This is a genomic window from Devosia sp. A369 (genome assembly GCF_054489345.1).
On the sequence record NZ_JBTMWV010000017.1, the window covers coordinates 1 to 54,779 of the forward strand.

The window sequence follows — 54,779 nt, forward strand, 5'->3', positions numbered from 1 at the left end:
CCCCCGCTCGGTGATCTGACGAACCGCGTCCCGCTTGAAATCGTCGCTGAAATTGGCTTTGCCCATGTAGGCCTCCTTGCCTCAAAATTAGGAAGGAAGGCGTCTACAAATCTAGGGGCTATTCAATGTGAGCAGCAAGCGTGCCGCGCAATCTCCACCAAGCGGGGCTTTTTGTTGCCATTACCGCAGTGTCTAATGCCGCTTAGCCTCTAAAGTCTCGGGAGGGTGACCTCGAGCCCCAGGTTCAAACGCTACTCTCACATTAATGCTATTTGGACACCGGGACTAAGGGCGAATACCGCGATGAGCGGAAATCGCGCCTCATGCGCTTGAGGCCTCCCTGCGTTGTTTCCTGAACTTGATCCTGCTTGGGCGGGCTTCTTGTTCTCCGCAACCTGCAGCATGACGAGCGCGTTGCCTCAAGACAAGGAGGCCCGTATGGCGACATTCAAACTAATCGACAATGACCTAGCCCAAGAGATTGTGGACAGCGTCGTCGTCTCAATCGGGCCAGCCGCCGCCCGCGTTTCCAACGCGATGGATGGCGACGTCCACACCGAAGAGGGTTATCCCATTCTCAATGGGCTTGTGGCTGCGCAGCGTGACGCACAGTCAAGACAGCAGCCCGTGATCTACATTGTTCTCGAGCCTGGCGCTCGTTGGGACGAAACATGGGGCGCGCTCCACCCTCAGGATTGAGCCGCTTGGGCGGGTGCGCTACGCTCCCAACATGCCGCCTTACCTTTGGACCACCGATGACGATGAAGTGGCGCTCGACGCTGTCACCGTTGGCATTGGATTTGATAGCACGGCGCTGCTGGCTGCCGACCTGCAAGCTGAGCTACATACGGCAAAGGTCTATTGGCCGGAGCGCAATTACCAAGGCGAGAAGATCCACGCGCGATCCGAAGGACCGTTCGATCCGCCGGTAGCGCTATCCTATGCCGAGATCATCGCAGAACGCTATGGCTTCACCCGCGTTGTGGTATCGATCCAGAATCGAGACCTGTGGCACGATAGCTGGGGAGAGCTTCGCGAACAGGAAGGCTTTGATTGATGCGTGGACGCCTCGTCCGCTCGACACGCCGAAATCACCGTGGTCTGGTCGGCATCATTGTGGCAACGGCGCACTTATCGGCTCGATCGTTCTGCCCCAGGACAGCGGCGACGCCGTCGCGATTTGCCTCGGGTGGCGCGATGCCCGGCTGGGCGGTGATGTCGAGCCCAAACGGACCACTTTCCTCTTGATGGCCAACGGTACGGTTGCGCCCGGCCCGCTTTGCCGCATAGAGCCTGGCATCAACCCGATCATAGAGACTTAGCCAATTGTCCTGAGCTTTGAGTGTTCCGGCGCCAAAACTCGCGGTGAGTTGGCGTGCGCCTGCCAGCCCAGCAAATCTGTGCCACTCGATCGCAATGCGCACTCGCTCAGCGCATTCATAGGCTTGTTGGGGGGTGGTGTCCGGGAGGAGCAGCGCAAATTCCTCACCGCCAAGCCGGCCAACGATATCGCCCTTGCGCGCCGATTGACACAGCAGGTGTCCGACCTCGCGCAGGACTGCGTCGCCGATGACGTGACCATGGGTGTCATTGATGATTTTAAAGTTGTCCAGGTCGCACAGGAGCAACGATGCGCCGCCTTCTCCACCTGTCTGCAGATGGGCCGATGCGCGTTGCTCGAACCCCCGTCGGTTCAGAACGCCGGTCAAATTGTCGGTATCGCGCTCCTGACGGAGGTCGTCGAGCAGGTCAACAATGGCGGCGGCGAGGATGGCCAGGGCCAGAGCGGCGCCGAGCACAGCCAGCGAAAGTTGCAGGGACTGCCAGAACAGCGAGTTGCCGAAGGCAGCTTTGCCAACAGGCGCCGAGAACCCGATGGTCAGCGCGGTCCGGGGAAAAAAGTGCAGGGCGAAGGTCAGGAGCACCCAAAACAGCACCCGGTCGATAGCGCGGCCGCGTGCGAGCGGGCGCAGTCGGATAGCGGCCATGAGCAGAACAGTGCCATAGCCAAAATTCTGGATATAGACGCGAGCCAGAACGCTGGGGGCAAGGTAAACAAAATATGTCAGCAGCAGCGTGAACCCGATCAGTATCGCCGCGTTGACTTTCCCGCCAAACCCTTTGCCTGAACGGCGGAGCACACCCTCGACGGCGACCAACACCGCCGAAGTATAGAAAACACTAGAAAATATTGCATTCTGCCCGCTATCCGACGGCCAGTCTAAAATCTGGGATATAGCGCCGAGCGCGAACAGAGCGCAGGCGCCGGCCAGGAAAAGTAGGTAGCTATGTTTACGCTCGATCAACCATGCGCCGCCGAAGGCCGTTCCGAAGACCAACAGGATTCCGGGGCTTATCAATGAGAGCGTGGTCCTTACTATGGCCCCTTCCATTAAGTGCAAGCTTCCCATTTTCGCTAAAGGGCAGCCGTTATGCGGTGCCGCCCGTCGACGGCGGATTTATACCCAAGACCTTAGCCAATTTGATGAATAATGTCTCGTATTCTATCAGCCGCTTTACGGACACCATGCCGTGGTTGCGCGACCGGGGAGATGGGTCCAGGTCTGCGCTGTCCCAACCGGCTCCGCACAGGCCGCCGATACTTCATTTCCTGGGGCGACTCAAATTGGCCGCGCCGGATGCAAGCATCTTACCCCCCGGACGGACCCTGGGAATGGTGCATTCCGACGTGGCGCTGGCGCAGTGGATATAGGTGCCGTCGGCGGTGATGATGTCGATATTGCTGCCGTCCTTGTTTGCGGCCCAGGAGCAGCCCTCCTGGTCGATGCACTGACCAACGGCGTTGCAACCGTCGGTCGCCCAAGCTGGAGCCGTGAAGCCAAAAATGGTGCAGACGGCCGCCGTAGTAGCCAATAATCTGAATGACGATTGCATTTTGAGGCTCCTATGAGTTGGTCGGCGAGACAGGGTTGCCTATCGCCGTGACTGCGGACTGCGCTGCGGCAGCAAGCTATTGCCCGTGGTCATGCGCCGCATCGCAACTTACATCGGGGTTCATGTCAGCGAAGGTGCCGCTCGGATTGGGACGCCAGGCCCAAACATGCAGTTCGTAGAAGGGCTCAAGGCCATATCTGTTGGGCGCGCCGGTGAAACTGAACAGGTGTCCCTGCAAGCTGGCCGGTCCCGCGTGCGTGATATATTCGACCGCGATCAATTCCTGCGTGCCGTCTACCTTGGGTTCGTACATCACCGCCTCGGGGCGGCCGATATCGATAGCGTCGTCTTCGAGATAGGCACTATTGACGTAATGGACGCCCATGGCGCCGCCCGCCGCCCCGCTGACACAGGGGATGGGCGCATATCCTTCTGCGATCGCGGTGGCGACATCCTGAAACCGGTCATTGGCATCGCGCACGCCGGTCGCCAGAGGGTTGTCGGGGCTGTCTTGTGCTACGGCGCCACCCGCAGTTAGCGTCACCAATGCCGCGAACGGCAGTATCCACTGTTTGGCTGTCATTATCTTCTCCATGCGCTGTGGGGCGAGCACGATGGACGCTCCCCATGAGCGCCCCGGCACCTTGGGCGCGACGGCAGGACCGCGCATCGGCGAAGTTCCCCAGTTTTACCGAAACGACCTCCCATATTTGCAATGCGCCAATTCTGGTCCACCCTGTTGTCCGACGCGTGGCTTGCCACCGGAGGATTGATGACACTACTGGAGCGTGCGACCCAATTTGAGCAATTAAACACCCTGCTGACGGCCGCCATATCTGGGCGTGGCGGGATCGCAGCTGTTTGCGGGGAGGCCGGCGCGGGCAAAACCAGTCTCGTCGCGGGTTTTGCCGGTGCGGCCGCAGGCATAGCCAGGGTGCTTCGCAGCGCCTGCGAGGATCTGTCGGTCCCCGATCCACTCGGTCCGCTCTATGACCTCGCCCGGGAGGCGAACTGGACGCTGGTACGTTCGGGAGCGGACAGACAGGGACTGTCGCTGTTCTCCGATGCGCTGGAGGCGTTCCAAAGTGACGAGCGGCCGACGCTGCTGCTGATTGAAGACCTGCACTGGGCCGACGAGGCGACGCTCGACTTCGTCCGCTTTGTCGGCCGGCGCATCGTTCAGTCCAACATCGTGCTGGTCTTGACCGCGCGCACCGATAGCGGAGACGGCCAAAGGCGGCTGCGTCGGGCGCTGGCCGGCATCCCCGCCGACCATGTCCTGCGGATCGACATCCCCCTGCTGACCCAGAGCGCCGTTGCCGAATTGGTGCATGCTTCCGGCGGAGACGCGCAGACGATTTATCGCGCCACCGCCGGCAATCCCTTTTTCGTGACCGAATTGCTGCGTGCGGGCAGCGACACGCAGCTGCCGCCAAATGTGCGCGACATGGTGCTGGCCCGTGCCGAGCATCTCAGCCCTGGTGCGCGCCGAGCGCTTGACGCGGTCTCCGTCTTTCCACGGCAGGCCGAAGCGACAGTGCTGCGGATGGTCTACGGAGCAGGCAGTGCTGCTCCGCTGGCGGAATGTGTTGCAAGCGGGATGCTGGAAGATTTGGGGCAGGCGTTTGCCTTCCGCCACGAGATCGCCCGTGATGCCGTTGCCTTAGCTCTGGCGCCATCGCTGCGGCGAGACCTGAATGGACGGGTCCTGGCAGCGCTGAGGGCCGGCGATGGCGTGCCGGTAGCTCGGTTGGTTCACCATGCTCTGGAGGCGAATGATGCCGCCGCTGTGGCTAAATTCGCGCCGCTGGCAGCCGCGGAGGCCTCGCGCGTAGGCGCCCATCGTCAGGCCGCCGCACATTACGAGACGGCACTCAAACAGGCGGACAGCTTCAATGTGGACGCGCGAGCCGACCTGCTTGAGCGTTACGCCTTCGAGTGCCACCTGCTCGGGAAACTGCAAGACGCGGTGGACGCGGCAAGCAGGGCCTGCCAACTACGGCAGGGCCAAGGCGACAGGCTCAAGGAAGGCGACGGTCTCAGGTGGCTGTCGCGATATAGCTACGTGCTTGGAGATCGCGCCGCCGCCGATCAATATGGACTACGGGCGATCGAACTACTCGAAACGGTTCCGCCTGGTCCCGAACGCGCCATGGCCTATTCAAACCAGTCCCAGCTGGCAATGCTGGGGGGCGACGTCGAGGAGACATTACGGCATGGCGCAGCGGCCATTAGGCTGGCGGAAACATTCGGCCGCGCTGATATCGTTTGCCACGCACTCAACAATATTGGCACCTCCGAAGCGTGGACAGATGTCGAGCAAAGCCGGCAGCATCTCGACCGCAGCCTGCAGCTCGCTCTCGATGGCGATCTGCAGGAGCATGCCGCTCGCGCCTTCACGAACAGCGCCTGGATGGAAATCGGCGTGCTGGCCTTTCCACGAGCGGCGGCCTTTCTCAAGACCGGCATCGAATATTGTGTCGAGCACGATATCGACACCTGGCGCGACTATATGCGCGGGTGGCGCGCGGAATTGTTTTTGCGGCAGGGCAACTGGAGCGAGGCGGACGCAGCGGCCAGCGAGGTGCTGGGCAACGAGGATGCGACGCCACTCATGCGCTATCCAGCGGCCACGGTGCTGGCGCGCCTGCGGATACGGCGTGGCGACCAGCCGACCGGGGAACTGATGGCGGAGCTATCGCGATACCTCGAAAAAGGCATGGAGCTGCAGCGGCTCGCTGCCTATGCCGTCGTGCTGGCCGAGCAGGCATGGGTCGGGCAAGGTGATAGCAACGAAGCCCTCCGGCAACTTAAGCGCGCCCAAGACTTGGCTACCTCCAGGGCCCTGTTCGGCGAACTTACCTTCTGGCGCCACCTGCTGGCTCCGGATACGCCGCCCGGCGATACCACCGGTATGGCCGCCCCTTATCGGCTGTATTTTGCGGGAGATTGGCGGGCGGGCGCTGCCAAATGGTCAGCGCTGGGCGCACCCTATGATCAAGCGTTGGCGCTGCTGGGAGGTGATGAAGCTGCCCAGCACGAGGCGCTGGCGATTTTTCAGTCTCTCGGCGCCAACACAGTGGTTCAGCACGTTCGCAGACTGATGCGGCGGCGGGGCCTGAAACGGATCGGCCGGGGTCCCAGTCGAACCACCCGCGCCAATCAGGCCGGTCTTACCGAGCGGGAAATGGAGGTCCTGCACCTGCTGGGACGCGGCTGCTCAAACAAGGCAATAGCAGCGCAGCTCGATATTTCGCCCAAAACCGTCGATCATCACGTCACCGCCTTGCTGGGAAAACTCGACGTCGCCTCGCGCGGCGAGGCAACCGCACGCGCACGCGACGTCGGGCTGATCTGACGCTGCTTCGGACCTCGGCCCTGCTTTCTGGCAAAAATCGGTAGTCCGGAGCTTTAGCCGCGTTAGGTGGTTGTAAGACCATCAGGCTTGCAGTTTCGCTCGGCGATCAAAAGTATAAGCCGGAGCCTCGCCCATAGGCTCAGCAGGTTCGAGTTCGGTGAACTAATCGGTCATTCGGTCAAATTGTCCCGCAGGCTTTCGGCACTCAGAAACCATTGAGGCTCACAACGAGGTCGGGGCTCCGGAGTGTAAAAAATGAAGCCGACCACCCTGCCCCATCCGCTTTACGTGCAGGCCAGAGACCATCTCGAGCAGGCCATGGCAGTTCTGTTGCGCGAACCCGACGCTGCGCCACTGCTCGCCTTGATCGATGAAGCGGTCCACATCGCAATCGAGATGGCGCATCTCCCGCCGACAGACGAAACAATCTTGCACCTAAGGCCATACGATATGGTTCACGTTGAACCTGACGAGGGCTGAGGCACATCATGACGAACAACTGCTGTTGTTGACAGGTCCCCTAATGCGCGGACTAGTGGCCCTAACGGAGGGAGAGTTGGGTCGCACCCACAGGGGCAACGTCTTTGCAATTGTGAACGGGCTGGGGCAATCTTCGGATTATGCACTTCAAGGTGGATTACACTCGATACTCCCCCCAACGACGCAGGCTGGAGTTCACAGCCAGCGGCGAGCGAAATGGCGTTAAGTTCACCGTGACGACCGACGTTCAATGCAAAGATCCTCAAACGGTAGAGAATGCGCATCTGGTCGTGGTATCGCGGATTAGCGAAATGTTTCAAAAGCCGAGTGCGTCAGGCCGGTAAGTCGGGCCCATTATCGATCCCAAGCTGTAAGGAATAACGGCCGGCTTTTGGCCCAATTTATGCCCAACAAGATGCAGTGCGCAGTCCTGCGAACTGTCTAGGAATCGTTCCGATGGCAGAGAGGGCCGCGGGACTGCGCAATCAGCTAATCCAACCGGCGCGGGGGCGGCACAAGCCATGCCGGGCCATTATTCACCTTTGCCACCTATTTCGGCGTTGTCAGCTGACCTGACGGGACTTGCGGCTGGCGGAAGACAGACCGAGCCCCGGCCGCGCCGGTCTGCGGGGCGCTGCCGGGTGTTTGCCGGATAACGGCCTAGGTGGTTTCGATCGGGTGACCGGCCGCGCGCCATTCGGGTAGTCCATCCCGCAAGCGCCGGACCTTGAACCCCTGTGCTCGCAATGCCCGCACGGCCTGTAACGACAGGACACAGTAGGGCCCGCGGCAATAGGCAACGATCTCACGATCCCGTGGCAATTCGGCGAGACGTTCGGCCAGTATGGCGATATCGATGTTCATCGCTCCGGGCAGGTGACCGGCGCGGAACTCGTCTGCCGGGCGCACATCCAGCAACGTGATGCTTTCGGCGCTCATGCGCACCAAAAGCTCGTCGGGCTCAATCGGCTCCAGCGCGTCGACGTCGGTAAAATAGGTGTCGACCAGCCCTTGGACCGCAGCGACATTGTGCGCGGCCAGTGCACGTAACGCCGAGACCGCCTCGATGATCGGCCCATCCTGCAACCGGTAAACGATATTTTTTCCGGCACGATGGCCGACGATCAGGCCACTCCTGCGCAACTGCTGCAGGTGCTGCGAGACATTGGCAAAACCGAGCCCGGTCTTGCCGGTGAGCGTCTCCACCGATTGCTCGCCCTGAGCGAGCAGTTCCAGCAGTTCCAGCCGATGTTCGTTTCCAAGGGTCCGCGCCAGGGCCGCGAAATGGAGGCGCAACGACTGCCCAGGGCCATGACTTGACATTCAATCCTCGCGCATTCATTCAATCAAGTTATTGAATGTAACATTGCTCTGCGAGCCCTGCAATGCAGCCCATGCACCGACAAGTCTTCCTGCTCGCGACGGCACAGGCGCTGTTCCAGATCGTCTCTGTTCTAGTGATGACGATTGGCGCCCTGGCCGGCAGCATCCTTGCGCCGGCGCCCGAATGGGCCACGGCCCCGATTGCCGCCATGTTTCTCGGAACCGCAGTATCAACCGTGCCGGCCTCAATGTGGATGGCGCGGGTGGGCCGCAAGATCGGCTTCGCCACCGGCGCCGCTCTGGGCGCGCTGGGTGGACTGCTCGCCGCTGGCGGGATAGCAACGTCGTCGTTGACCTTGCTCTGCCTGGGGACCTTCCTGGCCGGCACCTATCAGGGTTTTGCCCAGTTCTACCGTTTTGCCGCCGCCGAAGTGGCCGATGACGCCTACCGCCCGCGCGCCATTTCGCTCGTCTTAGCCGGCGGCGTAGTGGCAGCATTGCTTGGGCCGCTGCTGGCGCGCTGGGGTGGCGACCTCATACAGCCGACCTATACCGCCTCGTTCCTGTTCCTCTCCGCCGCATCGTTCATCGCCATCGGCGTACTGCTGTTTGTTAACGTGCCACGTTCCGTCGATACCGCTGCCGAAAAGGCCGCGGCGCGCCCCTTGGGCATGATTATCCGGCAGCCGACCTATCTGGTCGCCCTGTTCGGCGCAGTGACGGGCTATGGCATCATGATCCTGGCCATGACCGCAACACCGCTGGCCATGGCACATCACCAGCACGGGCTGGCGGCGACAGCCACAGTGATACAGTTACATGTGCTGGGCATGTTTCTGCCGTCCTTCTTCACCGGCTCACTGATTGCCCGCTTTGGCGTGTTACGCGTCATGTTTACCGGCATCGTGCTGTTGGCCGGACACGTGCTGCTGAGCCTGTCCGGCACCGGGTTGTACTCCTTCAGTGCCGCCCTGATCCTGCTCGGCGTCGGCTGGAACTTCCTTTACATCGGCGGAACCAATTTGTTGACCCGCACCTACACAACCGCAGAAAAAGGCAAGGCACAGGCCACCAATGATCTGACGATCTTTATCATTGGCCTGGCCGCATCGCTTGGCGCCGGTATCTTGCAAAACACCATCGGCTGGCAGACGCTTAACCTGGTGCTGCTGCCATGGTTGGCGCTGGCCGCCGCCGCAATCCTCTGGCTGGCCAAATCGGACGCGCTGGTGCCGCTGGGTGCCAAGCCGTAGACCTCCGGCACGGCGGCAGGCTTTTGTCTTTAGCGGACTTTGGTGGATGTTGCTGCGGCCCGGCGCCGATGATGGTGGTGAAACTGTCGGTGCGATAGGGCGCGGTGTCGGTCAGGGGTTACCTGTATTAGGGCAGGAAATGATCGGACACGCAGAGGAAATCATAGCCCTTGGCCTGATAGCGGCGGCAGACTTCCTCCGGCGGCAAGGCGCCGTACGAGCGGTTGGGGTGACCTGCCCGACCGCCGGAAGACAGGCACCGACCGTCAGTCGGTGCCTGTTCGACCTGATCTCGCCAAGTAAAATATGATGCGCACCGCAGCTCACGGTCCCCCGTGAGCAGACGGTCACACCAGGTTCCACAACCTATATTATGCGTATCCACCGGGGTCCGCCGCGCGTCGGCGCTTCATCCCCCGCAGCAGTCGGCTGCTTCCGAAACCGGCCGATAGCAAACTGACAGCTAAGTGTAGGCCGGCAGGTCGTCATTCTGCAGATAGGTCAACAGCGGCTGGTTCGACAACACGGAAGCGTAGAAAATATGCTCCCACGAATTGGGGCTTGGGTCTGCTTGGGCAATCCCGAACGAGGTCAGAGTGGCTTGGATATCCTGCCCGCTCGCGCGCATCGCTGTCACGAGGCGGATGAGCCGCCGGTACTGATTGCGGAAAAGTGCACATATCGTGAGCCTAGTGCTAACTCACGGACATGGGCCTCGACCAATGTTATCTGAGCTGGCGGAAGTGCCTGCGACGCGCCCAGCTCAAACGTGGGTGTATCGAAGGGCGCATGGATCATCAGCTCAATTACCTGCTTGGCGATGAAGGCGTCGAAATACGGGGGCAGGAAGAAACGAGGCGTATCGGCATTGCCGGTTTTCTCAAGCTTTTCGCCCTGGCTCACGTCGCACATAGGAAAAAGATTGAGCGGCGTGACGCAGAAATGCGGATAGATCCCTTTGGGCAGGTAATGGTCAAGTGTGTTCGGGGCAGCCTTCTCGTCAGTCAGCCCCTGTCGGGAGCGTTGCCGCGCAGTTGAGCACCTGGGCGTGGCACCTGTGCGTATCGCCCCATGAACCATGGGTCCTGGCGGCAGACATGCGTCAAAAGGACCACAAACCACAACAACCTTCACCCAAGGTACAACAAAGTTTCAAGGTAGCGTCACATACCGCCTGTAGGACTGCACGCACTGATGTCCCCTGCCGAGGTCGTGACGGTGAAAGTTCCTGCTGCCAGCCGCCAAACAACCATCATCCAGCTCGTGAACGACGGGCATGGCATGTCGATTGCCGCGATTGCGTCGCTCTGTGGCGTATCGACCGAAACCATTCGCCGGGACCTAGCGCAGCTGGAACGCAATGGCGACATTCAGCGCGTTTACGGCGGCGCCATCCCCACCGATCGCAGCGCACCGGTCAGCGAGCGGCGCCATATGATCCGGGCCGGAAAGCGCATCATCGGCCGGCTGGTCGCCGACATGATCCAGAAAGACCAATGGATATTCATCACCGGCGGCAGCACGGGCCTGGCCATCGCCGAGGCCATGCTCAACGGGCCTGCGGTCAACGTGATGACGCCCATGCCCTCCATCGCCGACACCCTCAACTCGGGCAGCCGCCATCGCGTCGTCCTGACCGGCGGCCAGTATGACGCCAGCAGCGGCGTGACAACCGGCGATGAAGTGCTCGATGCCATTGCGGCCTGCACGTTCGATCTCGCCATTGTCGGCATTTACGGCCTCGATGCCGGCTATGGCCTGGTCGAGGCCAATCGCTTCAACATGCTGCTCAAGCAAACGCTCATGGCTCACAGCCGCCGCACGATTTTCGTCGGAGACCACACCAAGATGGGCGAAGTCGGGCGCTATCGCAGCGTGCCCTTCAGCGACGTCGAAACCATCGTTACCGATTTGCCCCCGTTCGGGCCGTTGGCCGAACGTCTGCGCCAGGCCGGCAGTACCGTCATTTACCCCCATCCCCTGGACGCCGACGAGCAGACCGGGTCTGCCGATGTCGTCGCCTTAGAAAGGCATTCCGATGCATACTGATCACGTCATAATCGTTGGGATCGATGGCCTGCGCCCCGATCAGGTCAACGAGCAGACCATGCCGAACCTGGCCGCCATGAAGGCGCGTGGCGTTTCGAGCGCCAATCACCGCACGGTGTTCCCTTCCGAGACCCGTGGCGCCCTGACTGCGCTGGCGAATGGCGCCCGTCCCGCCCAGACCGGCATATTGGGCAACGTCTTCTATGCCCGCGGCGATGATCCGACGCTGGCCCGCACCGACACCATCCACGACTGGCATGCCAATGACGATGCCCTTCCGGGCGGCTATGTGTCCGCGACCAGCCTTGGGGAAACGCTTTCCAAGGCGGGCATGACCCTTGCGGTGGTGACCTCCTCGGGACAGGGCTCGTTCACCGCCCTGAGCTGGAAGGGAGAGCAATGGGGCAATGTCGGCTTCAATGTCCGCCACCCCCAAATCGCCTATCCCCACGATATCGCAGCCGACATCGAGGGCACACACAAGGTTCCCCCGGGGGGCTTTGATCGTGGAGCCGAAGCCAAGGCCATCGACATCTTCACCCAAAGCGTGTGGCCTGCGGCTCTCCCCGAGGCGTCGATCATCTGGCTGACCGAGGTCGACAGCGCGTCGCATAAATTCGGTCTGGGCAGCGCGGGCCAGCTGGAAACGATGAAATCATGCGATGCCGCGATCGGCGCATTGCTGAACTGGCGCGACAGCCAGCCCAATGCCGAGGACATCCTCATCATGGTGACCTCCGACCATGGCCATGTGACCAGCGGAGAAAGCGTTGATGTCGCCAAAACCTTGCGAGAGGCCGGGATCAGGATCGACTCCAATTTTGCCGGCGACGCCGATATCCTGATGCGGGGCGGACGCACGCCAGGGCTCTGGCTGCGCAAGGCCGATCCCGGCCTGTTGACATCGGCAGCCCAAATCCTGGCCGCCCAGCCCTGGTATGGCGCCGGCTTCACACGCCCTCTGCCCACAGACAGCATGCAGCCTTCGGTGGAAGGAACGCTGTCCATGGCCCTGACCGGCGCCGATCACCAGCGTGCGCCCGACCTCTATCTGGAAATGGCCGGCCATAACGGCGCCAACGAACATGGCGTTGGCGGCACCGCCTACCTGGATGCCGGCGCGTACAGCACGCTGATGGGCGGCGGTACGCATGGCGGCATGCACTGGAGCGAACTATCGGCGGTGCTGATTGCCGATGGCGCCATGGCCAAGAAGGGCAGCGTGGTGAACACCCGCACCGGAATTTATGATCTTGCGCCCACCATTCTGCATCTGCTGGGGGTAACGGTGCCGGCCACGATGAGCGGGCGCGCCTTGCTCGACCTGTTCGAAGGCGAACCGGTCGCCGCCGTTGAAAGCCAGACTTTCGAGGCCAGCCTCAACGGCAAGACATCGAAACTGACGGTCAGCACCGTGGCAGACCGCCAATATCTGGATCATGCCGGCGACGGTCCGTCCGCGTCAGCCTGATCCCGACACCCTGACAACAACACCTCTTGCCGTGCGGCGCCCGCCGCGCGGCCGAAAAAACACGCCCTGATTGCGCGTCAACCTGGAGATGGACATGAGTATCCTCACTAAGACCACAGCCATGCTTTGCCTGATGGTATCCACCGCTATCGTGGGTGTTGCCCACGCCGAAGACCGGCCCGTCCTTAACGTCGCTCTTCAGTCGATGGGCACCGCCGGTTCGCTCGACAACGTCGAGAGCGCCAGTACCGCCCAGCGCAAATATCAGAACTCGATCTTCGAGCAGTTGATCGCACTCGATTTTGCCGATCCCAACCTGGCCGCCAAGCCGGGCCTGGCTGAAAGCTGGAGCTGGATTTCTTCCACCCAGCTGGAGCTGAAGCTGCGTCAGGGCGTGACCTTCCATAATGGTGATCCAATGACCGCCGACGATGTGGTCTTTTCGTTCTCGGACGAGCGTTTTGGTCTGCTGCCTGAGCAAGTTGCCGCCCGCGAGGCCGGCGAAGCCAACGCCATTCTCGCCGATGGCACCGCGACCATCGTACCACCCGCCACTGTTGCCGCCACCAAGACGCAGGCATGGCCCCTGCTCGATCGTGTCGAGGTCGTCGATGAGAACACCGTGCGCTTCGTCATGAGGCAGGCAACCCTCGATACCGAAGCGCGCCTGGCGCGCCTCAACCATGCCTCGATCATCTCCAAGCGCGCCTTCCGCGAAGCCGATGGCTGGAAGGGCTGGGCAATCGCGCCGGTTGCCACCGGTCCCTACAAGGTCGCCTCGCTCGATGAAGGCGCTGCCATCCGCATGGTTCCTCATGAACAGTATTGGGAAGGCCAGCCTCCGCTTGCCGCGCTCAACTATCTGGTCATTCCCGAAGGCGCCAGCCGCATCAACGGCCTGCTCTCCGGCGAATATGACATCATCACCGACGTGGGTCCCGACCAGGTTGATCTGATCAACAATGCCGATGGTTTCGATGTCGCAGGCGGACCGCTGGCCAATATTCGCTTCATCAACCTCGATACCCGCAACGGTCCCCTGCAGAACGTCAAGGTGCGTCAGGCGCTGGCCCACACCATCGACCATGAAACCATTGTCGAAGGTCTGTGGAGCGGCCTCACCGCCAGGGCCCACGGCCTGCAGCACCCGATGTTCGGCGATCTCTATGTCGATGAGCACAAGCCGGTCGAGTTCAATATCGAACTGGCCCAGCAACTGTTGGCCGAAGCCGGCTACAACGGCGAAGCAATCACCTTCCGCGTCCAGCCCGACTATTACCCGAACCAACTCACGGTCGCGCAGTACAACATCGAGAACATGCGGGCCGCCGGTTTCAACATCGAGTTTGCAGTGACGGACGTTCCTGGCGAAGTCAATGACACGCGGATGATGTACGACCTGTCCAATACGGTGCATTTTGGCTATCCGCTGGCCATCCTGCAGAACAATTGCCCGCATGGCAGCTACAACCTGTCGACCAATCCCGAGACCGGCACGTATACGAACGACGAGTTCAACGCGCTCTGCCAGACCCTGATCGAAGCCGCCTCGCCTGAAGAAGCCCGTGCGGCCTTCGCCCGCGCGCTGGAAATCCTCGAGATTGAAGACCCCGCTTACGTCCTGCTGCACCAGAACGCGATCCTTTATGGCAAGCGTGCCGATATCGAGTGGGCCCCCTCCGCCATCTTCGCGATGGATTTCGGCCCGGGCGCTATCAGCGTGGCCGACTAATCAAACCTGGGAGCGCATGGCCGCCATGCGCTCCCTCCCGTTTTGACAGCAATTTTCTGACTGGCAATCTTCCATGCGACATCCCCTTGCGATCGAGGGCAATATGGCCATGCTTGGCCCAAACGAGGGCTATTCGTCCCAGCGTCTTTACGCGGTGGGCGACATCCACGGCCAGATCCAGATTCTGGACGATCTGCTCGCGCAGATCGAAGATGACCTGCGCCGCCATCCGATAGACCGGGGCAAACTTATCTTCACCGGCGACTATATCGATCGTGGCGCCGATGCCCGCGCCGTTATCGACCGCGTCAGCCGGCTGCAGGAGAACCGGTTTCACGGTGCCGAAGTCATCTGCCTTCGCGGCAATCACGAACAATGGATGATTGATTTTATCTCCGGCGAGGACAATCTGGCGAACTGGGGCGTCAAGGGCGGAAGCGAGACCCTGCAATCCTATGACGTGCCGCTGGACGACGCCGAACTGGACCTCACCGACAGCGCCACCAATGCACGCCTGCGCGCCATCCTGGCGGAAAAAATGCCGGTCCGCCACCAGCACTTTCTTGCTAGCCTGCCCCTCACCCATAGTCACGAGGGCTATTTTTTCGTGCATGCGGGTGTTGATCCCGACCGACCGCTCAACGACCAGCGCGATCACGATCTGATCTGGATTCGGGACAAATTTCTTACCCACCCCCTGCCCTTCGGCAAGGTCGTGGTCCACGGCCATTCCTGCTGCGCGCAGGTGGAAAGCCATGCCAACCGCATCAATATCGACACTGGAATTTACATTCAGGGGCGCCTCAGCTGCGTCATCCTGGAGGGCGCTTCGCGCGACCTGCTGCAGGCCGTTGGCGAACCCTGCGCCGGCTATGCCCACCATCAGGGCTCGCTGGTAACCCGAAAACCATTGCTTGAACCCGCTGGAGTGTGACCATGCCCGACCGGACACCGCTGATTGCCATCCAAGACCTAACCGTTGATTTCGAGGACCGTGCCGGTTTCATCCGCGCCCTGCATGGCGTTTCGTTCACCGTCGAGCGCGGCGAAGCCCTTGGCGTTGTCGGTGAATCGGGGTGCGGCAAGTCGATTACCTGGCTTGCCGCGCTCGGCCTGCTCGGCAGTCGGGCCCGTACTGGCGGTTCGGTTCGGCTGGCCGGGCAGGAACTGATCGGGGCGGACGACGACGTCCTGTCCGGTGTGCGCGGCAGCAGGATCGCCATGATCTTTCAGGACCCTTCCAGTTCCCTCAATCCACTGCTGCGCGTTGGCGCCCAACTGCGCGAAGCGCTGGCACTGCATCAGAATATGCGCGGCGCAGCGGCTCGGGCCGAGGCAGCCCGCCTGCTGGATCGGGTAGGCATCTCGAACGCCCAGTCGCGTCTGAATGCCTATCCCCATGAGCTTTCTGGCGGTATGAACCAGCGCGTGATGATCGCCATGGCCCTGGCTGGCAAACCCGAAATGCTGGTGGCTGACGAACCAACCACGGCGCTCGACGCCACCATCCAGGCCCAAATTCTTGGACTGCTCGACGATTTGCGCCGGGAAGAGAATATGGGACTGGTCCTGATCTCGCACGACCTGGAGATGGTGTCGGAAATGACCGAGCGCGTACTGGTCATGTATGCCGGGCGCATCGTTGAGGACAGCCCCACCGCCACCCTGTTCGACCGCCCCGCTCACCCCTACACCCGAGGCCTGATCGCGGCCCTGCCCGATCTTAACGGTCCCATCGAGCGGCTCAGGCCGGTCCCCGGCACCGTGCCGTCCCCCAAATCCATGCCGGTGGGCTGTGCTTTCGGGCCAAGATGTCCACAAGCCCAGGCCCGCTGCCAGCAGGTCGTTCCCCCGCTCGAGCGCGTGGCCGCGCAGACGCGCCATAGCTCGGCCTGCTTCTTCAATCCGGCGCCGCCTCGCCAGGCGGCTCGGCCCGCGCGCCAGTTGGAGGCGGCGATATGAGCCGCACGCTACAGGCGCGCAATCTCAAGCGGCATTATCTCACCCGCGAACCGGGTGCGCTATTCGGGGCCAAGCGTGTCCTCAAAGCCGTCGACGGGGTGTCCTTCTCTGTGGCTCCGGGGGAAACGCTCGGCATCGTGGGCGAGTCGGGTTGCGGCAAGTCGACGACCGCCAAGCTCCTGCTCGGCCTACTGCCGGCCAGTTCGGGCGAGGTCTGGTTTGGCGATGAACGGATTTCCGCGCGCAAGGATGTGCAATGGCGCCAGCAGCGCCGGTTGATGCAAATGATCTACCAGGATCCGATGAGCGCGCTGGACCGGCGCCTGACCATCGGTTACCAGATCGGGGAGCCGTTCATCGTCCACCATCCCGAGATGAGCAGGGCGGAGCGCGAGAGTCGCGTCGCCACCATCATGGGCGATGTCGGGTTGACGTCCCACCACCACGATCTTTATCCGCACCAGCTTTCCGGCGGTCAGCGGCAGCGCGCCGTCATCGCCCGCACGCTGGCGATCCAGCCTGAACTGATCGTCTGCGACGAACCTGTTTCCGCGCTCGACGTGTCGGTACAGGCGCAGGTGCTCAATCTGTTTCAGGATATTCGCGAGCGCACCGGCTTTACCTCGGTGTTCATCAGCCACGACCTCAAGGTCGTCCGCCAGGTGTCCGACCGTGTTGCCGTCATGTATCTGGGCAAGATCGTGGAAATGGGCCTGCCCGACGAGGTGTTTCACCGTCCTCGGCACCCCTATACCAAAGCGCTGGTGTCAGCCGTTCCCAACCGCCATCGCGACCGCGCCAGTCGGATCGTGCTGACGGGGGAACTACCCAGCCCGCTGGATGTGCCGCGTGGCTGCCCGTTCCATACGCGGTGCCGGGAGGCGACCGCGATTTGCCGGACGCTGGCACCGGACCTCGTCGACCTCAACGGGCACACCGCTGCCTGCCATCTCGTCAACCCGATCCAGCACGCTGCGGTGGCCTGACATGCTCTTGTTTATCTTATCCCGGCTGCTCCGGGCCCTGGCGACCTTGTTCATCATCGTCACCTTTGCCTTCGTCATTCTCCGCGTTGCCGGCGATCCGGTCGCACGCTTCTACGACGTCGCGACGACGCCGCCCGAGGTGATCGCCGCGTTTCGCATCGAATGGGGGCTGGACAAGCCATTGTGGCAACAGTTCATCAACTATATCGGCTCGGTCCTGACCGGCGATCTGGGCAATTCAATGCGCGAGAGCCGTCCGGCACTGGTGACGGTGCTGGCGCGCCTGCCCCTGACGCTGCAACTGGCAGTCCCGGTGCTGTTTCTCAAAGTGCTGATCGGGGTGACCATTGGCATTTTCGCGGCGCTGCACCGCAACTCCTTCATCGATCGCGGCCTGATGATGATATCGGTACTAGGCATTACCGTGCCGACCTTTGTCATCGGGCTGGTGCTGGCAATGATCTTTGCGGTGCAATTGCGGTGGCTGCCATCGGGCGGTTATACCGAATTGCGCCACATGATCCTCCCCGTCGCCACCATGACCATTGCAGGCTCGGCGGTTATTGCCCGCTACACCCGCTCGGCGATGCTTGAGGTTCTTGGCCAGCCCTTTGTTCGGGCGGCCAGCGCCAAGGGGCTGAAGTCCCACCTGGTCATCCTGCGCCATGTCCTGCCCAATGCCGCGATATCGATCATTACCATCTTCGGCCTCATGCTGGGCGGGCTGATCGGCGGCGCGGTCGTTGTCGAGAGCGTTTTCTCCTGGCCGGGCGTCGGGCGTCTGCTCATCGACTCGGTGTCATCGCGCGATCTGGCGGTGGTTCAGACCATTCTGCTGATGATCGGCTTGACCATGGTGATCTCAAATCTGTTCGTCGACCTGCTTTACGGACTTATCGACCCGCGCATGCGCGATCCGCGCCACACCGGCCAGTAAGGGAAGTTCACGATGTCTGAAATCAGCCAGATCTCACCGACCGCTATCGGTGCCGCGCATACCAGGGGTAGCGGTATCCGCCAGTTCTTCAGGGATTGCCCTCCCGTTGTTCTGCTGGCGCTGGGGTGGATGGCGGCAATGCTGCTCATCGCCGTCTTTGCCAACTATCTGGCCCCATTCGATTTCAAGAGTGTCAATGTCAAAGCGCGCCTGCTGCCACCTGCCTTCATTAGCGGCGACTGGACCCACCCGATGGGTACTGACCAACTGGGGCGCGATGTGCTCTCACGCGTCATGTACTCAATCCGCATCTCGATGACGATAGCCATCTGCGCTACCGTTCTGTCCACGACGATTGGCGTCGCCCTGGGGTTTTTGGCCGCCTATTTCCGCGGCTGGGTCGACCAACTCATCCAGATCATGGTCGATACCCAGCTGGCTTTGCCCTTCCTTATTATCGCCATTGCGGTACTGGCTTTTGTGGGCGACTCCTTGCTCGTTTTCGTGCTGCTGCTGGGATTCAGCGGCTGGGAGGGGGTGGCCCGCATCTCGCGCGGCCTAGCGATATCGGCCAATGCCCAGGGCTATGCAGCGGCGGCGCGCGACATCGGCTGTGCGCCGGGACGGGTCTATCTGGTCCATATCTTGCCCAATATTGCCGCGACTATTGTGGTGGCGATGACGCTCAACATTCCTGGCGTTATCCTGCTCGAATCGAGCCTGTCCTTCCTTGGAATCGGGGTGCAGCCGCCCGAAACCAGCCTGGGCAACATGGTCGGTTATGGCCGCGAATACATCCAGTCAGCACCATGGATATTGCTGTCCCCATCGCTGATCATCATCATGACAACCGTCTCTGTATCAACGATTGGCGACTGGTTGCGAGATCGGATGGATCCGACATTGCGCTAGCCGGTGATCGCCACCCTATAGCGTCTGCTCGACGACTGAAAAGTCATTGCCTGCGGGATCGACCGGCCCGCGTCGCTGCTTACCGCGCCCAAGCCTCCCACACTTATCGCCGCAACCTGCGTGCTCGCAGGCCAAGGAGCCGAACCTGCATAATTCCAATTGAAGAGAACTTTGCATGCCTGTTGATCCCGCCTTCTTCACGCCCGGCCAATTCTACTGTTTCCTGAACTTCGGCCGAATCCGGGAACGGAGACGCCATGGGGGGCTCGCATTAGTCGGAAATTTACGGAGGCTCTTGTGATGACCTTGGGCGAGCACCGTGTGGAGAAGGATAAGAACAAGACCTTCCACAGCTTCAGGCACTACATCTGCACCAAGCTTGCCACCTTCCAAGACATAAAAGACAAGGTGATTCAGGATATCGTCGGCCACGAAAACATTGGCACGACCGATCGGGTCTATAAGGATCCTACGCCGCTCGACGTGATGCTCGAGGCGATGCGCAGGCTTCCAGATCTGACAGACGCGGCTTATCAGGCCTCGACCGTTCGGAAGATCGTCCCGCCCCGGCGGCAAATGAAGCAAGATTAGCCAATGGTGAGCAATACCTGATCAAACCCGCTGAACTCGGCGTCAGTGGCACTTGCCGAGACCCATTCTGAGAACGCGTGCAATTTGGCGGCGTCAACTGAATAGCGCTTGGTCTTCCCACTGCGCTTTGCCTTAAGGACGCCAGCTTTCTCCAGCTTTGCGAGGTGATGGGAGATTGTCGAAGCAGCCTTTCCGAGGGAAAGATCCGTCGCGCTCATCCCACCTTCGGCACGAACCTTTCGAAATATTTCGAAACGTCTTTTGTCACCAAGGGCCAGAAAGATGGCCATTGCCTCATCATCGGTCATTTCGAAATATTTCGAAACAAAGCTGAAATCCTGAGTTAACTATTTGCGACAAACGCGCGTGACATTCTCGGCAAGGATGTCACGCTAAGTGTCGAGTCCACCCGGACTCATGGCCACCAGTAGGCGGTCGCCGGAGTTGCGGCAAACAACTCCGACGCCCTGACCAGGTGATCATCAACCTGCGTTCACAGGAGAAGCCTCACATGGCTGACCGTATTTACGGCTGCGACAAGATTCGCAGCAACCCTTCTCTTCCCGATCATTGCGACCATTGGACGACTGGATGGCCTGGCGCCTGTGCAATGCACAGCGCCTGGCTGGTATCGGCGCGCGCTTAGCCGCTCCATTTCCTCGCGCATCATTGCTGATTGATCTCGGGCGGATCGCCTGAGGCAGCGCTGCTGCGTATCCAGTTTCCTTTCGAGCCCTGCTCCCCGCGTCTTTGGACGCCACGGCTTGGCTCGTCCTGATGATGGTCAACATGACGAAAATTGCAAAAAATCAAAAAATGCTATGCGGCGGCTCCGAAAAGGCGGCCGGTGACGCTTCCAGTGATGACACGGACGCCGCACCGAAGCCCGCCTCCCTGTTCCGGCCGCGTCCTCACGGCGACGATGACTTCGACCCGCTCGATCTTGCCAACGCGCTCACCGATTACGAGCAGGAGGACTTGCATCCCTCTGCTCTGGCCGACCAGGGCGACGAGGAGTCCATAAATCCATGGCGGTGGTTTCACCCCGATGGCCTCCCCCCTGACGACGTCGACCGGCAGGATCGTGCCATCAGCACCGTCCAGATGGGCAAGCCCAGGACGGTGCTCCTGCCGACGGGCCCAGTGACCTATCACTGACCCGCTGACCAAGGACGGCGTCGGCGAAGCTGTTGGTCGCGATGCTGAGCACCAGCAGAGGGCTCGGCTCAGGCTTGACGCAGACGCCCCGCTCAAGCTGATCGGCCCGGCAACCGAGCACGCCATCGACGAGGTCATCAGTGCGCTTTTTGCCCGTGCACCAGCCTTCGCATCGTTCCTGCAGGCGCTGCGCGACAGCTCTCATCTGGCGCTGATGCGCGGCGCTAACTACTTCCACTTTCGGCCGTTGCTGGTCATCTCGCCTCCGGGCATGGGCAAGACCACCATCGTTCGGCTGTTGGCTGAAGCCACTGGGCTGCCGATCATCCACCTGGACGGGTCAACGATGATGACCACCGTCGATTTGACGGGTGGTGACTCGGTCTTCAGGTCATCCCGGCCCAGCGCGATCTTTCAAGGAATGATCCAGCACGGGGTCGGCAATCCCATTGCGGCCTTCGACGAGATCGACAAGCTCGCCGACATGAGCCGCGGTGCCCGGGAGAACCCGGCAGAGTCCCTGCTGCCATTCCTTGAGCCTTCAACCGCTGGACGGGTGCGTGAGCACTTCCTGCAGATCGATCTCGACCTGCGGTTTTTGAACTGGATCTTGCTCGCGAACGACATCGACAAGGTGCCCAAAACCGTTCGGGACCGCTGCAAGGTCATCCAGATCCCGCCGCTGACGCCCAGGGATCTGGCCGTGGTTGCCGAGGCCGAGGTTCTTCGCCGTCACCTTGAGCCCGAACTCATAGCTCATCTGACCCGCGCTTGTGCAAGGGGCCAGATCAAGAGCCTGCGCAAGCTCAACAAGGCGCTCGATGCCGCAGAGGCCACCCTGCGCCGTCCGCGTCTCCACTGAACCCCATTTCTTGAAAAAATCAAAAAATCGAAAGGCTTTCATTATGACCACCCTCCAGAACACTCCCAACCTTCCCGCTGTTGCCCAGAATGGCAGTGCCGTTGCGACGCGCGGCGGCTCCCTTCCCCCTGCCGTTGGTAACCGCAAAACCCGCCGTGCCATCAAGAAGGTTATCGACGCCCGTGGCGCCGAGCCGGTGATCATGCCGGTCGATGCTCTGCTGGATGGGATGACCGCAGTCGATCTCACTGCGGTGCGGCGGGCCATTGCTCAAGGGCGTGGCAAGGGCAACATTCTGTTCCGTTGTGCCCACTGCAACAGCCCGGTCTACCTGGCTGTTAGCCACACGACCTCGAGCGGAGATGGTCGCGGTGCTCACTTCAAGCACCATGGTGGCACGCCCGCTGACTGCGACTGGCGGACGCCTGACGTCATGCGCGATACCGGCGCAGGCCAGTTCGGCGGCTTGCAGGAAGGTGAGCCCCATTGGCGGCTCAAGCACTGCCTTGCCGACAGCATTCGCTGCGATCCGGATTTTTCCGAGCCGCTCGTCGACAAGCACTTTATCAAGATTGGTGACGGGCACCGCAAGCCGGATGTCTTCACCACCTACAAGGGCAAGCCCATCGCCATTGAGCTGCAGCTCGCGCGCATGTCGCTCACCACCTTCACAGAGCGCACCGCTGCATACCGGGCGGCCGGGATCACCCTGGTGTGGGTGACCAGCGCCCATGAGCTGAGCTTGCTGAACAACCAGAGCTTTCGCGACCTGTACCTTGCGGCTGGTGGGCGCATACTCGCGGTCGATGCGGCGAGCTATGAACGCTCGGAAGAGACCAGCGTCTTGCACCTGCGCGAGCTCTCGCTTGAGCCCTGCATCCAGCACCCGTTTGCGGTGTACAATCGCTGGCGCAGCCGCATGGTTGGACCGGATGTCATCTTCATGCCAGACGGGCAGCGGCACGCCGAGGGCCAGCGGGCCTATGCTGCGGCACTGGCGGAAAAGCTGCAGGCCAAGGCGCCCGGGCTCACGGAGACGATCGCCAGCACCGTCGCGTCCGGGGCAGACCTCACCCTCGTGGCAGCGGAATGGAGTGCGCTGGCCAAGCTTGTCGGTGCGCGCGAACTGCGGCAGTCGATCCAGGACGAGCTGCCGCGCGTGCTGCGCTGGCTGCAGGCGGTCGAGCGGCTGAACAACGCGACCGGCCACGATAAGGAAGTGGCCGGCAAGGTGGTGGCGGCCTGTGCTGCGGCGATCGTTGCAGGTCGCATCGGCAAGCACTGGGTCCCGCTCATCGAACATGTTGCCGATGCCGTGTCGGCAGTTGCTGCCGTGCTCACTCCCGAGCTGCGCACCAAGATGACGAGGCTCAAGGCGTCAGGTGGCAAGCTGCACCCGATGCACGCCTATCACCGCCACATGATCTCGGCCCTGCATCCGTGGCTTGCTTTTTGGCTGCTGGCCAAAGCCCCCAACGGCATGGCGCCGCATCAGCGCCTGCCGTAATTTCTCCTCTAACCCTAACACCGCAATTGTTCTGCTTCTGGCTCCTCCGAGAGCCCGAAGCAGAACGGCTCGGTTACTCCGTTCGACCAATGGGTCTCAGGGTAACCGACCCGGTGCGGCCGGCAAGCCGGCCTTATCAACGACGGAAGGGATCGGAGATCCCTTCAAAGATGCCGTTCCGGCAGCCACCAGTCAAAAACAAGAAGATCGAGCCAGAGGTTGACGCCGGAGAGGTCCGCCCACACTCCCCAACCCCAGCTTCCATCGAAGCTGGGGCAAGCGCCGAAGGCGCCTGTGGACAAATCCGGAGTCAAGTCGGCCTCCGGGCCCCATTCTCAAAATGTGCGCGACAGCGCAAACGGCGCCGCATCATCTCTCTGGTCTAGCACTAGCGGACCAGATCCCTTCAAGCGGCATTATGAGGAAGGGAGAGGCAGACGACCTTGGCGGCCGAAAACACAAGAAGTCCCAAGTCTGAATTGGGGCCGAGAGCGGTCCGTGGGCTTTTAGCACGTGGGTGCCGATAGCTGACGCGGCGCCAGCACATGTGAGAAATCGAAAGCCGTACGCCATCTTTTGAAGCGGTGAGTGCGAAAGCGAGTCCCTATCGCAACGACGATGGCCACGTCCGACGGTCGTCGAATTCAGGCCCGGCATGTGCGGCAAGAGTGGCATCTGAGCATTCGAATCCATGACGCGCAAGAAGGTCGAACTCCTCGATCGACAACCGGTTTAGCGCGGTCGGATGTGCAACCGCCGCCTTGGTCAACTCGTCGCTGAGGTACGCTGAATGCTCCCACTCCGGTCGGGTAACAGCTGCCTGCATGTCGATGTCACGAATTGACTTGCCCATACGGACGATGACACCCCTGATGACTCCGTGCTCGAACTCGCGCATCAGCATCCTCGACCGAACGTGCCATCCGGCCATTGGCCAGAAGCTTGGCGACATTGCTGCGCGCCACCGCCAGATGCAGATTGTCGGCTCCATAGGTTTCTTAGGCAGATTTGACCTGCGTCTGCAGCGCGGCCAGTTCGCGCTCCATCCGCGCGATCTGCTGCCCTGATGGGGTCGGTGTGCCGGCCCCCCTGCCCTTCTTAGCTGTCGCCGGCTGATTGTCCGGTGTCGCTGCGCGAATGGCGCGGGCGAACATGATCGAAAAATTGTTCTGTCCGATCATCAGGTCCGCCTCTTCGATTGAATGTCGGCGTTCCCCAATTCGGCACCGAATGGCCGACTGAAATTGGACAGTCTGCAACCCGAAGCTGCCCGCTGTGATGCAAGCCTGCGAGTCCATTTATGCGAGCATCCCAGAGTACTTGCGCACTATAAGCGAGCGACGAGACGTCTAGCGGGCAGCCCAATTGGTACACAATCTCAAGCCGACGCGACATTGCTGTCCGTCAGCCGACAGTTGATGTTCCGGCCCGCGGGACGTCTGAGCGATATGGCGGATACCGCGACTCCAACATCGTTGGATCCCCTGCTGCGTTCAAGAGGGAGGGCATCGTCCAGGACAAGGCCGACCATGTTGAGCGCTTTGACGCCCGATCTTGCCAAGTTTCGGTGGTTCCGATTAGGTCTTCTCGCTTCAACAAAGGTGCCCTAACCATCCTTAAGTAGGGTGTTCCGAATCCGTATTCTCGGTACCGCCCCGGAGGGGGGCCGAGAATACGGCTGGATATGGTGTTTTGATGAGCAAAGCGAACTTGCCGCCCTGATCGAGAATCGATCGAAGGGCGGTCAAAATACCATGTCCAGCAAGCAGCGATCCACCTTCCGGATTGCTGCTGTGAATGCATGGACTGGTGAACGAAGAGAGCCTGCCACCCTGACCAACGGTCGAGGGGTGGCCAGTCCAAGCATTCACCGCCTGTTCTGCCGATTGGTCGAAGACCTTGCCGCCCTGCCCGCGAGGGCGAGGGGCGGCAATCGGCGGAACAGGCGCATAAAGAACACCTACATTAAAAGTCAGGGGCACCCGTTTCCGAATTTCATGCAGATGCCCTAGCCTCATCGCGAGCGAACCACGGTGAAGAAATGAGCAGTTCCCACGCGTCCCCGGACCAAGTTGTTCTCGTTATGAAAGCCGCCAAGTCCTTCAAGCGCGACTATGCGGTTAGCAGCGTCAATACGTACCGACGCATCATTAATGCGACGTGGCAGTTGTATGATGAGGCGCTTTACGAGTGTCCCGCTCACCAGTTTTACCAGCACAGGGCCGCTTACCAGTGGGCTCTGCGAAACCAGATCGACGCGGCTCTTGCGCTTGCAGCCGAACAGCGTTTGACAGACGAAGAAGCTGCTAAGTCCACTTATGATCGAGCTGTCAGATTGTATGAGCACCTTCAGAGCATCGGGAGCTTCACAGCCCCTAAAGGCGCTCGAACATCTTTGGGCAAGAGCAAGCGCAAGGGACTGAATACGCTTCCAAAGGGTTGGCTGGAGACATTAGTAAACAGTCTTGGGTTGAATGATGCTGCTGCGATCCTGGTAACGGCAGTCGCCGGACTGCGTCCCGCCGAAATTGAAAAGGGCGTCGAAATCATCGCTGACTCTGAACAGCTCATGAGATTTGATGTTATGGGCGCGAAGGTCACCGCGACCTCGGGTCATGCCGCAAGGTCCTTGTGGTTCGAACCAAACGAAGAACCCGTTGCAAAGCGGCTTTGGTCCATGGTGGTTCAGGCTGGAGGGCGGCTGCGCGTGCAGATGAAAGTTCGCACCCTGCACAAGGCCATTGTCAGAGCGACTAAACGTCTGGGGCTCAAGGGCATAAGCAGCTATACGTTCAGGCACCTTCTGGCGTCTAATTTGAAAGCGTCGGAAGCGTTCGATGATGTAGCAATCGCCAATGCTCTGGGGCACCGCAGCACCAGGACGCAGCGCCACTATGGCACCTCTAGGCAGGGCAAGGCGGGCGGAACTGCCCTTGTCAGGGCGAAGGGAAGCGAGATTGTCCGCCAACCCATCCGCTCCCTGCATCCGGAGCACGCCCGAGCCATAGGTGATCAAAAGACGCCGGCTTCTGAGCCGGAGCTCTAGCATCTTGAGGTGTCACACCGTCCCTAATATCTGATCAAGCGTCGTGGCCGTCAAAAATGGCACTTCGAGAGCTTTGAAGTGCGCGGTCCCGCATTTAATTTGCGCCTTTTCGGCGTCCCGCAGTGTGTTCAGGTCGCCTTTGCTCTCGCTTACCAGATACACGTCCTCACCGGCGTCATGCCGGCGGATGATAGCCCAATCTGGATTGTAAGTGCCAAGGGGCGTTGTAATCTTGAACCCTTTCGGCAGCTTGGCGGACCTTGGCTATGCGGTCTCCGGCCTCACTGCTCCAGGCCCGGCACCGGAGGACTGCCGCTCAATTAGGTGGCCGCAGAACATCATGCGGATCGGAACGCTCGGGTTGATGCGCTCGTGGATGCGATCATCGAGCACGCGGGCCAGGCCAGCACCAATCTCGTGCCCCTGGGTTTTTACCGTGGTGAGGTTGGGGGTGATCTGGGTGGCGGCCGAAAAGTCGCCGAAGCCGATCACCGTGGCATCCTGGGGGATCTTGTAGCCCATACCCATCAGTTCCGACATGGCGGTGAGCGCGAGCCCGTCATGGGCACAAAAGAAGGCGGTGGGCTCGAAGCCTTCGTGCAGCAGTTCCCGGAAGCGGCCCATGAACATCTTCTCGGAGTCGAAGGTGAGTTGGCGCAGTTCCACGTCTGGGTGCTGTTCGATCACCTCGCGCAGGCCATAAAGGCGCTCGATACGCCCCCGGTAGTTGGCCGAGCCCTGAACATAGGCGATGCGGCGGTGGCCGAGGCCGATGAGATAATTGGCGACCGCAGCGCCCGATTCATGGTCGGTACCGTGCACCATGTCGAAGCGCTCAAGCGGATCGATCCAGCCATTGAGTGAGAGCGGAATGCCGAGTTCCTTGATCCGGTACTTGCTTTCATTCAGATGCGGTCCGACCATGGAGATACCGGCGCAAGTGCGGGCAAAGGCCTCCACCTCTTCTGGCAAATGCGTCCAGATCATGCGGGTCTGGTAGCCCCGGCGCGCCGCCTCGGCCTGAAAACCGGACTGCACCAGCACCTGCAGTTCGGAATTCACGAGGTCGGTGTCGTGGAAGACAATGCCGAGCACGTTCGGCGTATTGTCCTGCACGGGCCGCAGATAGCCGAGTTCGGCGGCGACGGACTGAACCAGTCGGCGTGTGTTCTCACTGACCCCGCTCTTGCCCGACAGGGCGCGCGAAACGGCAAATTTCGACAGCCCGGTTTTCTCGGCGATGGTGGCCAGAGTGATGCGCGCCAATTTCAGTTCCTCGTTTTAGCGGCTGCTGTTAGTCCTTCCGTCAGAATAACACAACCTAACGTTGCGGCCGTGGATGTTATGTATCGCTCACCTCGACGACCAGAACATCGCGTGGTGCTATGGTGAAGCTGTCGCTGTCAGGTTTTTGGCCGACCGGCCAGTAAACGCTGGTAACGACGATCGGCTTGCCATCGACCGCAACGGAGACATTGGCGGTTTCACGCGTCGGATTGAGCAGCCACAGCACCTGCCGATCGCCTCCCTCATGCAGTCGCGCCTGAATACGGTTGTCGGAAAGCGCAACGCGCGGCTTGCGGCCGGCCCAATCGAGAACAGCCGCGAAATAGCCAAGGTTATTGGCCTCGCTGCGGGTGAAATAGCCGACTCCCGGATGCGAGCCGACCAGCAGAGTACGTCCATTGCCGAAGTCATGCTCGACGACCGCGATCCGCCCGTCGCTGAAGGTGCCCAGAGCGCGGCCGCCCTGCGGCGTGTAGGACTGCAGAAAGCCACCGCCGCGGACCGGCTTGCCCCGGAGGTCGAAGGCAATGCGATCGCCGATATCGGGCATGAACTCCACCTCGTCCTCGCGCACACCGAAGACGACGTCGAGGCCGTGGTTGGGCTGGACGGTACCGACCTTGCCACGATCGCCGAAATAGCCGGGCGTAGCCTCCGAGATCAGGGCCCCCCCCTGCTCTACCCAGCGCCGCAGCGCTTCGGCAGTGCGGCCGGTCATGGCGATGGGATATGGCGCGTAGAGCGTATCATAGCCGGCAATGTCATCGATATGCACCCAGTCGGCCTGAATACCGTTGTCGAAAAAGCCGCGATAGGCGCCCCACATTGCCTGCCGGTAGGTTTCCGGGCAGTGCTTGTGATTGAGCAGATAGTCCCAGGCCTGCGCCTCGGGGATCACCAGCAGGCCGATATCGCCCTTGACCGGTCGGGCTTCAAAGAGGCCCTTCTGGTCGACTGCATTGGCCCATTTGGCGAGGGTGCTCGCCATATCCGAACGCGGCGTGCGGCTGCCATCCATGCCATAGGAGCCGAAGGCGCCAAATAGCGGACCGTCGAGCAGCGGGCGATAGCGCAGGTTGAGCACGCCGGTGGCGCCGGCGGCGAAGGAGGTCATGGTAAGGAGCCGAATGTCCTCGGGCTCCATGACGCGGGCATCCTCCTTGTCGCGACCGAGCACCTGCGGCTGCATCCACAGCGGACCACCGGGGCGCTCGGCGTGCCACCACTTCTTGCCGCGGGCGGCGGCACGGGTGAGGTCCGGGCCGAAAAAATTCTGCCAGGGTTTGAAGCCGCGGCGTCCGGGCACCCAAGTCAGGCCATAAAGCTCAACCTTGGATGCAGCGAGCCAGTCGTCCGAGCCATGGGAGGCCATGTTGGGGATGGCGCCGCCGACGCCATGGGCGGCAATCATGCAGTCCTGGTCGATGGCACGGATAGTATCGATGCGCCACTGCATCTGGCCGTAGTAGTTGTCGCGCTTGAACTCGAGCCAATCCAGGTTCTGTGGATAGGCCGCAACCTCACGCGGAGCCCGGATGTCGTCCCACTCGGCATACGAGTAGCGGTACCAGGCGCTGGCGAGGCTATCGAGGTCCCCGTATTTTTGCTGAAGCCAGCGGCGGAAATCAGCCTGCATCCAGTCGGAATAGTCGACATCGGCGGAATAGTTCACCTCGTTCCAGACGTCGTAGCCGAGCAGTGCCGGATGGCCCTTGTAGCGGGTTGCAAGAGCGGTGAGGAAGGCGCCGGCGGCCTCTTTCACCTCGGGGCAGTTCAGGGTCAGCGAGCCGGCACCGCCGCCATTGTGAGCGAAGCCACCCACGGCGGCGCTGACACCCATGATCGGCTCAAGTTCACGGCCATCGGCGCGGATCTGGCGGGCATGGGCGAATTTGCGCCAGGCCCAGTCCGGCACCGTGTGGGTGAGTTCTGCGATAATGGTCTTGATGTCGTGCTTGGCAGCAAGGTCCATCTGCCGGTCATAATCCTCCCAGTCGTAGACGCCGGGGCGGCGTTCGATGGCCGACCACATGAACCAGTGCCGGAAGACGTTCAGCCCGTCGTCGGCAGCGACGCCATAGTCGCGCTCCCAATCCTCGCGCGGCGGGTTGGACTTGCGAAAATAGACGGCGCCAAACGGGGTCTGCGGCAGCTTGTCGAGCGGCATGTCGGTATTCTCCGGCAATGGGAAGCCGTGCGGCGCCATACAGACGCCGCCAAGGCTGCCTCAATATAAAAGTCGGGCTAGTCGGCGCTTGCGCCGGCCAGGGTTTCAAGCGTGCGGATCAGGGCGGAATGGTCCTTGTCGCCATCCCCAAGCGCCAAAGCTGCATTCATCAGTTGTGCCGTCGCCGCAGTGTTGGGGAGGGCGACCTCCAGCGCCTTGGCAGCATCGAGCGCGAGCGCTAGGTCCTTGCGGTGAAGGCGGATGCGGAAGCCTGGATCGAAAGTGCGTTTGATCATCCGTTCGCCGTGCACTTCGAGTATGCGGGAGGAGGCGAAACCACCCATCAGCGCCTCCCGCACCTTGGCAGGATCGGCCCCCGCCTGCCGGGCGAACAGCATGGCTTCGGCGACGGCCTCAATGGTGAGGCCGACGATGATCTGGTTGGCGACCTTGGCGGTCTGCCCGTCACCGACGCCACCGACATGGGTAATGGTCTTGCCCATCAGTTGGAAAAGCGGCAGGGCACGCTCGAAGGCTGCCTCGCTGCCGCCGACCATGATGGTCAGGGCAGCATTCATGGCCCCGACCTCGCCGCCGGAAACCGGCGCATCGAGGTAGTCCACGCCCTTTTCCGCGAGCCGCGCCGCGAACTCCTTGGTGGCCACAGGAGAAATCGAGCTCATGTCGATCACCAGCGTGCCCGGGAGCATCCCATCGGCAACGCCCCCCGCGCCGAACAGCACCGCCTCGACGTCGGGTGTGTCGGGGACCATGAGGATAACCACATCGGCCGCCGCGGCGGCTTCGCCGGCGCTGGCGACCGCCTTGGCCCCAGCATCGACAAGGTGTTGCGAGACTGGCTTCACCCGATGCACGAATAGCTCGTGGTCGCCAGCCAGCAGGTGTCCAGCCATCGGGCGGCCCATCACGCCCAGTCCGATAAATCCGATCTTCATGGCTCAGGCCCTCCGCAGGTAGGGGGCCATCCACTCGAGCCCCGCAGTCGTTGTGGTTTTCGGCTTGTATTCGCAGCCGACCCAACCGGCGTAACCGAGCCGGTCGAGTTCGGCGAAAATGAAGCCATAGTTGATCTCCCCCGTGCCGGGTTCGTTGCGTCCCGGATTGTCGGCAATTTGGACATGGCCGATGCGGTCGAACAGGCGCTCGAAGGTGGGCACCAGGTCCCCCTGGGAAATCTGCATGTGATAGAAATCGTACTGGATCTTGAGGTTGTCGACGCTCGCCACGGCCATGATGGTTTCGGCATGCTCGGTGGTCGACACGTGGTAGGTCGGCATGTCGCGCCGGTTGATTGGCTCGAAGACCAGCGCGATACCAGCATCCGCCAGGCGCGGCGCAGCATAGGCGAGATTGTTGGCGAGGGTGCGGTCCAGTTCTGCCGCATCGGCGCCGGTCGGAGCAAGCCCTGCAAGGCAGTTCACCGTGGGGCAGCGGAGCGCCTTGGCGTAAGCGATGGCAGTATCCACCCCACGGCGGAACTCCTCGAGGCGATCCGGCAGGCAGCCGATGCCGCGCTCGCCGGCCGCCCAGTCGCCGGCGGGCAGATTGAACAGGACCTGCACCACGCCTGCCTCGGCCAGAGCATCGGCGATCACACCCTTGTCCAGCTCATACGGCGACACGTATTCGACGGCACCGAAGCCGTCGGCCGCTGCCTTGCCGATGCGCTCGATCAGCGGCAGCTCCTGGTAGAGAAACGATAGATTGGCGGCAAATTTCGGCACGAGGCGTTTTCCTCCGGTCAGGCAGTGAATCGGGTGCGGTGGAGCATGCGCTTGTTGCGCGGGTCAGGGTTTGGAACAGCCGAAATCAGGCTCTGGGTGTAAGCCTGCTGCGGCGCAGTGCAGATCTGCTCGGCGGGCCCCAGTTCCACCAGCTTGCCACGGTGCATGACGGCGACCCGGTCGCAGAAATAGCGAACCACCGAGATGTCATGCGAAATGAAGACGAAGCTCAGATCGAGCCGCTTCTGGATCTCGAGCAGCAGGTCGAGGATCTGCGCCCGGATCGAGACGTCGAGGGCTGCGGTGGCTTCGTCGGCAATGATGATCTTGGGATCGAGCGCCAGGGCCCGGGCGATGCCGATGCGCTGGCGCTGCCCGCCCGAGAAAGCGTGCGGGTAGCGTTCGCGCATGGCAGGGTCGAGCCCGACCAGTTCAAGCAACTCGCAGACGCGGTCATCCATGGCCATTCGGCTGAGCTTGCCCCCAACCACCAGTGGATCGGCAACGATGTCGCGCACGGTCATGCGCGGGTTCAGCGACGCGAACGGATCCTGGAAGATGAGCCGGACCTCGCGATGGAAACTGCGCATCCGCCGCTTGGACATTGCGGTGATGTCCATTTCCTGATCGCCTCCGGGCCGGAATAGGACCTGGCCGGAGGTCGGCTCGACGATGCGCAGCAGCATGCGGCCCAGCGTGGTCTTGCCGGAGCCGCTTTCGCCCACGATACCGAGGTTCTCTCCGGAATGGAGATCGAAGCTGACATCGTCTACCGCCTTGAGGGCGTGCTTGCTGCCGCCGAACCAGGAGGTCATGGCGCCATAGACCTTGGATAGGTTGCGGGCGGAGAGCACTACCGGTCGGTCCGCGACATTGTCATCCCGGGTCGCCGCCCGCCGGTTCTGCTCGAGCTTGACGGTAGAGTTGAGCAGACGGTGTGTGTAGGCATGTTGCGGGTTGTGAAAAATGTCGTCGACCGTGCCGCTCTCGACGATACGGCCGAAATGCATCACCGCGACCTCGTCGGCCACTTCCGCCACCACGCCCATATCGTGCGTGATCAGCAGCATGGCCATGCCGCGGCTGACCTGCAGGCGCTTGATGAGGTCGAGGATTTCCGCCTGGGTGGTGACGTCGAGAGCGGTTGTGGGCTCGTCGGCGATCAGCACTTCCGGGTTTGCGGCCAGCGCCATGGCGATCATGGCCCGCTGGCGCATGCCCCCCGAAAATTCGAAAGTGTAGCGATCGACCATCTGCTCGGGATTGGGGATTTCCACCTGCCGCAGCAGTTCGATGGTGCGTGCCCGCGCCTCGGCCTTGCCGAGGCTGGTATGCAGGCGCACCGCTTCGATGATCTGAGCGCCGATCGTATGCACCGGCGACAGCGAGCTCATGGGTTCCTGAAAGATCAACCCGATGCGACCGCCGCGAATGGCCAGCAATTCGCGGCTGCGCTCATCGAGCCTGGCGATATCGACGGGTTCGCCCTTGCCACGCAGGGTGATGCTGCCGCTCGAAATGGCGCCATTGTGGTCGATGATATGCATCAGTGCCCGGGCGGTCACGCTCTTGCCGGAGCCGCTTTCGCCCACGAGACACAGCGTCTTGCCGCGCCGCAGCTTGAAGCTGACATTGCGGGCGGCGTGCAGTACCTCGTTACGCATCCGGAAATCGAGGCTGAGATTGTCGACGCTCAGCACGACATCCTCGTCGGTCTGGCTCGCGTCGGGGGCAGCTGAAACCTGCGTTACCTGCATCGGATCAGCTTTCATAAGGGTCAGCGGCGTCGCGCATGCCATCGCCGAGGAAATTGTAGGCAAGCACCGTCATCACCACGGCGCCGGCGGGCCAGATGAGCTGCCACGGCGCGTTGGCGATGGTGCGCACGTTCTGGGCCTCCTGCAGCAGCACGCCCCACGAAACAATCGGTGCCTTGAGCCCGATGCCGAGAAAGCTCAGCGCAGTCTCCGCAACGATCATGGTGGGCAGGGCCAGGGTCACCACCGCCAGGATGTGGCTGGTGAGCGAGGGCAGGATGTGGCGGAAGATCACCCGACGCTCGGACGAGCCGTCGAGCTTTGCCGCCGTGACGAAGTCCTCCCCCCGAAGCGCAAAGAAACGCCCACGCACTTCTCGCGCCAGGCCGGTCCAGCCGAACAGCGAGACAATCAGGGTGATGACGAAATACACCGTCAGCGGCGACCAGGTCAGCGGAATGGCAGCGGCAAGCCCGAGCCACAGGGGAATGGTCGGCATCGAGGAAATCACCTCGATCACGCGCTGGGTGAGCGTGTCGATCACGCCGCCATAAAAGCCAGAAATGGCGCCAAGCACGACGCCGAGCAGCAGGCTGATACAGACGCCGACCACGCCGATCGACATGGAAATGCGGGTGCCGTAGATCAGCCGCGTCAGCAGGTCCCGCCCCAGGCGGTCAGTACCGAGCAGATACATCGTGTCACCGGGGTTGACCGGCCCAAGCAGGTGCAGGTCCGCATTGAAGAGCCCCCACATCTTGTAGGGTGCCCCGCGAACGAACAGTCCTACAGGCACATGCTGCTCGGGATCCGCTACATAGGTTCGGCGGAGCGAGGCCGGATCCACTTCCATGGTGTAGCCGGTGACATGAAGCTGGAAGCGCGTCGACCCATCGTCTCCGGTAACGAAGAAGCCCAGCTGCTGCGGCGGCGCGTTGGTGAACTGCGGCCGGGACGCGTCAGGTACGGCGGGCGCCAGTATCTCGGCGAAGATACCGATGAAAAAGAAGAACAGGATGACCCAGCCGGATACGAGCGCAACCTTGTTGCGCGAGAACTTGTACCAGATCAGCTGCCACTGCCCTGCCGAACCGGTATCGGCCTTACGACCGCCTGCCGGCTTCAGCGGGGTGATGGCGGGCCCGGCCTCGGGCTGCTCGTCGATGAAGGTATGGACTGTCATCAGGTGAACCGAATTCTGGGATCGAGGAGGGCGAGCAGCAGGTCCGACACCAGCATGCCGATCAAGGTCAGCACGCCCATCAGAAGGATGAAGCTGCCGGCGAGGTACATGTCCTGGCTGATCAGTGCGCGCAGCAGCAGGGGGCCAGCGGTGGGCAGGTTGAGCACGATGGCGGTGATGGTGACGCCGGAGACGAGCTCGGGAAGCACCCAGCCAATCGCCGAGACGAACGGGTTGAGCGCAATGCGCACCGGGTATTTGAGCACCACCTTGTATTCGGGCAGGCCCTTGGCCTTGGCGGTAATGACATAGGGTTTGTTCAGTTCGTCGGTGAGATTGGCCCGCAATATGCGGATCATTGCCGCCGTGCCCGAGGTGCCGATCACGATGATCGGTATCCAGAGATGGTTCAACAGGTCGAGGAACTTGCCCCAGCTCCAGGGAGCTTCGACATATTGCGGGGAATTGAGCCCGCCCACGCTCTGGCCGAAGAACCGGTAGCTCACATACATCAGCGTCAGGGCCAGGATGAAGTTGGGCACCGCCAGGCCGATGAAGCCGATGAAGGTGAAGACATAGTCGCCGACGGAGTGCCGGCGCATGGCGGAGTAGATGCCGATTGGAAGGGCGACCGCCCAGACGAACAGCAAAGATGCAAGCGAGATGGCCAGGGTCGAGCCCATCCGTTCCCAGATCAGATCGGACACTGGGCGGTTCCACTCGAAAGAGTAGCCGAAGTCCCCGCGAAACAGGATGCCCCCGATCCACTTGAAATATTGCACCCAGATCGGATCGTTGAAGCCATAGACCTCGCGCAGGCGTTCGACCTGGCGCGGATCAACATTGGCGCCGGAATCCTGCATGGAGGCGATCAGCGACGTGATGTAGTCGCCCGGCGGAAGCTGGATGATCATGAAGGCGATCAGCGACAGTCCGAAGAGTGTCGGGATCATGTAGAAGATGCGCTTGATCACGTATTTCAGCATGCCGCTGTCTCCCCTGCCGGCTCAGCTCCAGTGGAGCTGAATCGCGTCCAGCGTTTCGAGTTGGGCAATGCTGACACGCACACGCCCCTCGGCAAGTGCGAAGTCGAGATCTTCCCCGGTGCTGAGCCGTTCCACCGCGCGAACGTCCCGGCCTTTGGGAATGGCGAGCGACAGGGTGAGCGGGCCGACCGGATAGACCTCGCGGATCGGCCCCTTCATCATCATTGGGTTGGTGATGTTGTTGACCAGCACCACCGTGCTGCCCTCGCCCTCGCGGACGGACAGGTCCACCACTGCCTGCCCTTCCAACTCGACGTCGGGGCGCTTGCCCAGGGCCCAGCGGACGCTATTGGCAATCAGGCGAGCGTGGTCGCCGGCGAACACTTCCCAGAAGATCGCGCCGATGTTCCAGGGAATGTAGACAGTGCGCCCGCCCCCTGCATGCTGCCGTGCGATCACCGCAGCGCCGTGGGGCTCCTCGCGCGGATAGACCTCTTCCATCGGCAGGTCGGGGAAATCCGGCACGAAGAGGAAAGGCTGCTCGCTGTCCGCCACGGCTTCGATGCCGATCAGTTCCGTGCCGCCCATGATCCGGGCAGCACCATCGAAGCCCTGGTTGATCGCGTGGGTGCCGTTGAGCGCGACATAGGTATTTTTTACCGGGCCGCGCGCCGGACGGGTCAGGCGGTAGCCGAGCAGGTCGGCAAGGACCGGCGTGTCGCGTGGCTGGTTGTCCGGCGTGCGATAGCCGGATTCATGGGCGACCACGAGCGAGCCGCCGCGGGCCACATAGGCTGCCAGGGCAGCCGCCTGTTCTTCCGACAGGCAGGCGGAATTGGCGAGGATCAGCACCTTGAACTGGTCCATGCGCTCCGGCGTCATCACCGCATCGGACAGCATTTCGAAGGGCAGCCGTGCCTCGACCAGGGCATGGTAGAAACCCATGTCATGCGCTTCCGCCAGGCGGCGGGAAGCATGGTCGTGGTGGCGTAAAGTGGTGGTCGGGTCGAGAATGGCGATCTCGGCCACCGGTTGCGTGGCCGCCAGCGCCGGCTCTAGCCGGGCATGAAGCGTGAAGCTTTCTGCCACCGGCTCGATCCAGCGCGCGTCTGGAAGCACACCATTGAACTTGGTGAACCAGGGCAACAGGCCCTGCGTCGTGCCGCTGTCCATCCAGGCGCGGATCTCGGGCCCGGTGGTCACCGCATCTTTCCAGCGATGGGCCTCTTCCGGCCCGATGGAGGTGATGAGGATCGCGGGGCGATCCTGGAACGTGGCCCGCATGCGCTTGCCGTTGCGGCCGCCCTTCCACACCGGCTCGGTACCATGCCGGCCCTGGTCATCGACGCAGAGGAAGGGGCAGTATTTCTCGATTATCTCGAGATCGAACTCCATCAGCGAGACCGACCCCATATTGGGGATGAAGCTCGTATGGGGCTTGATGGCCTTCATCACCTGATCCCATTCCACCACCAGCCGGCTGAGCTTGGTGCGGCGCCAGGCGCCCCAGGCCAGCCAGGCCGGATCGTCGAGACTGTTGGTCAGCGGCAGGTCGTGGCCGGATGCGGTCTTGAAGTCACTGCGGCAGGCATGGCAGTAGCAGACGCCATGCCCCTGCCAGCGGTTGGCGAAGATCGCGTCGATATCGTAATTGGCGGTGATCTCGCGCAGCACTTCGGGCATGAACTTGAAATTGTAGTCCGAATAGGCGCAGGTCACCCAGACATCGGGATAGGCCCAGTGGCGCATGCGATTGCCGTCGCGGTCGACCATCACCCATTCGGGATGGGCATCGGCGGCATCCTGGTGGATGGCGTGCGGGTCGACGCGGGCCATCACATGCATGTCGAGACTGCGGGCGCCCTCGACCAGCGTGCCGAACGGGTCGCTATCGCCGATGAATTTGCTGACGTAATGCAGCGGCACCTTGCTGGGGTAATAGGCGACATAACCGCCGGCGCTGATGCAGGTCGCGTTCGAGCGGGTGCGCTTGAACACGTCGATCCAGACCTTGGGATCGAACTTGACCGGATCGTCCTCGGCCAGGGTGAGCTGGGTCCAGCGCGTGGCGGAGCGGTACCAGTCCGGCATGCGCAGCCGGGCGGAGGAGGATGGGGCGGCGTCGAGCATCTTGGGCCTGCAAGGTACGAGTTCGGGGTGACGCCGGCCCGTAGGCCGGCATCTTGGGGAGGTCAGGAAAATGGTGGCGGTCAGGCCTTGAAGAACTGCTCCGGCCGCGCCGGTCCAGGTGTGGGCCAGCCGAACGAGTTCGGCATGGTGTCCATCAGGTTGACCACGTCGTTCTTGACGATGCCGTAGCCGTCGGGCGGCCAGCTGACGCCGAAGGTGAAGAACAGGTCGGCAGCGTTCTGCAGAATCTGCGCCATGATCTGGCCCTGGGTAGTTGGATCGCCGGTGCCGTTGAGGTCACGATAGAGATCCTGCTGGGCCTTGACTGCCTGGGGTGGCTCGATCGCCGCGGGGTTGTCCGGCTGGGTGTAGTAGAGCGACCAGCCGGGCGCATAGAAGCAGTTGCTGTTGGTCGGCACATAGAACCGGGCGTCCAGCATGGCGGCAATGCCGGAGTTGGCGCCGAACTGGTGGGCGGTGGCGTCGTATTCGCGCCCGCGCCGCACCCTTTCCTCCCACAGGGAGCGGTCCATGGTGCGCATCTGCACGTCAAGACCCACCTGCTGGAACATGGGAATGGCGAGCTCGAACATGTCGAGGAAGGTGGTACGGCTCTGGTCGATCTCGAAGATGATCGTCACCCGCCTTCCCTCGGCGTCGAGGCGGTAATTCTCGCCGTCTCGCTCGGGGATGATGGCATCGAGCATCTCGTTGGCGCGGGCCGGATCGAATTCGGTGAACTGCTTGGCCAGCTGCTCATTGTAGAGCGGATCGCTTTCGATGATGGACGGCTGAGCGGGCGAACCCTGACCAATGAACACCGCGTCGATCAGCGCCTGGCGGTCGACTGCCAGCGACATGGCGTGGCGGAATTCGAGCGTGTTGAACAGCTCGCGCTTGGTCTCGTCGACGTGATTGAGATTGAGCTGGAACGCCATGACGTTCGCGGCCGTCTCCTTGAGCGTATAGAAATGGTAGTCGCCCGTTTCCTGCGCATCGAACAAGGTGGGCCGGTTCGCCGGCGTGGCGATGTACTGGTCCATGATGTCGATTTCGCCCTGCAGGGTCTTGAGCAGCAGCACTTCGGGGTCGGCGACCATCTGATAGACGATGCGGTCGAAATAGGGCAGTTGCGTGCCTTCCGTATCCACCTTGAAATAATAGGGGTTGCGGATGGCGATCGAGATCTCGGTGTTCTGACCGGGCGCCTCGGTGAAGTACCAGGCGTTGAGCGTGGGCCGGTTGGCATTCTGGAAGAAGGTGTTGTCGTCCTGGAAGCCGACTTCGCGCTGGAACAGAGCAATCCAGCTTTCGAGCCCCTGTGCCTTGGCGAGTGCGTCCGCCTCCGGATTGTAGCGAATGTGGAACTGCTCGAGATAGTGCTTGGGGCAGCGGGGCAGCTGATCCTGCTGCGCCCAGGCGAGCTGCTGCAGGAAGAAGCCGTTTGGTCCAGCGAAGCGCACCTTGAAGGTGGTTTCGTCGATGACTTCGAGTTCGGCCTTCTCGCCGTCCACGATCCAGAAGGCCTGCTCACCGAGATTGGTCTCTTCGTCGGTGAAATAGGCGTCGTACCAGAACTGGATATCTTGGGTCGTGAAGGGCTGGCCATCGGACCACTTGTGGCCCTGCCGCAGCTTGATCGTATATTCGGTGGAATCGGCGCTGACTTCGTAGCTCTCGGCAGCATTCTCGACAAGCCCGGTCCATTCCGGGTTAAAGCGCAGCAAGGGTTCGTAGCCCTGGTAGCGCACCAGCATCGACAGCGAACCGCCGCCGACAAGGGCATGGTTCCAGTCACCGCCCTGCGGGCCGGGACGCTCCAGTGGCGTCATAACCAGCGGGTTGACCGGCAGGCGGTCTGCTACCGGCGGCAATGCGCCCGAACTGACTTCGGCCTCCAGGAATGCCGACTCTGCGATATCCTGCGCCCGGACCACGCCGGACAGCATGAACGCCCCCGAAAAGGCGACTGAGCCAGCGATAAAGGCTCTGCGACTGATGCGATGCATATGTTCCCTCCTCAGCTAACGTCGTTGCGATCTTTTAGCTAACAGAAGGCTAGTCCAACTTCCATCGTTAGGTAAAGTGTTATGTTTCTGAAGGTGGAAGTGTGCCGGATGCAGGGCGATATCGTATGTTTTGCTTCGGCCCGATCTGACCCAGTCTTGCGAGCAACGGACCGATATCATGCAAGGGGGAGCGCGTGACAGAACGGAACGCGCCAGGATCAGCACGCCGGCGCCTGAATTCACTTTTCCTCGACTTGCCCGGCTTGCTGGTCCTGGCGCGTTCTCGGATCAGTGACGCCCCAAGTGGCGCCAAATCCGACTATGCACTAACAATACAACCGGACCGCTTCACGTGGGGCAGACCACTTGGCTGAAGGGCCTACGACACCGCAGCGAGCGACGTCAATGCGCCCGCCTGCATGCAAGGAGGAATTTCTGTAACCTTATGCAATACATTGACATTTATCGCTGAATGTATAAATCTTGAGTCAATGAAAAATGGCAGCCAGCCTCTAAAATTGCTGACGAAATTGAAGCGAGACCGCAAACGGGTAGTGTCTCGCAGAGAGCTTGTGTCATTTTCCAAAATCATCTCGAACCCGAACCGGGTCATGGATCGGTTGGAGCGTGAAGGCTTCGCCGAAAAGTTAGAGCGCGGCACGTGGCTGATACCGTCGCAGGAACGACCGAGTTTCGACACGCCTCGTTTCTGGAGCAATCCGGACTTGAGCGACCCCCTCACCATAAGTGCCTTGGTGGTACGCAACCCAACGGCTCGGGACGTGGCGAGGATGGTCTTGGCCTATGGATCCAGACCAGCGGAAAAAGCCATGGCCGAAATGGTTGCCGAGGGCCGGATGTCGTCGGCTGCTGTGGATCGCGCCAGGCGAATGATCAACAATGCCAAGGTGGGCTTAGCCAATGCTGCAAATAGACGCGCTGCGTGAGGATACAAGGCAACTCTACCTGGACCTAAGGGCGCTCGGTGGATTTGAGGAATTTGTCCTGATCGGTGGTACGGCTATGGCCCTCCATCATGCCCATCGAGAGAGCGAGGACCTGGACTTCGTCTATGTACCGGCAAGCGGCACCGCCGACCGCGGACAGCTGCCGATGGGGGTGATCAACTCGATCATTCGAGATTTGGCAGATCGTGGACACGCCGTTCGCTCCATCACGAACGACGAGGATATGGAGAATGCGGAGAATGAGGGGTTCTATTTGCCGAACTCCCACCAGGACTGGTCCGTAAACGGGGTCAAGCTGACCTTTTTTGCAGGTGACACGGCCGACCGCTTGCGCCCGTTTCACACTCTCGAAACTGTTGAGGATCACGGATTACGCATCCTGACGTCAAAAGCGATATTCGAGACCAAAAGCCGACTGATCGTGCAGCGTCGGACAACCCGGGATTTGTTCGATCTCTGGTTTTATCTTGATCGAATGGGGGAACCGATCGAGCGCGCTGTCGGGTTCGCCCACCAAGAGCGTCCACACTATAGCGAGGATCAGATCCTCCGGCTGTTCCAGCCGCTGAAAAAGCAAGTCGACGACCCAGGCTTCAAACCGATCGTCGCAGGGGCGCCGCAGGATTTTCAAGCACTGATCGCTGCTCTCGCGACAAAAGTTGATGAGTATCAGCAGCGCGTTGCGGAAGAAGTCCTGAGGGAAGACGCCGCATCGGGATTCTCTCGTTGATGACTGCTGTCGCCCTTAGGTGGGATGCTTTAATCAGCGCGCACGCCAAGGCCCCGACTGCCTTGCCCTGAGGTGATCACCAGAACAAAGACGGGAGGGTTTACCGCCCTGCTTGGTGGCTCCATTGAATTTCGTCATCGGAAATAGGATGCTTTCTCGACGGTATAGGTTAGTTCGTCAATGGCTCCACCTCAGGCTTACTTCGCCAGCCAGTGATCAATGCGCGCTTCGGGATCGTCCATGGCTGCCATGCACGGCTCCCTGTGATCGGCGAGTAGGATGCTGATGTTGGATGTGTTTCCTCCGATGCGCTCTTCCATCTCTCCTCGACGGCAAGGTCAAAGCGCGCGATGGTCGTCTCCGGCAGCAACCCGATCGTTTCGCCGGTCGTGGTGGCATAAACAAGCGCCTGCCCCACCAGCGTCTGATATTTCGCGGCGGTCGCGAGATCGTTGGAGTTCTCCAGCGCAACAGTGATCACGCCGAAATATGCGGCGCATGTCGCGAACTCGTGCGAGAGATTGTTTAAAGCTGGCTGCGGCTCTGCAGCAATTGCCGGCAGAGTTGCGGTCAGCAGCAGCGCAGTCGTCGCAAGCAGTCTCATTATGGCCCCCACCCCCAGGCGGCTCATTGCTACCCGGATGCGTCACTTCCAGAATTCAGGCGCTGGATGCGTGAAGTGTACCTGCCAGTGAAATTACCAGCCTATCTGGCGACCAAAATTAAAAAACAGCAGCTTCCTCCATCGATTATGGATCTTGCCTTGTTAGCCTTCCAACCCGGCGCCTGAGTAGGCCCGCGAAACCAAGAAGCCGCCCTAACCGGCGGGCTTTTTTCTGCCCGATTTTGAACAAGGAATCACAGGAATGTGAACATGTTACGAAGAACGCCTGAATCGTTCTGAGGCTGGTTTTGGGGGGCTCAGAAAGAGAATGCATTGTGCGAATTCGAACCTAATGCTGGCGCCACTGAGGCGCTGGTTGGGCTACCCGTCGCAGAAGTTGAGCGCGACCTGATATTGGCTACGCTGCGGCAGACCGGGGGAAATCGAACTCACGCTGCCAACGTTCTTGGCATCTCGATCAGAACGATGCGCAACAAGCTACGTGAGTATTCCGACGCCGGGATTGAAATTCCAAGTCCCACTACACCCTAACAAATGAGCCCCGCTTCGGTGGGGCTTTTTGCTGCCACAATCCCAAGGCTTGGATCAGGCAGGCCCACGGGCTCAGGGAAGGCTTACCGCCCCCAGGCTGCGCCTTCCCGCTTCAATTCCATTTCGGCACCGGGACTAAAGGGGAATACCGAGATGAACGGGAATCGCGGCCTATCGGCGTGACGTCCCTCCCTGACGTTGTTTCCTGAACTTGGCCCCGCTTCGGCGGGGTTTTTCTTTGCTACACGCCCCGACAGCGTGGAGTTGCCTTAGGTCGCTGTGTCGATCGGGCTTAGCGATATCCGACACCCATCACATAGTCCCGCATCATCGCCTCTTCATTGACCGACTCGCTTAGTAGCGCCTGAAGCATGTCTCGGGCGTTGAGAACGCCAATTGGTTCATCCGCGGCGTCGATAACCGGAACGTTTTTCAAGCCTCGTGCATTCATGTCGGACCACAGCGTTTCCAACACGTCCCCTGCCCTGCAAAACAACACATCTCGTGTCATCGCCAGCCCCAACAACGTAGTACAAGCCGCGCCCTGGCATTGCCCGATCTGCTTCACCACGTCAGTTTTCGTAACGACCCCGACAAGGCGGCCTGCATCACCGTACACCACCAATAGATCAACGCCGGCACCGAGCAGTCGCGCGGCCTCCAGCAACGGTGCATTCTTCGCGATGATAACGAGGCGCTCGCGCGCGGCAGGCAAAATTGTTTCGACAAACATATGCGCCTCTAGACGTTTGGAAGACACAATTCGGCGCTTGGTGCTCTGCAAGAGGTCCGTGAAACCTGAAGCTTCACGGACCTCTGGCGCGTCTAGGCTAAAGTAGGTTAGGCGCGGTCATCGACATAGATGATGACCGATCCATCGGCATTGCTCTTCACTGCAACAACGTCGTCCGCGCTATGGCCTTCCGCTTCGAGCTTGGCTTTGATGGCTGCATTCGCTTCGATGTTCGAATGCAGCGTCGTCATGGCCTCGGCATTGGCAGACAGCGCCTCATCAAGCGCGGCAGCTTCCGTGGCGGCATTACCTTGTAGCGAAGACAGCAGGATAATGGTGACGCTGGCTTCATCCGTCACGGCAGCCAGGTCGACATCGGCCGAACCAGCAACCGATGACACCACCGAGCCGTAAGTCTCGTCGGCCACGCCACCAGCATTAGATTTCGCATTGGCATCGACACCGACCTGAGCGCCGACGGCCGGGGTTCCGACGGTTACGCCCGCTCCAGCTCCAGCTCCAGCTCCAGCGCCGGCATCCTGGGCGAAGCTAGGCAGAGCGATCGACGCGAGAAAGGCCGCGGCCGTGGTTAGGATCAGGGTGTTCTTCATTTTCATCTCCTTGGTGAGATTGGTGCCCCCTCAACAGGGTGAAGAACGACCCGAGCCGCCGATGGTTGCGAATTTTGATTACGCGTTTCGATCCAAATCCCTGAGCTTCCGACTGGCGATCTTTCCCTTCAGCCAAAGCTTCCGCGCTGTCAAAATGAGCACAATCGCGCCCATCACGACGACGAAGGCTTGGTTGGCCCCTGTTGCGGCGTGGACGAACTCATTCCACCACGGAAAAGTTATGCCGGCGGCCCCGGTGACTGTGCCGAATGCGTTCTCTTTGTTCATGGGCGCGACCGCGAAGGATGTCCTGAACTGACCAGATGTTGCGCCCCTTCCGGGGAACGTCGCCCACGGCCTCCCGTTCATAGTCCTCAACGGGCACCAGAGGCGGCGGTGCGCACACGGTGCTATCGGGTCTGGAAAAACCAGTTGTGCCAGCTGTTGCAGGTGAGCGTTGCCCGCGCCGTCGAGCTGCGCTGAAGGCCAAGGGCCTTCACCTCGCGCGGGCTCATGTCATAGGCTCGCCGAAAAGCGCGAACGAAGCTCGGATAGTGCCCGAAGCCATAAGCCTCGGCGATGCCGGCAACGCTTCTGTCCTGCAGGGCAGGATCGACGATGTCCGCGTGGATGCAATTCAACCGCCGCTCCTGAACATAGGCTGCAAAGCCGCCGAACGGCTGGAACAGATAATACAGCTTGCGGCGCGACAGGCCGAAATGAGCGGCAATCGTTTCCGCATCAAGATGGGGAGCGCGAATGTGGGCCTCGACATATCTGCGGATTTCCTGGGTGCCCGCAAAACGGACCGCGCCGATTTCGGTTTTCGAAACCTCACCATTAAGAGCCGCCGCGATCAGCTCCAGTGTCGGCCTCATGATTGCTTCGGCTTGGACGGCATTCAGGCTCGGGGCAAGGTGATAGAGCGATGTGAGGTGCGTGCGGAGCAATTGGGTAAGCGGATTCTGCCCTGAAATGGCGCGCTGGTTCTGCTCGTCGGGAAGTTTCAGCAGCGGCGCCAGCAAATCTCGCTGCATCACCACAAACAGGACATCCAGATCACTGGACTCAACAGCTTGTGGTTGAGAAAGGTCGGTAAGGAACACATCGCCGGGGGCTTCGGCCCGTGACTCGCCATGCCCGTCGCGTTTCCCGATCGCCCCGCTCAGAACAATCTTCAAACCATACTGGGAAAAACCATCGCGCGCGATCCGGTAGCGCGAGCGGTCAATACGCTGGGCGGGCGTACCGACCCGGCCGATCATGACCGCGCCGAAAAGATGGCACTCGAACACGCTTCGGAACGGCTCCTGCGTATTGCCGCATGGTCGCGATTCCCAATAGGGCACGAGTTCCTCCTGCCAGAGGGCAAAGCCCGCCTTCCTAACAAGATTGCCGGTATCAATGCGGAAAGACTGAAGCGCCGCGCCGGCCTCGGCGTTCCTGCTGTCGACACTGTTCACCAAGCCCAGCCCCTCGATGATGGTCATCGAACAACCGGCAATGACCAGCATTGCCGACGTTTAACATTCGCTCCGCCCCTCTTAATTTGTCAAATCACGGTGCGAGCTCATCCCAACATGCAGTGGTGATCGTTCGGCTGAAAGAAGGACTTGGCCTGGCGTCCGCCAATCGCTTACGGGCAGCGGTCAAGGTCCCTTGGGTTAGTCGAAATTCGCCGGAGCATTCGAATCGACTCGCTCCGGGTCGAAAGCACTGAGGGCCCCATGGCGCCACCTTGGCTGAACCGGCTGTCTTCCCACGTCACATTTGCACACACGGCGAGAATAATTGCACCCAGGGCGATATTTTCGAACGCAAGCTGGTTTGCCTTTGACAGCGGCGCCGGTTGCTCGTTCGTTCCGTAACTTCTAACCAAGGGAGTTAAAACATGAAGACGTTTCGTGCATTCGCCGTTGCCGCCGTGCTCGGCGCTACACTTCTCGCATCGTCGGCCGCATATGCGAAGCCTGATAGGAGCCCAATTGGTGATGTGTTCTGCTGGATGTTCCCAGAGATTTGCGAACCATTAGGCCTGTGAAGAGATAAGTGGTGACCTCGATGAATAAGGTTCGTGCAATCGTCGTTGCAACTATGCTCGGCATTTCAGTTCTTGCTCCATCAAATGCAATGGCGATGCCACCGCAAGAACTTGATGACTACATATGCATTAACTACCCTCTTTCGGAGACTTGGTTTTGCATCTACTGGCCTTTCTAGTGAAATCACCTCATCTATTTTTGTGATGACAAAGGGGGCCGGACGTTCTGTCTGGCCCTACTTTTAAGCTTCAGCCTCGTTTGCCTGCCGCTTCAGGTAGGACGGCGGTGACGGCTAACTGCAATTGCCTCACCGCCATGGCCACCACTGCGAGGCTGACACCACTAGCCCCGACAGCGTCGCGGCCAGCCCGGCCACGCCAAGCAGCAACCGCCAGCTGCCCTTGGTGCTGACCAACACGTCCCGCATTTCGCGGATCATGTCGGCCTGTGCTTCCACCTGCTTTTGCAGGGCGGAGACCTCGGCAGAGAGGCGTCCGATTTCGCGGTCTATGCTTGCCGTCATGTGTGCGCCCCGCGCTGAATGTGGGAGAACGGGCGGCCGGAGCCGCCCGACTGGGTCAGTTGCCGAACAGCATGCCCATGAGGGAGCGCCGCTTGGTAACGGAGACGGCCGCCTCAATCCGATTGCGGGCGTCGGCCGGCAGATCGGTCATGGCTACCGACTTGCCGCCCATCACGGCCTTGTCCTTGACGGCATCAGCGCCCAAGCAGCGCCACGATGATGGTCAGGATGGCGCCGCCGACGACCTCCCAGGTGCCCTCATCAATGAGGCCGCGAGCAACGAGCCAGGCGCCGGCGGCGGCCAGCCCATAGCGAAGGATGGTGATCAGAAACGGTGCGGTGAAGATGCGGGAGAAGATCGCGTTCATTGGATGGCTCCTATTGCCTTGGCGACGGCAGCGAGCGTCAGGGGGCCGATCTTGCCGTCTGGGGCGACCCCAAGAATGGTCTGCAGGGTGATCGCCGCCCTGCCCGGCCCGCTGTTCACCGCGAAGTCGAACAGCGCCAGGTCGAGCCCGGCCGGCAGGTCATCACCGCGCACCGCGTCCCAATAGTTTTTGCAGTAGATCGGCGTGACGCTGGCCACCGTCAGGGCTTTGACTTCGGCCTTGGTAGCCTGACGTCCGAGCCAGCCGGAGAGCGTGCCGATGGTGACGCCGAGATTTGTCGCGCCGCCTGGATCTGAGGGATGGTCGGCATAAACCACCCTCGTGCTTAAGCACCTCGCCCAGCGCATGGGCGAAGTTGTGTTTGGCCATGATGGCCTCCTGTGGATGTTACGAATGCGAGATACTCCCCAATTAGGGGATGCAAATGCCGGCGGATGGATCTATTACCGGGGCTTTGGCGGATTATTATGCGAGTGCTTCAACGACTTGAATTTGGTTTGATCGTGATAGCGGTCTGCCTGGCTGCCTATTGGTTTGTGATGCAATGACAGACCAAGCTATGCCCGATGACGGTGCCGCTGAGGCCGCGGCAGAAAAGCCGTTCGATCCATGGGAGGAAAAATTTAGCTCCCACTATCGCCCGTCCAGCTCTGACAGAGCCAAAGAAGAAGCGCCGCCCGCCCTCGATCAAGCCGCTGCCTAGATGCAGTTGCAGGTTTTCATCGCTCAGCATGAAGATTGACAGCAGCGGCAACTGCTATTGCTGCCACATGAGAACGGCGCCGAGGCAATCCCGCAGCAATTGCAACATTTGAACTGGCGTCATCTGGCCGTAACGACGCTGGCCGATAGGTTACTTGTGACAGCGGGGCCGATTATCGAGGCCGAGATCGGCAGCAACGGATATGCGCTGCTCAGCCTTACGACGTGACTGGGGAACCTAGATGCGAGTGAACGTGTTTGTCGCTTCTAATGACGGAAAGACACCGCATGAACTGCTGGTGCTACCCTATGAGCCGCAGGGAGGCATACCGCCCCATCTTCAGCATCTGTTATGGCGGAACCTCGCCACCACCATGACCGATGACAAGCTTCTCGGCCGACCTGCCGCGGCAATCGAAGAAGAGATAGCCCGGCTCGGCTACGCCCTGATACCCTCAACTGGCTAGCTTCCCGCATCGTTGGCAATGATGGGCTCCTGTTGATGTTGTGATGTCAGTGAATTAATCGCTCATTCACCAAGCGATGGCAGTCTTGATGAGCGCGCCATGTACCGAGTTCGCGCGGTTTTCCTCCAAAGCCTGCCTCGCTGCCACGCGGGGCAGGCTTTTTTTTTCGTGCAGGGACTTCAATTTTACTTAAATTGTCTGGCTGAAATTGTCGCTCCAGACACCACTGAGGCGCACAACGGGATCGGGGCTCGTGGAGCGTGACCAATGAAGCCAACCACCTTGCCCCACCCGCTTTACGTTCGGGCTAGAGACCATCTCGAACAGGCAATGGCAGTTCTGTCCCGCGAACCCGACGCAGCGCCACTGCTCGCCATGATCGATGAAGCGGTCGACATCGCAATCGAGCTGGCGCATCTCCCACCGGCAGACGAACCCATGTTGCGGCTAAAGCCCTCGGACGAGGTCAGAGATAAGCCTGACGGGGAATGAGGCCCGCCATGACGGCCAGCTGCTATTGTTCGGGAACGAAGCCGAAGATGCATCGTTTTGCGAATGCGCAGGACAAGTCCCCTACTGCGTGGGGGAGTGACCTTGGCGAAGGGAGAGCCGGGTCGCTCCCTTCGCGCGTCGTGCGACCAATGGCCTGCTCGCAATTGGTCGGAATGTAATCGTATGCTCGGACTGGCGCACTTGTCCCAAGCGATGTGCGGCTACCGGGGCCGAGCGTCGAGCGCATTAGCTCCGCCGGCCCCACCCCGCTCGCTGATAGGCAAAGAAAAACCCACAGACGGCGGCTAATGTACGACGCGCAGTCCTGCGAGCTGCATAGGAATGGTTCTGATGGCAGAGAGGGTCGTGGGACTGCGCAGTTACCGGCACGGCGGCCATGATGGGCGGACAAAGAAACCCGCCGAAGCTACATTGGGCAGATTAGAGAACGTTCGCCGGCATCATTGTGGGATCGGTAACGCCTCTGCTACGGCCAGCACAAAATCGAATAGTTTCCGATCTTCCATAATAGCCATATCGATGTTGCCGTATGTGAGGCCTTCGATTAGCTCGCTGCGTGCATCGATTGCGGCGGTTTTGCCCCCGGCCTTTTCTATTCGGTCAAGGAGAAACGCTTCCGAGAGATACAGCGCGTTGACGACGATCTTCATTTTTTCAACGTCAGTGTGGGAATGGATTTCACTGGTGTCGCTCATTTCCGTCCAGCCTCCTGCGCGCGAATATAGCTGCAGGCTAAATCGGATCGGAGGGCAAATCGTTCCCTAAGCAGCCGCGTAGCGCCAAAGGTCGTCCAGCTCGATCTCGCTCATGCCGATGGCTTCGCGGGCCGCATCGACCAGTGGGTGATCGCGCTCGAAGTACTTGGCGAAATCCAGCTTCGCCGAAGCGGCGGCCCAAACCACCGGGTCATAGTCCGGGCTCTCGCGATCATTGAGTCCAGCCACCCAGGCGCTCATTCGGCCTCATAGCCAGCCGCTCGTACGGCGAACCAGAAGCGGTCCGGCTCAAGGTTCGGGAACTCTGTCAGGCGCGCGCACGCTGCGGCCTCGGCGGCCTTCTGCTCAGGAGTACGCAACAAGGTCAGGTCAATCGGCATTGATCGTCTCCTCATTTAAGTTCGGCAAGACGAGTAATCCGTCTGGTGGATTGATGAGCGGCCCGGGTGATTCAACTCGCCCGTCGCGCTGATAGGGCAGCCGCACGGTGATCAGCACTTGGCCGCTGATGCGCGTCACCGGGCCTTCAATGAAGTCGGTGCCGATAAACGCCGCCTCCGGAAGGTCGTCACCTTCGCTGAGCACCGAGAAGTCGAACGCCTCGCCATTGATGGTGAGCGCATCGCCCGACTTAGTGATTGCCAGCGTATCGTCGCGGTGCTGGGGAGAAAACGAAATGTGCATTAGCGCCACTTTCCGATTGCCATGTATGAGAACAAGAAATTCCCCGACATCGAGGTCAGTGCCATACCGGCCACGTCTATGGCGGTTAGACCGCTGCCGCCGAGAACCTGAACCAACCCATTGCCTCCGGGGTCTTTAAAGACGCGCGGGGCAGCGATGAACGTCGCGGGAAGCGTGATGTTGATGTTAGGTGAGCTTATAAATCCACCGCTCCACGGCACCGTGATCGCCCACTGATATAGCCGGGCGTGATGATCACGGTCCCGCGCCAGGTGGATGCATAGTTGGAGGTGTCGACGAGCGAACAGCCGTTGGCGTCGCCGCGCCGCTTGTTGATGTTGCCGGTCGTGCGGGTGTCGAGCAGATAGGCGGGCCACGCGTTAGGGTCGCCCCCGTGCGTCCAGCCTCGCTGGAAGCCCCCAGACCCGGTGTATTGGCTGTTGCCGGGAGTCCATACCCCCTGACCGGATCAGCCGGCGCCTTTCTTGCTCGTGAACTCATCAGATGCGCGAACCACCGTCTTCTTGCGCTCCGCCCTCGTCGCCGCTGGCCGGCGCCGTGGCGAGAGACCAAACTCTGCTTCGAGGATTGCCGCGTCCGAGGCCATCTCCCTCATGGCGGCGAAATGCGGGCTGGTCCGGGTGATGGCTGTCTTGCTGCCTCGCTTCGGCTTAAGCACCGCACCGCGCTCGGCGACCTCCCGCAATGAGCGGTCATAGAGGATGTAGCTGACCACCAGACGCTGCTGCGCATGGGCGTTGCCCGGCGCCATCAGCCCGCGGTCGCGCAATTCGGTGGTGACCCGCCGCCAGTGTTCTCTGGCCGCCGCCACCTCCAGCACGTCACTGAATAGGCTTTCCCAATCGGGCTCAGGAACGATGCTGCCGGTTTCTTCGACAAGGTTCATGGTGGGGCCCTCGATGCGCAACCATAGCTATTGGCCGCCGTTACGCTGGAAAGGAGAACGACATGCAAGCTGGCCCCACCCTTTGGTTCATCGTTCTTGCCGTCGGCGCGATCGTCCTGGTGTTAGAAATGGGATACGGCATCACGCGCAGCAGGACACGTATCCCTGCCGAGAAGCAGCAGACCGACGAAGCGACGAGACGGAGCAAAAGTTAGAAGATCGCGATCAAAGCTGACGCGTTCGATACACATCACCCCCTTCGGGGGTGGCTCCAACTTTTGTTTCTGAATTTCATCTCGGTGCGAATGCTTCCCCCAACCGGTCAGGCCCCCGTTAGGCTGTAGAGTTTCGACACCCCCCCTCCCCACCGTTCACCATTCCCAAATGCCGTCGGAACGTATGTCAGGCCCGTTCGTTCAGTCTTGAACCTGTCCGGAGGCTCACATGCTGACCATTCGAGAGAGACGCAGGATAGTGGTGCTAGGCAAGCTCGCGTTGATCGTGTTGGCAGCCATAGTTGTGTTGACACCGAAAGACTTCAATCTCGGGCCCCTGCAGTCGTTCTCACCTATCGGTCAGGCGATGGCTTCAGAGTAGCTGGAGCATCTCAGCCTCGTGCGGCCGGTTTTTGGGCGCGGTTCCATGGGTGGTCGGCATAGGTCGGGCGGCCGCTGATGTCGTTACCCTGAGCCTCGCGCCCGTGTTCCTCGCGCTGCTTCACGATGTCATGGTCATCGTGACAGAGCGGCTACCAGTTGGCTCGATCCCAGAACAGGCGCTGATCGCCGCGATGCGGAACGATATGGTCCACCACCAGGCCAATGCGGCGCGGGCTGGTCTCTATCGATCCATCCATGTGCATGGTGCCAGGGTTGAGCAGGCCGCGCGCCTGGCACTTCACGCAGAACTTGTTGGGCATCGACGTTCTACTCCAGCGGCCGGCGGGCCTTGGCACTTGGCGATATGTTTGTTCTAGTTGCGAAGCTGAATTGGGGGGATAAAATGACGGCTAGTTTCGTGACCGCTTTCGCTTCTGGTGTTCTTTGGATTTGGTCAAGCGCGGTCTGGTGGGATCTTTCCAAAATAAAGAGCCCATTCAAGCTGGTTGGTGGGCGCGGGGAGGTTAGGATCGTCGTTGCCGATGAAGGCGAACCGGTATCCGGCAACATATTCAACGGGCTCGATTGGGACCCCGTTGAAGTCGACAAATACTACCAAGATCAGTCCCGCCTGAACACGAAGGCTGCGGTCCTAAGCGCGGTAGCGGCGCTCGCGACGTGCATCACGACAATACTGCTGGCGCTTAAGCTCTAACCCCCTGGCTGTTATGCCAAGGGCTGGGACAGACAACAAAAAACCCGCTGGGCTTTCGCTTGGCGGGTCGGTTCAGTCTAAGCCGCTCCAGTCTCCTGGGGCGGCTCCTACGTGTTGTTCCTAGTTCCAGTAACGAGGACGACGGGGGCCATCGTCACGATCCCGATCACGGTCTCCACCCCAACCGCCATAGCCACCATTCCAGCCGCCGCCGTGCCATCCGCCATTATCCGGACGGGGCGGACGAGGACGCTGCGGGGTAGGAGCTGTCCCGAAGTTGAATTCGAAACTGAAGCCAGGGCTGACATTGTACCCACCACCATTGCCGCGGCGAGAGTTCAAATAGTTGGCTGACACCCATCCATCTGGGCCGCGCTTTTCGATGTAGCACCAACCACCACGGCAGCCTGTAACCTCAACACGGTCTCCGCGGCGCAGTACGTCCACAACGCCGTAGGAAGTACCTGGACCTGACCGAACATTGACGTTCGCAGTAGATGTGGCTGGGGCAGCGAAGGCGGCCCCGGCAGAAGCAAGCATCACAGCGCCGGCTAGTGTTGCCTTAAGCACGTTCTTTTTGATCTGCATTTTGCATTCCTATCGGTTGGGCTTGTTGGCCCGTTAACCGCATAAGGCGCCATACAGGATGAATGGGGTCTGAACCCTTGTTCAGATACAGTTCAGGTAAAGAGTCTCGCGATCTTCGATGTCTGAAGGGTTATTAATCGGGCGCTCATTGGCCAGGGGTTGCGGACTGCATATCGCCGCCACAGCGGGGCCTAGCTCACATGCCCGCACTCATATAGGTTCGGGTTCCGAACTTAGCGAGGCGAAGATGTCCAAGGTCGTCGTGCCCGGATACTGGGTTCACTCGTCGTTCCAGACAAAACGTGCTCGAATACACCGGCCTGATTGCAATTTTTGCAATTCCGGCACAGGCATGGCCAGGCGTCCTGCTATTCCCGGCGGCGCAGTGGTCTGGTCATTCCACAAATCTTTGGCGGACGCGCGCGACTTCCTGGCTCTTTTGCCATACCCGGACAAAGCAGACTGCAAAGCATGCCAAGAGGCGCTTGCCTCCTAGCACATCGAGGTCGGACGATTTCCATTCGGGACCGGTCAGCTAGGGCGCATATGGGCAAGGGCGCCAAATAAAAAGGCCCGCCGAAGCGAGCCTTGATCTGACGCAATACGCCAACTTAACTAAAACATAGGTGATTTGGCCCGCCTTGGCAAGCAGGCCAAATCAACTGAAATCTACTAGAGCAGCGTGAGGTTGACTGCGGACTCTTTGCCGTCGCGGCCGCTCTCGATGTCGTAGGTGACCTTGTCGTTCTCGTAGAGGCCCTGGAGGCCCGACTGCTGAACGGCAGAAATGTGCACGAACGCGTCCTTGCCGCCGCCTTCAGGCGAGATAAAGCCAAAGCCCTTGCTCGTATTGAAGAATTTTACAGTGCCGGTGATGGAGCCCATTGGAAGTAGTCCTTTTTGATGCTCGGTGCCTTGGCGCGAGCGTTTGCCCACCAGCGACGTGCTATGAGGGCCTATAAACGTTCACATTCGAGCATTGAGCCGCGCACCGAGAACGACCGGCAAAGGGCAGCCGTCATAGGCTGAAAACGTATGGCACTCAATATGCGGGCCAATATCGCTCAAAAGCAAGGCCAAGCTTTGTCACAAAATCACACGGGCTCCCCCTCGGTGGCTATCGGCGGAAGCCTCTCGCCATCCCGCCATCCCGTCTGCTTCGCCTCATCCTTCGGCAGCATCCCGAACACAGTCACCAGCACGTCCAGCGCGTCGAGCAGTTCCTTTTCCAGCCGGCGCCGCGCCTGCCCGCCCTGCCCCAGCTTGAGCTTATCAGCTAATCCGCGCACCGACTGACCATGGACGACGATCTGGTCAACGATGCTGGCCGCGCGTGGACCGAGGCATTTGCGGGCGGCCTCAAGGTCACTACGGGCGTCGTCCTGAGTTGCCGAGACGTGGTCTTGCCGCGGCCCAGATGTATCAACCCGGACTTGGCTATAGTCCGTCGCCTTCAGCGGGCCGATCTGGCTGGTCTCGTACAGATGGCAATACCGGGCCGCCGCAAGGAATTGCGCCTCGCTCTTGCCCCGCACCCGCGCCAGGCCGCCAACAAGAACCACCTCGTTGCGCATGGCCCCGATGCTACGGTCGTGCTGGGTGGAGACCTCGCCACTCTCTACCGCGTCGAGCAGGCCTTGCGTGATCATGGGGTTCGGCACCAGCGCCGGCTTGAGCACCTTGTGCCCCTCGCCTTCGTCCACGATGGCGCGCAGCTCGTCCACGCGCAGCATCGCTGATTTCGACTTCGCCCGCTCCCAAGCCATTATCGAGTGCAGCAGGCGCAGCCGCAGGATGCACTGCTCGTAGGCTTCCGAATAGATTGTGGATTCCGCGCGCGCTTTGGCCACCGCTACGGGCAGCTCCGATGCCGCCTGATCGAAGGTCAGCGGCTTGGCGGCTTTGGCCTTGGGGCCCTTAGACATAGAACGACCTCTCGGGTGGGAGAGG

60 protein-coding genes and 2 pseudogenes are annotated in these 54,779 nt (G+C 60.9%); 27 read left to right on the forward strand and 35 right to left on the reverse strand.

Translation table 11 applies throughout. From position 1 onward, the window contains the following. The first annotated feature begins 438 nt into the window (after window positions 1-438). Together ACX3OZ_RS16360 and ACX3OZ_RS16365 are read left to right on the forward strand one after the other, a co-directional pair. Window positions 439-699 carry a hypothetical protein gene (locus tag ACX3OZ_RS16360; protein ID WP_459104914.1) on the forward strand — a complete coding sequence of 87 codons (261 nt, stop codon included), beginning with the start codon at window positions 439-441 and terminating at the stop codon, window positions 697-699. A gap of 31 nt (window positions 700-730) precedes the next feature. Further along, window positions 731-1,057 carry a hypothetical protein gene (locus ACX3OZ_RS16365; RefSeq protein ID WP_459104915.1) on the forward strand — a complete coding sequence of 109 codons (327 nt, stop codon included), beginning with the start codon at window positions 731-733 and terminating at the stop codon, window positions 1,055-1,057. A 34-nt stretch (window positions 1,058-1,091) separates the two neighbouring features. On the opposite strand, the gene ACX3OZ_RS16370 is transcribed toward ACX3OZ_RS16365, so the two are convergent. The 3 genes from ACX3OZ_RS16370 to ACX3OZ_RS16380 all read right to left on the reverse strand — a co-directional run bounded on the left by ACX3OZ_RS16370 (window position 1,092) and on the right by ACX3OZ_RS16380 (window position 3,478). Beyond that, complete coding sequence (locus ACX3OZ_RS16370; RefSeq protein WP_459104916.1) at window positions 1,092-2,339, reverse strand: GGDEF domain-containing protein; 1,248 nt, start codon at window positions 2,337-2,339, stop codon at window positions 1,092-1,094. Window positions 2,340-2,604: 265 nt separating this feature from the next. Beyond that, window positions 2,605-2,895 (reverse strand): hypothetical protein, encoded by a 291-nt coding sequence (locus ACX3OZ_RS16375; RefSeq protein WP_459104917.1) that lies wholly within the window; start codon window positions 2,893-2,895, stop codon window positions 2,605-2,607. Window positions 2,896-2,971: 76 nt separating this feature from the next. Further along, window positions 2,972-3,478, reverse strand: coding sequence for a hypothetical protein (locus ACX3OZ_RS16380; RefSeq protein WP_459104918.1), 507 nt, complete (start codon window positions 3,476-3,478; stop codon window positions 2,972-2,974). Window positions 3,479-3,610: 132 nt separating this feature from the next. Here ACX3OZ_RS16380 and ACX3OZ_RS16385 point away from each other — a divergent pair, with 132 nt between their 5' ends. Both ACX3OZ_RS16385 and ACX3OZ_RS16390 read left to right on the forward strand, forming a co-directional pair. Beyond that, a complete protein-coding gene (locus ACX3OZ_RS16385) occupies window positions 3,611-6,253 on the forward strand; it encodes a helix-turn-helix transcriptional regulator (RefSeq protein WP_459104919.1) in 2,643 nt (880 codons plus the stop codon). A 255-nt stretch (window positions 6,254-6,508) separates the two neighbouring features. Then, the gene (locus tag ACX3OZ_RS16390) at window positions 6,509-6,733 is read left to right on the forward strand and encodes a hypothetical protein (RefSeq protein ID WP_459104920.1); all 225 of its coding nucleotides are present in this window, start codon (window positions 6,509-6,511) and stop codon (window positions 6,731-6,733) included. 660 nt (window positions 6,734-7,393) lie between these two features. Here ACX3OZ_RS16390 and ACX3OZ_RS16395 read toward each other — a convergent pair. Further along, entirely contained in the window at window positions 7,394-8,029 is a 636-nt protein-coding gene (locus ACX3OZ_RS16395) for an ArsR/SmtB family transcription factor (RefSeq protein ID WP_459104921.1), read from the reverse strand. Between the two features lie 98 nt (window positions 8,030-8,127). Between ACX3OZ_RS16395 and ACX3OZ_RS16400 the strand changes: the two genes are divergently transcribed. The 11 genes from ACX3OZ_RS16400 (at window position 8,128) to ACX3OZ_RS16450 (ending at window position 19,949) form a co-directional block, all read left to right on the forward strand. After that, window positions 8,128-9,309 (forward strand): MFS transporter, encoded by a 1,182-nt coding sequence (locus ACX3OZ_RS16400; protein WP_459104922.1) that lies wholly within the window; start codon window positions 8,128-8,130, stop codon window positions 9,307-9,309. A 789-nt stretch (window positions 9,310-10,098) separates the two neighbouring features. Beyond that, window positions 10,099-10,347 carry a hypothetical protein gene (locus ACX3OZ_RS16405; protein WP_459104923.1) on the forward strand — a complete coding sequence of 83 codons (249 nt, stop codon included), beginning with the start codon at window positions 10,099-10,101 and terminating at the stop codon, window positions 10,345-10,347. A 156-nt stretch (window positions 10,348-10,503) separates the two neighbouring features. Then, complete coding sequence (locus tag ACX3OZ_RS16410) at window positions 10,504-11,358, forward strand: DeoR/GlpR family DNA-binding transcription regulator (RefSeq protein WP_459104924.1); 855 nt, start codon at window positions 10,504-10,506, stop codon at window positions 11,356-11,358. Continuing rightward, entirely contained in the window at window positions 11,348-12,829 is a 1,482-nt protein-coding gene (locus ACX3OZ_RS16415; protein WP_459104925.1) for an alkaline phosphatase family protein, read from the forward strand. The genes ACX3OZ_RS16410 and ACX3OZ_RS16415 overlap by 11 nt, the downstream gene beginning before the upstream one ends. A gap of 94 nt (window positions 12,830-12,923) precedes the next feature. Continuing rightward, on the forward strand, window positions 12,924-14,561 hold the full coding sequence (locus ACX3OZ_RS16420; RefSeq protein WP_459104926.1) for an ABC transporter substrate-binding protein: 1,638 nt from the start codon (window positions 12,924-12,926) through the stop codon (window positions 14,559-14,561). Between the two features lie 73 nt (window positions 14,562-14,634). Then, window positions 14,635-15,495: a metallophosphoesterase family protein gene (locus ACX3OZ_RS16425; RefSeq protein ID WP_459104927.1), complete on the forward strand. Its 861-nt coding sequence runs from the start codon at window positions 14,635-14,637 to the stop codon at window positions 15,493-15,495. Between the two features lie 2 nt (window positions 15,496-15,497). Continuing rightward, window positions 15,498-16,523 (forward strand): ABC transporter ATP-binding protein, encoded by a 1,026-nt coding sequence (locus ACX3OZ_RS16430; protein ID WP_459104928.1) that lies wholly within the window; start codon window positions 15,498-15,500, stop codon window positions 16,521-16,523. After that, complete coding sequence (locus ACX3OZ_RS16435) at window positions 16,520-17,509, forward strand: ABC transporter ATP-binding protein (RefSeq protein WP_459104929.1); 990 nt, start codon at window positions 16,520-16,522, stop codon at window positions 17,507-17,509. Before ACX3OZ_RS16430 ends, ACX3OZ_RS16435 begins: the two co-directional genes overlap by 4 nt. A 1-nt stretch (window position 17,510) precedes the next feature. Beyond that, complete coding sequence (locus ACX3OZ_RS16440; protein WP_459104930.1) at window positions 17,511-18,446, forward strand: ABC transporter permease; 936 nt, start codon at window positions 17,511-17,513, stop codon at window positions 18,444-18,446. Between the two features lie 12 nt (window positions 18,447-18,458). Next, window positions 18,459-19,358 (forward strand): ABC transporter permease, encoded by a 900-nt coding sequence (locus tag ACX3OZ_RS16445; RefSeq protein ID WP_459104931.1) that lies wholly within the window; start codon window positions 18,459-18,461, stop codon window positions 19,356-19,358. A 270-nt stretch (window positions 19,359-19,628) separates the two neighbouring features. Next, complete coding sequence (locus ACX3OZ_RS16450; RefSeq protein ID WP_459104982.1) at window positions 19,629-19,949, forward strand: tyrosine-type recombinase/integrase; 321 nt, start codon at window positions 19,629-19,631, stop codon at window positions 19,947-19,949. On the opposite strand, the gene ACX3OZ_RS16455 is transcribed toward ACX3OZ_RS16450, so the two are convergent. Continuing rightward, entirely contained in the window at window positions 19,946-20,257 is a 312-nt protein-coding gene (locus ACX3OZ_RS16455) for an ArsR/SmtB family transcription factor (RefSeq protein ID WP_459104932.1), read from the reverse strand. The two genes, ACX3OZ_RS16450 and ACX3OZ_RS16455, sit on opposite strands and share 4 nt — an antisense overlap. Window positions 20,258-20,738: 481 nt before the next feature. Between ACX3OZ_RS16455 and ACX3OZ_RS16460 the strand changes: the two genes are divergently transcribed. The 3 genes from ACX3OZ_RS16460 to ACX3OZ_RS16470 all read left to right on the forward strand — a co-directional run bounded on the left by ACX3OZ_RS16460 (window position 20,739) and on the right by ACX3OZ_RS16470 (window position 23,476). Continuing rightward, the gene (locus ACX3OZ_RS16460) at window positions 20,739-21,107 is read left to right on the forward strand and encodes a hypothetical protein (RefSeq protein ID WP_459104933.1); all 369 of its coding nucleotides are present in this window, start codon (window positions 20,739-20,741) and stop codon (window positions 21,105-21,107) included. Window positions 21,108-21,321: 214 nt separating this feature from the next. After that, on the forward strand, window positions 21,322-21,969 hold the full coding sequence (locus ACX3OZ_RS16465; protein ID WP_459104934.1) for an AAA family ATPase: 648 nt from the start codon (window positions 21,322-21,324) through the stop codon (window positions 21,967-21,969). A 43-nt stretch (window positions 21,970-22,012) separates the two neighbouring features. Continuing rightward, complete coding sequence (locus tag ACX3OZ_RS16470; RefSeq protein ID WP_459104935.1) at window positions 22,013-23,476, forward strand: competence protein CoiA family protein; 1,464 nt, start codon at window positions 22,013-22,015, stop codon at window positions 23,474-23,476. 604 nt (window positions 23,477-24,080) lie between these two features. Here ACX3OZ_RS16470 and ACX3OZ_RS16475 read toward each other — a convergent pair. Beyond that, the gene (locus ACX3OZ_RS16475; protein WP_459104936.1) at window positions 24,081-24,374 is read right to left on the reverse strand and encodes a hypothetical protein; all 294 of its coding nucleotides are present in this window, start codon (window positions 24,372-24,374) and stop codon (window positions 24,081-24,083) included. A gap of 100 nt (window positions 24,375-24,474) precedes the next feature. Further along, entirely contained in the window at window positions 24,475-24,657 is a 183-nt protein-coding gene (locus ACX3OZ_RS16480; RefSeq protein WP_459104937.1) for a hypothetical protein, read from the reverse strand. Window positions 24,658-25,559: 902 nt separating this feature from the next. Here ACX3OZ_RS16480 and ACX3OZ_RS16485 point away from each other — a divergent pair. Then, entirely contained in the window at window positions 25,560-26,522 is a 963-nt protein-coding gene (locus ACX3OZ_RS16485) for a tyrosine-type recombinase/integrase (protein WP_459104938.1), read from the forward strand. Between the two features lie 12 nt (window positions 26,523-26,534). Here ACX3OZ_RS16485 and ACX3OZ_RS16490 read toward each other — a convergent pair whose 3' ends face one another. From ACX3OZ_RS16490 to ACX3OZ_RS16535, 10 genes are all read right to left on the reverse strand, one after another. Continuing rightward, a complete protein-coding gene (locus ACX3OZ_RS16490; RefSeq protein WP_459104983.1) occupies window positions 26,535-26,771 on the reverse strand; it encodes a restriction endonuclease in 237 nt (78 codons plus the stop codon). 15 nt (window positions 26,772-26,786) lie between these two features. Next, on the reverse strand, window positions 26,787-27,788 hold the full coding sequence (locus ACX3OZ_RS16495; protein ID WP_459104939.1) for a LacI family DNA-binding transcriptional regulator: 1,002 nt from the start codon (window positions 27,786-27,788) through the stop codon (window positions 26,787-26,789). A 76-nt stretch (window positions 27,789-27,864) separates the two neighbouring features. Continuing rightward, entirely contained in the window at window positions 27,865-29,976 is a 2,112-nt protein-coding gene (locus tag ACX3OZ_RS16500) for a beta-galactosidase (protein ID WP_459104940.1), read from the reverse strand. Between the two features lie 77 nt (window positions 29,977-30,053). After that, window positions 30,054-30,932 (reverse strand): 2-hydroxy-3-oxopropionate reductase, encoded by an 879-nt coding sequence (locus tag ACX3OZ_RS16505; RefSeq protein WP_459104941.1) that lies wholly within the window; start codon window positions 30,930-30,932, stop codon window positions 30,054-30,056. A 3-nt stretch (window positions 30,933-30,935) separates the two neighbouring features. Beyond that, on the reverse strand, window positions 30,936-31,721 hold the full coding sequence (hyi, locus tag ACX3OZ_RS16510) for a hydroxypyruvate isomerase (protein WP_459104942.1): 786 nt from the start codon (window positions 31,719-31,721) through the stop codon (window positions 30,936-30,938). A 17-nt stretch (window positions 31,722-31,738) separates the two neighbouring features. Further along, window positions 31,739-33,478, reverse strand: coding sequence for an ABC transporter ATP-binding protein (locus ACX3OZ_RS16515; protein ID WP_459104984.1), 1,740 nt, complete (start codon window positions 33,476-33,478; stop codon window positions 31,739-31,741). Between the two features lie 4 nt (window positions 33,479-33,482). Then, window positions 33,483-34,661, reverse strand: coding sequence for an ABC transporter permease (locus ACX3OZ_RS16520; RefSeq protein ID WP_459104943.1), 1,179 nt, complete (start codon window positions 34,659-34,661; stop codon window positions 33,483-33,485). Beyond that, window positions 34,661-35,647 (reverse strand): ABC transporter permease, encoded by a 987-nt coding sequence (locus ACX3OZ_RS16525; protein WP_459104944.1) that lies wholly within the window; start codon window positions 35,645-35,647, stop codon window positions 34,661-34,663. Before ACX3OZ_RS16525 ends, ACX3OZ_RS16520 begins: the two co-directional genes overlap by 1 nt. A gap of 21 nt (window positions 35,648-35,668) precedes the next feature. After that, on the reverse strand, window positions 35,669-37,777 hold the full coding sequence (locus ACX3OZ_RS16530) for a family 10 glycosylhydrolase (protein ID WP_459104945.1): 2,109 nt from the start codon (window positions 37,775-37,777) through the stop codon (window positions 35,669-35,671). Window positions 37,778-37,857: 80 nt separating this feature from the next. After that, on the reverse strand, window positions 37,858-39,786 hold the full coding sequence (locus tag ACX3OZ_RS16535; RefSeq protein ID WP_459104946.1) for an ABC transporter substrate-binding protein: 1,929 nt from the start codon (window positions 39,784-39,786) through the stop codon (window positions 37,858-37,860). A gap of 572 nt (window positions 39,787-40,358) precedes the next feature. Here ACX3OZ_RS16535 and ACX3OZ_RS16540 point away from each other — a divergent pair. Then, window positions 40,359-40,733 (forward strand): hypothetical protein, encoded by a 375-nt coding sequence (locus tag ACX3OZ_RS16540; protein ID WP_459104947.1) that lies wholly within the window; start codon window positions 40,359-40,361, stop codon window positions 40,731-40,733. Further along, on the forward strand, window positions 40,708-41,484 hold the full coding sequence (locus ACX3OZ_RS16545; protein ID WP_459104948.1) for a nucleotidyl transferase AbiEii/AbiGii toxin family protein: 777 nt from the start codon (window positions 40,708-40,710) through the stop codon (window positions 41,482-41,484). Before ACX3OZ_RS16540 ends, ACX3OZ_RS16545 begins: the two co-directional genes overlap by 26 nt. A 169-nt stretch (window positions 41,485-41,653) precedes the next feature. Here the strand turns inward: ACX3OZ_RS16545 and ACX3OZ_RS16550 are convergent, their stop codons facing one another. Continuing rightward, window positions 41,654-42,088, reverse strand: coding sequence for a hypothetical protein (locus ACX3OZ_RS16550; protein WP_459104949.1), 435 nt, complete (start codon window positions 42,086-42,088; stop codon window positions 41,654-41,656). A gap of 363 nt (window positions 42,089-42,451) precedes the next feature. On the opposite strand from ACX3OZ_RS16550, the pseudogene ACX3OZ_RS16555 reads away from it, so the two are divergent. Next, a pseudogene (locus ACX3OZ_RS16555) lies at window positions 42,452-42,640 on the forward strand (helix-turn-helix domain-containing protein); the annotation flags it as partial. 292 nt (window positions 42,641-42,932) lie between these two features. Here the strand turns inward: ACX3OZ_RS16555 and ACX3OZ_RS16560 are convergent. From ACX3OZ_RS16560 to ACX3OZ_RS16595, 8 genes and pseudogenes are all read right to left on the reverse strand, one after another. Next, a complete protein-coding gene (locus tag ACX3OZ_RS16560) occupies window positions 42,933-43,373 on the reverse strand; it encodes a CBS domain-containing protein (protein ID WP_459104950.1) in 441 nt (146 codons plus the stop codon). 107 nt (window positions 43,374-43,480) lie between these two features. Then, on the reverse strand, window positions 43,481-43,984 hold the full coding sequence (locus tag ACX3OZ_RS16565; RefSeq protein ID WP_459104951.1) for a hypothetical protein: 504 nt from the start codon (window positions 43,982-43,984) through the stop codon (window positions 43,481-43,483). 78 nt (window positions 43,985-44,062) lie between these two features. Then, window positions 44,063-44,272 (reverse strand): hypothetical protein, encoded by a 210-nt coding sequence (locus ACX3OZ_RS16570; RefSeq protein ID WP_459104952.1) that lies wholly within the window; start codon window positions 44,270-44,272, stop codon window positions 44,063-44,065. A 122-nt stretch (window positions 44,273-44,394) separates the two neighbouring features. Continuing rightward, window positions 44,395-45,498: a helix-turn-helix domain-containing protein gene (locus ACX3OZ_RS16575; protein WP_459104953.1), complete on the reverse strand. Its 1,104-nt coding sequence runs from the start codon at window positions 45,496-45,498 to the stop codon at window positions 44,395-44,397. A gap of 835 nt (window positions 45,499-46,333) precedes the next feature. Then, window positions 46,334-46,549, reverse strand: coding sequence for a hypothetical protein (locus ACX3OZ_RS16580; RefSeq protein ID WP_459104954.1), 216 nt, complete (start codon window positions 46,547-46,549; stop codon window positions 46,334-46,336). Window positions 46,550-46,604: 55 nt separating this feature from the next. Further along, the gene (locus ACX3OZ_RS16585; RefSeq protein WP_459104955.1) at window positions 46,605-46,754 is read right to left on the reverse strand and encodes a hypothetical protein; all 150 of its coding nucleotides are present in this window, start codon (window positions 46,752-46,754) and stop codon (window positions 46,605-46,607) included. After that, window positions 46,744-46,917, reverse strand: coding sequence for a Pam3-gp28 family putative phage holin (locus tag ACX3OZ_RS16590; protein ID WP_459104956.1), 174 nt, complete (start codon window positions 46,915-46,917; stop codon window positions 46,744-46,746). Before ACX3OZ_RS16590 ends, ACX3OZ_RS16585 begins: the two co-directional genes overlap by 11 nt. 17 nt (window positions 46,918-46,934) lie before the next feature. Next, window positions 46,935-47,307: pseudogene (locus tag ACX3OZ_RS16595) on the reverse strand (glycoside hydrolase family 108 protein); the annotation flags it as partial. A gap of 391 nt (window positions 47,308-47,698) precedes the next feature. Between ACX3OZ_RS16595 and ACX3OZ_RS16600 the strand changes: the two are divergent. The 3 genes from ACX3OZ_RS16600 (at window position 47,699) to ACX3OZ_RS16610 (ending at window position 48,599) form a co-directional block, all read left to right on the forward strand. After that, entirely contained in the window at window positions 47,699-47,869 is a 171-nt protein-coding gene (locus ACX3OZ_RS16600) for a hypothetical protein (RefSeq protein ID WP_459104957.1), read from the forward strand. Between the two features lie 19 nt (window positions 47,870-47,888). After that, window positions 47,889-48,107 (forward strand): hypothetical protein, encoded by a 219-nt coding sequence (locus tag ACX3OZ_RS16605; RefSeq protein WP_459104958.1) that lies wholly within the window; start codon window positions 47,889-47,891, stop codon window positions 48,105-48,107. A gap of 267 nt (window positions 48,108-48,374) precedes the next feature. Then, entirely contained in the window at window positions 48,375-48,599 is a 225-nt protein-coding gene (locus ACX3OZ_RS16610) for a hypothetical protein (protein ID WP_459104959.1), read from the forward strand. 461 nt (window positions 48,600-49,060) lie between these two features. Here ACX3OZ_RS16610 and ACX3OZ_RS16615 read toward each other — a convergent pair whose 3' ends face one another. The 5 genes from ACX3OZ_RS16615 to ACX3OZ_RS16635 form a co-directional block, all read right to left on the reverse strand. After that, window positions 49,061-49,315, reverse strand: a complete 255-nt coding sequence (locus ACX3OZ_RS16615) for a hypothetical protein (protein WP_459104960.1) — start codon at window positions 49,313-49,315, stop codon at window positions 49,061-49,063. A gap of 66 nt (window positions 49,316-49,381) precedes the next feature. Next, the gene (locus tag ACX3OZ_RS16620; protein ID WP_459104961.1) at window positions 49,382-49,576 is read right to left on the reverse strand and encodes a hypothetical protein; all 195 of its coding nucleotides are present in this window, start codon (window positions 49,574-49,576) and stop codon (window positions 49,382-49,384) included. Continuing rightward, a complete protein-coding gene (locus ACX3OZ_RS16625) occupies window positions 49,573-49,716 on the reverse strand; it encodes a hypothetical protein (RefSeq protein ID WP_459104962.1) in 144 nt (47 codons plus the stop codon). The genes ACX3OZ_RS16620 and ACX3OZ_RS16625 overlap by 4 nt, the downstream gene beginning before the upstream one ends. Next, entirely contained in the window at window positions 49,706-50,020 is a 315-nt protein-coding gene (locus tag ACX3OZ_RS16630; protein WP_459104963.1) for a hypothetical protein, read from the reverse strand. The genes ACX3OZ_RS16625 and ACX3OZ_RS16630 overlap by 11 nt, the downstream gene beginning before the upstream one ends. Before the next feature lie 469 nt (window positions 50,021-50,489). Further along, window positions 50,490-50,927: a P27 family phage terminase small subunit gene (locus tag ACX3OZ_RS16635; RefSeq protein ID WP_459104964.1), complete on the reverse strand. Its 438-nt coding sequence runs from the start codon at window positions 50,925-50,927 to the stop codon at window positions 50,490-50,492. Between the two features lie 62 nt (window positions 50,928-50,989). On the opposite strand from ACX3OZ_RS16635, the gene ACX3OZ_RS16640 reads away from it, so the two are divergent. Next, on the forward strand, window positions 50,990-51,142 hold the full coding sequence (locus ACX3OZ_RS16640; protein ID WP_459104965.1) for a hypothetical protein: 153 nt from the start codon (window positions 50,990-50,992) through the stop codon (window positions 51,140-51,142). 533 nt (window positions 51,143-51,675) lie between these two features. On the opposite strand, the gene ACX3OZ_RS16645 is transcribed toward ACX3OZ_RS16640, so the two are convergent. Further along, on the reverse strand, window positions 51,676-51,846 hold the full coding sequence (locus ACX3OZ_RS16645) for a hypothetical protein (protein ID WP_459104966.1): 171 nt from the start codon (window positions 51,844-51,846) through the stop codon (window positions 51,676-51,678). 29 nt (window positions 51,847-51,875) lie between these two features. Here ACX3OZ_RS16645 and ACX3OZ_RS16650 point away from each other — a divergent pair, with 29 nt between their 5' ends. Further along, the gene (locus ACX3OZ_RS16650; RefSeq protein ID WP_459104967.1) at window positions 51,876-52,241 is read left to right on the forward strand and encodes a hypothetical protein; all 366 of its coding nucleotides are present in this window, start codon (window positions 51,876-51,878) and stop codon (window positions 52,239-52,241) included. A gap of 120 nt (window positions 52,242-52,361) precedes the next feature. On the opposite strand, the gene ACX3OZ_RS16655 is transcribed toward ACX3OZ_RS16650, so the two are convergent. The 3 genes from ACX3OZ_RS16655 to ACX3OZ_RS16665 form a co-directional block, all read right to left on the reverse strand. Beyond that, window positions 52,362-52,829 (reverse strand): SH3 domain-containing protein, encoded by a 468-nt coding sequence (locus tag ACX3OZ_RS16655; RefSeq protein ID WP_459104968.1) that lies wholly within the window; start codon window positions 52,827-52,829, stop codon window positions 52,362-52,364. Window positions 52,830-53,501: 672 nt separating this feature from the next. Beyond that, window positions 53,502-53,714, reverse strand: coding sequence for a cold-shock protein (locus tag ACX3OZ_RS16660; RefSeq protein ID WP_459095483.1), 213 nt, complete (start codon window positions 53,712-53,714; stop codon window positions 53,502-53,504). 209 nt (window positions 53,715-53,923) lie between these two features. Next, a complete protein-coding gene (locus ACX3OZ_RS16665; protein ID WP_459104969.1) occupies window positions 53,924-54,754 on the reverse strand; it encodes a DUF6456 domain-containing protein in 831 nt (276 codons plus the stop codon). Between the last annotated feature and the right edge of the window lie 25 nt (window positions 54,755-54,779).

Excerpts from the sequence above, each read along its gene's own strand:
- ACX3OZ_RS16360 (WP_459104914.1), top strand. The coding sequence starts at position 439 with ATGGCGACATTCAAACTAATCGACAATGACCTAGCCCAAGAGATTGTG.
- ACX3OZ_RS16365 (WP_459104915.1), top strand. The coding sequence starts at position 731 with ATGCCGCCTTACCTTTGGACCACCGATGACGATGAAGTGGCGCTCGAC.
- ACX3OZ_RS16375 (WP_459104917.1), bottom strand. The coding sequence starts at position 2,895 with ATGCAATCGTCATTCAGATTATTGGCTACTACGGCGGCCGTCTGCACC.
- ACX3OZ_RS16380 (WP_459104918.1), bottom strand. The coding sequence starts at position 3,478 with ATGACAGCCAAACAGTGGATACTGCCGTTCGCGGCATTGGTGACGCTA.
- ACX3OZ_RS16385 (WP_459104919.1), top strand. The coding sequence starts at position 3,611 with ATGCGCCAATTCTGGTCCACCCTGTTGTCCGACGCGTGGCTTGCCACC.
- ACX3OZ_RS16390 (WP_459104920.1), top strand. The coding sequence starts at position 6,509 with ATGAAGCCGACCACCCTGCCCCATCCGCTTTACGTGCAGGCCAGAGAC.
- ACX3OZ_RS16400 (WP_459104922.1), top strand. The coding sequence starts at position 8,128 with ATGCACCGACAAGTCTTCCTGCTCGCGACGGCACAGGCGCTGTTCCAG.
- ACX3OZ_RS16405 (WP_459104923.1), top strand. The coding sequence starts at position 10,099 with ATGGATCATCAGCTCAATTACCTGCTTGGCGATGAAGGCGTCGAAATA.
- ACX3OZ_RS16410 (WP_459104924.1), top strand. The coding sequence starts at position 10,504 with ATGTCCCCTGCCGAGGTCGTGACGGTGAAAGTTCCTGCTGCCAGCCGC.
- ACX3OZ_RS16415 (WP_459104925.1), top strand. The coding sequence starts at position 11,348 with ATGCATACTGATCACGTCATAATCGTTGGGATCGATGGCCTGCGCCCC.
- ACX3OZ_RS16420 (WP_459104926.1), top strand. The coding sequence starts at position 12,924 with ATGAGTATCCTCACTAAGACCACAGCCATGCTTTGCCTGATGGTATCC.
- ACX3OZ_RS16425 (WP_459104927.1), top strand. The coding sequence starts at position 14,635 with ATGCGACATCCCCTTGCGATCGAGGGCAATATGGCCATGCTTGGCCCA.
- ACX3OZ_RS16430 (WP_459104928.1), top strand. The coding sequence starts at position 15,498 with ATGCCCGACCGGACACCGCTGATTGCCATCCAAGACCTAACCGTTGAT.
- ACX3OZ_RS16435 (WP_459104929.1), top strand. The coding sequence starts at position 16,520 with ATGAGCCGCACGCTACAGGCGCGCAATCTCAAGCGGCATTATCTCACC.
- ACX3OZ_RS16440 (WP_459104930.1), top strand. The coding sequence starts at position 17,511 with ATGCTCTTGTTTATCTTATCCCGGCTGCTCCGGGCCCTGGCGACCTTG.
- ACX3OZ_RS16445 (WP_459104931.1), top strand. The coding sequence starts at position 18,459 with ATGTCTGAAATCAGCCAGATCTCACCGACCGCTATCGGTGCCGCGCAT.
- ACX3OZ_RS16455 (WP_459104932.1), bottom strand. The coding sequence starts at position 20,257 with ATGACCGATGATGAGGCAATGGCCATCTTTCTGGCCCTTGGTGACAAA.
- ACX3OZ_RS16460 (WP_459104933.1), top strand. The coding sequence starts at position 20,739 with ATGACGAAAATTGCAAAAAATCAAAAAATGCTATGCGGCGGCTCCGAA.
- ACX3OZ_RS16465 (WP_459104934.1), top strand. The coding sequence starts at position 21,322 with ATGCGCGGCGCTAACTACTTCCACTTTCGGCCGTTGCTGGTCATCTCG.
- ACX3OZ_RS16470 (WP_459104935.1), top strand. The coding sequence starts at position 22,013 with ATGACCACCCTCCAGAACACTCCCAACCTTCCCGCTGTTGCCCAGAAT.
- ACX3OZ_RS16475 (WP_459104936.1), bottom strand. The coding sequence starts at position 24,374 with ATGCGCGAGTTCGAGCACGGAGTCATCAGGGGTGTCATCGTCCGTATG.
- ACX3OZ_RS16480 (WP_459104937.1), bottom strand. The coding sequence starts at position 24,657 with ATGATCGGACAGAACAATTTTTCGATCATGTTCGCCCGCGCCATTCGC.
- ACX3OZ_RS16485 (WP_459104938.1), top strand. The coding sequence starts at position 25,560 with ATGAAAGCCGCCAAGTCCTTCAAGCGCGACTATGCGGTTAGCAGCGTC.
- ACX3OZ_RS16500 (WP_459104940.1), bottom strand. The coding sequence starts at position 29,976 with ATGCCGCTCGACAAGCTGCCGCAGACCCCGTTTGGCGCCGTCTATTTT.
- ACX3OZ_RS16505 (WP_459104941.1), bottom strand. The coding sequence starts at position 30,932 with ATGAAGATCGGATTTATCGGACTGGGCGTGATGGGCCGCCCGATGGCT.
- ACX3OZ_RS16515 (WP_459104984.1), bottom strand. The coding sequence starts at position 33,478 with ATGCAGGTAACGCAGGTTTCAGCTGCCCCCGACGCGAGCCAGACCGAC.
- ACX3OZ_RS16520 (WP_459104943.1), bottom strand. The coding sequence starts at position 34,661 with ATGACAGTCCATACCTTCATCGACGAGCAGCCCGAGGCCGGGCCCGCC.
- ACX3OZ_RS16525 (WP_459104944.1), bottom strand. The coding sequence starts at position 35,647 with ATGCTGAAATACGTGATCAAGCGCATCTTCTACATGATCCCGACACTC.
- ACX3OZ_RS16530 (WP_459104945.1), bottom strand. The coding sequence starts at position 37,777 with ATGCTCGACGCCGCCCCATCCTCCTCCGCCCGGCTGCGCATGCCGGAC.
- ACX3OZ_RS16535 (WP_459104946.1), bottom strand. The coding sequence starts at position 39,786 with ATGCATCGCATCAGTCGCAGAGCCTTTATCGCTGGCTCAGTCGCCTTT.
- ACX3OZ_RS16545 (WP_459104948.1), top strand. The coding sequence starts at position 40,708 with ATGCTGCAAATAGACGCGCTGCGTGAGGATACAAGGCAACTCTACCTG.
- ACX3OZ_RS16550 (WP_459104949.1), bottom strand. The coding sequence starts at position 42,088 with ATGAGACTGCTTGCGACGACTGCGCTGCTGCTGACCGCAACTCTGCCG.
- ACX3OZ_RS16560 (WP_459104950.1), bottom strand. The coding sequence starts at position 43,373 with ATGTTTGTCGAAACAATTTTGCCTGCCGCGCGCGAGCGCCTCGTTATC.
- ACX3OZ_RS16565 (WP_459104951.1), bottom strand. The coding sequence starts at position 43,984 with ATGAAGAACACCCTGATCCTAACCACGGCCGCGGCCTTTCTCGCGTCG.
- ACX3OZ_RS16570 (WP_459104952.1), bottom strand. The coding sequence starts at position 44,272 with ATGAACAAAGAGAACGCATTCGGCACAGTCACCGGGGCCGCCGGCATA.
- ACX3OZ_RS16575 (WP_459104953.1), bottom strand. The coding sequence starts at position 45,498 with ATGCTGGTCATTGCCGGTTGTTCGATGACCATCATCGAGGGGCTGGGC.
- ACX3OZ_RS16580 (WP_459104954.1), bottom strand. The coding sequence starts at position 46,549 with ATGACGGCAAGCATAGACCGCGAAATCGGACGCCTCTCTGCCGAGGTC.
- ACX3OZ_RS16590 (WP_459104956.1), bottom strand. The coding sequence starts at position 46,917 with ATGAACGCGATCTTCTCCCGCATCTTCACCGCACCGTTTCTGATCACC.
- ACX3OZ_RS16610 (WP_459104959.1), top strand. The coding sequence starts at position 48,375 with ATGAAGCCAACCACCTTGCCCCACCCGCTTTACGTTCGGGCTAGAGAC.
- ACX3OZ_RS16615 (WP_459104960.1), bottom strand. The coding sequence starts at position 49,315 with ATGAGCGACACCAGTGAAATCCATTCCCACACTGACGTTGAAAAAATG.
- ACX3OZ_RS16620 (WP_459104961.1), bottom strand. The coding sequence starts at position 49,576 with ATGAGCGCCTGGGTGGCTGGACTCAATGATCGCGAGAGCCCGGACTAT.
- ACX3OZ_RS16625 (WP_459104962.1), bottom strand. The coding sequence starts at position 49,716 with ATGCCGATTGACCTGACCTTGTTGCGTACTCCTGAGCAGAAGGCCGCC.
- ACX3OZ_RS16630 (WP_459104963.1), bottom strand. The coding sequence starts at position 50,020 with ATGCACATTTCGTTTTCTCCCCAGCACCGCGACGATACGCTGGCAATC.
- ACX3OZ_RS16635 (WP_459104964.1), bottom strand. The coding sequence starts at position 50,927 with ATGAACCTTGTCGAAGAAACCGGCAGCATCGTTCCTGAGCCCGATTGG.
- ACX3OZ_RS16640 (WP_459104965.1), top strand. The coding sequence starts at position 50,990 with ATGCAAGCTGGCCCCACCCTTTGGTTCATCGTTCTTGCCGTCGGCGCG.
- ACX3OZ_RS16645 (WP_459104966.1), bottom strand. The coding sequence starts at position 51,846 with ATGCCCAACAAGTTCTGCGTGAAGTGCCAGGCGCGCGGCCTGCTCAAC.
- ACX3OZ_RS16655 (WP_459104968.1), bottom strand. The coding sequence starts at position 52,829 with ATGCAGATCAAAAAGAACGTGCTTAAGGCAACACTAGCCGGCGCTGTG.
- ACX3OZ_RS16660 (WP_459095483.1), bottom strand. The coding sequence starts at position 53,714 with ATGGGCTCCATCACCGGCACTGTAAAATTCTTCAATACGAGCAAGGGC.
- ACX3OZ_RS16665 (WP_459104969.1), bottom strand. The coding sequence starts at position 54,754 with ATGTCTAAGGGCCCCAAGGCCAAAGCCGCCAAGCCGCTGACCTTCGAT.